The 56,934-nt window shown below is 68.3% G+C and carries 54 protein-coding genes (2 of these 54 running past the window's edge); 37 read left to right on the top strand and 17 right to left on the bottom strand.

From position 1 onward, the window contains the following. Both AMK34_RS41860 and AMK34_RS41855 read left to right on the top strand, forming a co-directional pair. On the top strand, positions 1–391 hold the 3' portion of the coding sequence (locus AMK34_RS41860) for an MBL fold metallo-hydrolase (protein WP_038511414.1). 287 nt of this gene lie to the left of the window's left edge; 391 of the gene's 678 nt are visible here — the last part of the coding sequence; its start codon lies off the left edge, out of view; it ends in the stop codon at positions 389–391. 36 nt (positions 392–427) lie between these two features. Continuing rightward, positions 428–1,681: a hypothetical protein gene (locus AMK34_RS41855; RefSeq protein WP_073849254.1), complete on the top strand. Its 1,254-nt coding sequence runs from the start codon at positions 428–430 to the stop codon at positions 1,679–1,681. A gap of 25 nt (positions 1,682–1,706) precedes the next feature. On the opposite strand, the gene AMK34_RS41850 is transcribed toward AMK34_RS41855, so the two are convergent. Then, complete coding sequence (locus AMK34_RS41850; protein WP_241832978.1) at positions 1,707–2,000, bottom strand: type II toxin-antitoxin system VapC family toxin; 294 nt, start codon at positions 1,998–2,000, stop codon at positions 1,707–1,709. A gap of 147 nt (positions 2,001–2,147) precedes the next feature. On the opposite strand from AMK34_RS41850, the gene AMK34_RS41845 reads away from it, so the two are divergent. Beyond that, entirely contained in the window at positions 2,148–3,218 is a 1,071-nt protein-coding gene (locus AMK34_RS41845; protein WP_073849252.1) for a beta family protein, read from the top strand. Between the two features lie 16 nt (positions 3,219–3,234). Here the strand turns inward: AMK34_RS41845 and AMK34_RS41840 are convergent, their stop codons facing one another. Both AMK34_RS41840 and AMK34_RS41835 read right to left on the bottom strand, forming a co-directional pair. Next, positions 3,235–3,564: a hypothetical protein gene (locus AMK34_RS41840; RefSeq protein WP_073849283.1), complete on the bottom strand. Its 330-nt coding sequence runs from the start codon at positions 3,562–3,564 to the stop codon at positions 3,235–3,237. Between the two features lie 17 nt (positions 3,565–3,581). Continuing rightward, positions 3,582–4,145, bottom strand: a complete 564-nt coding sequence (locus AMK34_RS41835; RefSeq protein WP_241832977.1) for a hypothetical protein — start codon at positions 4,143–4,145, stop codon at positions 3,582–3,584. A gap of 127 nt (positions 4,146–4,272) precedes the next feature. On the opposite strand from AMK34_RS41835, the gene AMK34_RS41830 reads away from it, so the two are divergent. From AMK34_RS41830 to AMK34_RS41800, 7 genes are all read left to right on the top strand, one after another. Further along, entirely contained in the window at positions 4,273–5,337 is a 1,065-nt protein-coding gene (locus AMK34_RS41830; RefSeq protein WP_241832976.1) for a DUF6734 family protein, read from the top strand. 79 nt (positions 5,338–5,416) lie between these two features. After that, on the top strand, positions 5,417–5,911 hold the full coding sequence (locus AMK34_RS41825) for an AMIN-like domain-containing (lipo)protein (protein WP_073849251.1): 495 nt from the start codon (positions 5,417–5,419) through the stop codon (positions 5,909–5,911). Between the two features lie 189 nt (positions 5,912–6,100). Further along, positions 6,101–6,826: a HEAT repeat domain-containing protein gene (locus AMK34_RS41820; RefSeq protein WP_073849250.1), complete on the top strand. Its 726-nt coding sequence runs from the start codon at positions 6,101–6,103 to the stop codon at positions 6,824–6,826. Between the two features lie 37 nt (positions 6,827–6,863). Next, positions 6,864–7,550 carry a hypothetical protein gene (locus AMK34_RS41815; protein WP_007028085.1) on the top strand — a complete coding sequence of 229 codons (687 nt, stop codon included), beginning with the start codon at positions 6,864–6,866 and terminating at the stop codon, positions 7,548–7,550. 155 nt (positions 7,551–7,705) lie between these two features. Then, positions 7,706–10,606, top strand: a complete 2,901-nt coding sequence (locus AMK34_RS41810; protein ID WP_073849249.1) for an alpha-L-fucosidase — start codon at positions 7,706–7,708, stop codon at positions 10,604–10,606. A 46-nt stretch (positions 10,607–10,652) separates the two neighbouring features. Continuing rightward, the gene (locus AMK34_RS41805; RefSeq protein ID WP_073849248.1) at positions 10,653–11,456 is read left to right on the top strand and encodes a MerR family transcriptional regulator; all 804 of its coding nucleotides are present in this window, start codon (positions 10,653–10,655) and stop codon (positions 11,454–11,456) included. Then, positions 11,453–12,448: a BtrH N-terminal domain-containing protein gene (locus AMK34_RS41800; RefSeq protein ID WP_073849247.1), complete on the top strand. Its 996-nt coding sequence runs from the start codon at positions 11,453–11,455 to the stop codon at positions 12,446–12,448. Before AMK34_RS41805 ends, AMK34_RS41800 begins: the two co-directional genes overlap by 4 nt. Here AMK34_RS41800 and AMK34_RS41795 read toward each other — a convergent pair. Continuing rightward, positions 12,430–13,221 (bottom strand): DUF1684 domain-containing protein, encoded by a 792-nt coding sequence (locus AMK34_RS41795; protein WP_073849246.1) that lies wholly within the window; start codon positions 13,219–13,221, stop codon positions 12,430–12,432. The two genes, AMK34_RS41800 and AMK34_RS41795, sit on opposite strands and share 19 nt — an antisense overlap. A 37-nt stretch (positions 13,222–13,258) precedes the next feature. Next, positions 13,259–13,414 (bottom strand): hypothetical protein, encoded by a 156-nt coding sequence (locus AMK34_RS41790; protein WP_241832975.1) that lies wholly within the window; start codon positions 13,412–13,414, stop codon positions 13,259–13,261. Between the two features lie 275 nt (positions 13,415–13,689). Here AMK34_RS41790 and AMK34_RS41785 point away from each other — a divergent pair, with 275 nt between their 5' ends. The 11 genes from AMK34_RS41785 (at position 13,690) to AMK34_RS41735 (ending at position 24,975) form a co-directional block, all read left to right on the top strand. After that, a complete protein-coding gene (locus AMK34_RS41785) occupies positions 13,690–14,943 on the top strand; it encodes an HNH endonuclease signature motif containing protein (protein ID WP_073849245.1) in 1,254 nt (417 codons plus the stop codon). 328 nt (positions 14,944–15,271) lie between these two features. Further along, on the top strand, positions 15,272–15,817 hold the full coding sequence (locus AMK34_RS41780) for a hypothetical protein (protein ID WP_241832974.1): 546 nt from the start codon (positions 15,272–15,274) through the stop codon (positions 15,815–15,817). Positions 15,818–15,877: 60 nt separating this feature from the next. After that, positions 15,878–16,081 carry a DNA-binding protein gene (locus AMK34_RS41775; protein ID WP_038511380.1) on the top strand — a complete coding sequence of 68 codons (204 nt, stop codon included), beginning with the start codon at positions 15,878–15,880 and terminating at the stop codon, positions 16,079–16,081. Between the two features lie 72 nt (positions 16,082–16,153). Next, complete coding sequence (locus AMK34_RS41770) at positions 16,154–16,531, top strand: DUF1801 domain-containing protein (RefSeq protein WP_038511378.1); 378 nt, start codon at positions 16,154–16,156, stop codon at positions 16,529–16,531. Positions 16,532–16,550: 19 nt separating this feature from the next. Continuing rightward, positions 16,551–16,937: a YchJ family protein gene (locus AMK34_RS41765; RefSeq protein WP_073849243.1), complete on the top strand. Its 387-nt coding sequence runs from the start codon at positions 16,551–16,553 to the stop codon at positions 16,935–16,937. A gap of 42 nt (positions 16,938–16,979) precedes the next feature. Beyond that, the gene (locus AMK34_RS41760) at positions 16,980–18,218 is read left to right on the top strand and encodes a hypothetical protein (RefSeq protein WP_073849242.1); all 1,239 of its coding nucleotides are present in this window, start codon (positions 16,980–16,982) and stop codon (positions 18,216–18,218) included. Between the two features lie 125 nt (positions 18,219–18,343). Further along, positions 18,344–21,424: a glycosyl hydrolase 2 galactose-binding domain-containing protein gene (locus AMK34_RS41755; RefSeq protein WP_198941860.1), complete on the top strand. Its 3,081-nt coding sequence runs from the start codon at positions 18,344–18,346 to the stop codon at positions 21,422–21,424. 120 nt (positions 21,425–21,544) lie between these two features. Next, positions 21,545–21,949 (top strand): helix-turn-helix transcriptional regulator, encoded by a 405-nt coding sequence (locus AMK34_RS41750; protein WP_198941864.1) that lies wholly within the window; start codon positions 21,545–21,547, stop codon positions 21,947–21,949. A 5-nt stretch (positions 21,950–21,954) separates the two neighbouring features. Next, positions 21,955–22,347: a VOC family protein gene (locus tag AMK34_RS41745; RefSeq protein WP_073849240.1), complete on the top strand. Its 393-nt coding sequence runs from the start codon at positions 21,955–21,957 to the stop codon at positions 22,345–22,347. Between the two features lie 40 nt (positions 22,348–22,387). Beyond that, positions 22,388–24,256: a Na+/H+ antiporter gene (locus tag AMK34_RS41740; RefSeq protein WP_083650158.1), complete on the top strand. Its 1,869-nt coding sequence runs from the start codon at positions 22,388–22,390 to the stop codon at positions 24,254–24,256. 32 nt (positions 24,257–24,288) lie between these two features. Beyond that, positions 24,289–24,975, top strand: a complete 687-nt coding sequence (locus AMK34_RS41735) for a histidine phosphatase family protein (protein ID WP_073849239.1) — start codon at positions 24,289–24,291, stop codon at positions 24,973–24,975. Here AMK34_RS41735 and AMK34_RS41730 read toward each other — a convergent pair. From AMK34_RS41730 to AMK34_RS41720, 3 genes are all read right to left on the bottom strand, one after another. Then, positions 24,938–25,705, bottom strand: coding sequence for an ABC transporter permease (locus AMK34_RS41730; RefSeq protein WP_073849238.1), 768 nt, complete (start codon positions 25,703–25,705; stop codon positions 24,938–24,940). The genes AMK34_RS41735 and AMK34_RS41730 overlap by 38 nt on opposite strands. A 15-nt stretch (positions 25,706–25,720) precedes the next feature. After that, positions 25,721–26,206: an MmpS family transport accessory protein gene (locus AMK34_RS41725; RefSeq protein WP_073849237.1), complete on the bottom strand. Its 486-nt coding sequence runs from the start codon at positions 26,204–26,206 to the stop codon at positions 25,721–25,723. 201 nt (positions 26,207–26,407) lie between these two features. Continuing rightward, positions 26,408–26,812, bottom strand: a complete 405-nt coding sequence (locus AMK34_RS41720) for an NUDIX hydrolase (RefSeq protein WP_073849236.1) — start codon at positions 26,810–26,812, stop codon at positions 26,408–26,410. A 30-nt stretch (positions 26,813–26,842) separates the two neighbouring features. Between AMK34_RS41720 and AMK34_RS41715 the strand changes: the two genes are divergently transcribed. Then, positions 26,843–27,526 carry a helix-turn-helix domain-containing protein gene (locus AMK34_RS41715; RefSeq protein ID WP_073849235.1) on the top strand — a complete coding sequence of 228 codons (684 nt, stop codon included), beginning with the start codon at positions 26,843–26,845 and terminating at the stop codon, positions 27,524–27,526. Here AMK34_RS41715 and AMK34_RS41710 read toward each other — a convergent pair. After that, positions 27,457–28,980 (bottom strand): FGGY-family carbohydrate kinase, encoded by a 1,524-nt coding sequence (locus AMK34_RS41710; protein ID WP_073849234.1) that lies wholly within the window; start codon positions 28,978–28,980, stop codon positions 27,457–27,459. The two genes, AMK34_RS41715 and AMK34_RS41710, sit on opposite strands and share 70 nt — an antisense overlap. A gap of 114 nt (positions 28,981–29,094) precedes the next feature. Between AMK34_RS41710 and AMK34_RS41705 the strand changes: the two genes are divergently transcribed. The 3 genes from AMK34_RS41705 to AMK34_RS41695 all read left to right on the top strand — a co-directional run bounded on the left by AMK34_RS41705 (position 29,095) and on the right by AMK34_RS41695 (position 31,733). Continuing rightward, a complete protein-coding gene (locus AMK34_RS41705) occupies positions 29,095–30,075 on the top strand; it encodes a LacI family DNA-binding transcriptional regulator (protein ID WP_073849233.1) in 981 nt (326 codons plus the stop codon). 324 nt (positions 30,076–30,399) lie between these two features. Then, positions 30,400–30,981 (top strand): hypothetical protein, encoded by a 582-nt coding sequence (locus AMK34_RS41700; protein ID WP_037345518.1) that lies wholly within the window; start codon positions 30,400–30,402, stop codon positions 30,979–30,981. Between the two features lie 95 nt (positions 30,982–31,076). Then, positions 31,077–31,733: an RES family NAD+ phosphorylase gene (locus tag AMK34_RS41695; RefSeq protein WP_007028108.1), complete on the top strand. Its 657-nt coding sequence runs from the start codon at positions 31,077–31,079 to the stop codon at positions 31,731–31,733. Between the two features lie 76 nt (positions 31,734–31,809). On the opposite strand, the gene AMK34_RS41690 is transcribed toward AMK34_RS41695, so the two are convergent. Both AMK34_RS41690 and AMK34_RS41685 read right to left on the bottom strand, forming a co-directional pair. Further along, the gene (locus AMK34_RS41690; RefSeq protein ID WP_073849232.1) at positions 31,810–33,771 is read right to left on the bottom strand and encodes a S9 family peptidase; all 1,962 of its coding nucleotides are present in this window, start codon (positions 33,769–33,771) and stop codon (positions 31,810–31,812) included. 30 nt (positions 33,772–33,801) lie between these two features. Continuing rightward, the gene (locus tag AMK34_RS41685; RefSeq protein ID WP_038511349.1) at positions 33,802–34,776 is read right to left on the bottom strand and encodes a TerC family protein; all 975 of its coding nucleotides are present in this window, start codon (positions 34,774–34,776) and stop codon (positions 33,802–33,804) included. A gap of 274 nt (positions 34,777–35,050) precedes the next feature. Here AMK34_RS41685 and AMK34_RS41680 point away from each other — a divergent pair, with 274 nt between their 5' ends. The 5 genes from AMK34_RS41680 (at position 35,051) to AMK34_RS41660 (ending at position 41,889) form a co-directional block, all read left to right on the top strand. After that, positions 35,051–37,960, top strand: a complete 2,910-nt coding sequence (locus tag AMK34_RS41680; RefSeq protein ID WP_083650156.1) for an alpha/beta fold hydrolase — start codon at positions 35,051–35,053, stop codon at positions 37,958–37,960. Next, the gene (locus tag AMK34_RS41675) at positions 37,953–38,912 is read left to right on the top strand and encodes an ABC transporter permease (protein WP_016335466.1); all 960 of its coding nucleotides are present in this window, start codon (positions 37,953–37,955) and stop codon (positions 38,910–38,912) included. The genes AMK34_RS41680 and AMK34_RS41675 overlap by 8 nt, the downstream gene beginning before the upstream one ends. A gap of 258 nt (positions 38,913–39,170) precedes the next feature. Beyond that, positions 39,171–39,593, top strand: a complete 423-nt coding sequence (locus AMK34_RS41670) for a hypothetical protein (RefSeq protein WP_038511343.1) — start codon at positions 39,171–39,173, stop codon at positions 39,591–39,593. Between the two features lie 43 nt (positions 39,594–39,636). Further along, positions 39,637–40,410: an enoyl-CoA hydratase/isomerase family protein gene (locus AMK34_RS41665; protein WP_038511342.1), complete on the top strand. Its 774-nt coding sequence runs from the start codon at positions 39,637–39,639 to the stop codon at positions 40,408–40,410. Between the two features lie 69 nt (positions 40,411–40,479). Beyond that, entirely contained in the window at positions 40,480–41,889 is a 1,410-nt protein-coding gene (locus AMK34_RS41660) for a S28 family serine protease (RefSeq protein ID WP_073849231.1), read from the top strand. Between the two features lie 75 nt (positions 41,890–41,964). On the opposite strand, the gene uvrB is transcribed toward AMK34_RS41660, so the two are convergent. Further along, on the bottom strand, positions 41,965–44,121 hold the full coding sequence (gene uvrB / locus AMK34_RS41655; protein ID WP_038511337.1) for an excinuclease ABC subunit UvrB: 2,157 nt from the start codon (positions 44,119–44,121) through the stop codon (positions 41,965–41,967). Between the two features lie 58 nt (positions 44,122–44,179). Further along, a complete protein-coding gene (locus tag AMK34_RS41650; protein ID WP_073849230.1) occupies positions 44,180–45,508 on the bottom strand; it encodes a DUF5685 family protein in 1,329 nt (442 codons plus the stop codon). Positions 45,509–45,650: 142 nt separating this feature from the next. Between AMK34_RS41650 and AMK34_RS41645 the strand changes: the two genes are divergently transcribed. From AMK34_RS41645 to AMK34_RS41635, 3 genes are all read left to right on the top strand, one after another. Beyond that, positions 45,651–46,166: a DUF402 domain-containing protein gene (locus tag AMK34_RS41645; protein ID WP_038522982.1), complete on the top strand. Its 516-nt coding sequence runs from the start codon at positions 45,651–45,653 to the stop codon at positions 46,164–46,166. A 138-nt stretch (positions 46,167–46,304) separates the two neighbouring features. Beyond that, positions 46,305–47,819, top strand: a complete 1,515-nt coding sequence (locus tag AMK34_RS41640; RefSeq protein WP_073849229.1) for an ArnT family glycosyltransferase — start codon at positions 46,305–46,307, stop codon at positions 47,817–47,819. 90 nt (positions 47,820–47,909) lie between these two features. Beyond that, positions 47,910–49,430, top strand: coding sequence for an ArnT family glycosyltransferase (locus AMK34_RS41635; protein ID WP_073849228.1), 1,521 nt, complete (start codon positions 47,910–47,912; stop codon positions 49,428–49,430). Positions 49,431–49,442: 12 nt separating this feature from the next. Here the strand turns inward: AMK34_RS41635 and coaE are convergent, their stop codons facing one another. Genes coaE through AMK34_RS41620 form a run of 3 tightly spaced genes read right to left on the bottom strand, consistent with a single transcriptional unit; the run spans position 49,443 to position 52,698 of the window. Further along, a complete protein-coding gene (gene coaE, locus AMK34_RS41630) occupies positions 49,443–50,627 on the bottom strand; it encodes a dephospho-CoA kinase (RefSeq protein ID WP_073849227.1) in 1,185 nt (394 codons plus the stop codon). A gap of 5 nt (positions 50,628–50,632) precedes the next feature. Beyond that, on the bottom strand, positions 50,633–51,226 hold the full coding sequence (locus AMK34_RS41625; RefSeq protein WP_038522979.1) for a TetR/AcrR family transcriptional regulator: 594 nt from the start codon (positions 51,224–51,226) through the stop codon (positions 50,633–50,635). Then, a complete protein-coding gene (locus AMK34_RS41620) occupies positions 51,196–52,698 on the bottom strand; it encodes an FAD-dependent monooxygenase (RefSeq protein WP_073849226.1) in 1,503 nt (500 codons plus the stop codon). Before AMK34_RS41620 ends, AMK34_RS41625 begins: the two co-directional genes overlap by 31 nt. A 207-nt stretch (positions 52,699–52,905) precedes the next feature. Between AMK34_RS41620 and AMK34_RS41615 the strand changes: the two genes are divergently transcribed. Beyond that, positions 52,906–53,130, top strand: coding sequence for a hypothetical protein (locus tag AMK34_RS41615; RefSeq protein WP_037345494.1), 225 nt, complete (start codon positions 52,906–52,908; stop codon positions 53,128–53,130). Between the two features lie 155 nt (positions 53,131–53,285). On the opposite strand, the gene rpsA is transcribed toward AMK34_RS41615, so the two are convergent. Then, the gene (gene rpsA, locus AMK34_RS41610) at positions 53,286–54,785 is read right to left on the bottom strand and encodes a 30S ribosomal protein S1 (protein ID WP_037345493.1); all 1,500 of its coding nucleotides are present in this window, start codon (positions 54,783–54,785) and stop codon (positions 53,286–53,288) included. A gap of 302 nt (positions 54,786–55,087) precedes the next feature. Here rpsA and AMK34_RS41605 point away from each other — a divergent pair, with 302 nt between their 5' ends. The 3 genes in view from AMK34_RS41605 to AMK34_RS41595 are tightly spaced (at most 31 nt apart) and all read left to right on the top strand, a layout consistent with a single transcriptional unit that may run on beyond the window. Next, complete coding sequence (locus tag AMK34_RS41605; protein ID WP_073849225.1) at positions 55,088–55,939, top strand: class I SAM-dependent methyltransferase; 852 nt, start codon at positions 55,088–55,090, stop codon at positions 55,937–55,939. Next, a complete protein-coding gene (locus tag AMK34_RS41600; protein ID WP_073849224.1) occupies positions 55,936–56,838 on the top strand; it encodes a GNAT family N-acetyltransferase in 903 nt (300 codons plus the stop codon). The genes AMK34_RS41605 and AMK34_RS41600 overlap by 4 nt, the downstream gene beginning before the upstream one ends. A 31-nt stretch (positions 56,839–56,869) precedes the next feature. Next, positions 56,870–56,934 carry the beginning of a GNAT family N-acetyltransferase gene (locus AMK34_RS41595; RefSeq protein WP_073849223.1) on the top strand. The gene runs 865 nt beyond the window's last position, so the window shows 65 of its 930 coding nt (coding positions 1–65); the start codon lies at positions 56,870–56,872; the stop codon falls past the right edge of the window.

Here is a 56,934-nt window from a genome sequence, read left to right as displayed (position 1 = left end):
CGCGAACGGCTCGAACACCGCCGCCCACCCGCTGGACGCCGGACCGCTGCCGATCCCGCCGGACTTCCTCGTCGAACACGGCGACACGATCAAGGTCGGGCAGATCACCCTCGAGGTGATCCACCTGCGCGGCCACACCCCCGGCTCCATCGCGCTGCTGTACCGCGACCCGAACGGACACCCGCACCTGTTCACCGGCGACTCGCTGTTCCCCGGCGGTGTCGGGAAGACGGGTTCGCCTTCGGATTTCACGTCGCTTCTGGACGATGTCGAGACGCGGATCTTCGGCGAACTGCCGGACGAGACTTGGTTCTACCCGGGGCATGGGGACGACTCGACGCTGGGTGAGCAGCGGGGTCAGCTGGCGGAGTGGCGCGAACGTGGCTGGTGAACTGGCTCGGGTCGCCACCACCTGAGACACTGCGGTGTGGATCTTGATCAGGCACGGAAGGTCGTCGGCTCGCACGCCTACCTGCACGGAGAAAGCAGTAACGGACTCATCCACCGTGTCATGAACGCACCGGGTTTCGTCAACTCCGGCAAGACTCTGTCACCGGCCAGCGGTCTGGAAAATGGTGTAGTGCTTCGACCGGTCGAAGCACTACACCAGCTCGCCTACGCGACAGCGTCCCGCTACAAAGACGATCTGCTCGACATCTACGCACAATGGGGGCTTTTGCGTTATTTGGGGTTCTTCGATCTTGTCGACATCAAAGACCTCACCAGAACTGAACCACCACGGCTCAAGGTGAGCGAGGCGGGCCGCCGCATCGTAGGCAACCAGCGGCGCGTGACCTCCGAGGAGATAGGGATCGGGTTCGGCGTCCTCCTCGCTCGCCAATGGTTCGCTCGGACCGGAGCAGGAATTGCCCCCGTCAGCATCATCGACGTGGATGCGGCATTGGACGATCGCTACGTCTTCGCCGGCGGAGCGCGGCAAGCGGTGCGAAAAATCGGGAAACATCGCCCCGACTATCTCCTGGTCGCCGCTGACCCTCAAGCCGGCCGCCGTTACCGGATTCGCACGCTCGAATGCAAGGGAACCAAGAACCGCCGTACCGCGATACAGCAGCTCGGAAAAGCGGTCCGGCAACTCGACGGCATCACCGTCGACGGAAGAATCCCCGCCGGCCTTGCCACTTCCATAGTCGCCTCCGACGATGCGCTTTCCTATCTCGCGATCGATCCCGGTGACGAGGAAGAGCCGGCGTACGAATTCAGTTCGCGCATGATCAACGAGACTCGCCGCTTTCGCTTGCGGGACGACATCAGGGACCAGCCGTCACTCGCGCTCACAAACGCGGCGGTGAGCGCATCGTGGGCGATGCTCGCCGACTTCGGCGGCAACTTCGTCGCACGCGAACGCTGGACACCCGAGGTCATGCGCACCCGGCTCAGGCGTCGCCCGCGAGATCGCGTGCGCTTCGAGACGCCGTTCGGTGGTGCACGCGGTACCAGTGTCACGTTCGATTTCGCAGAGGGACAAATCACCGCCAGGTATGCGATCAGCGAAGCCGTCGACCAGGAACTCGGTCAGGGCTCAACTGACCGCATCATCGAAGCCCAGGCGGCGTTCGCCAACCGACTGTCACGGGATGACGAGGCAACCAGCCTGGCTCACGACAACGAGTTGTTCTCGGCCACGACCGACGGATCCATCTTCTCGCTGAGTCTCCGATAGGTCGGCGAGTCGGGCTCGAAACCCTTCAGACCGCGACGACCTCGACCATGCAGCCCAAACCTCTGAAGTCGTCCGCGTTGCGGGTGTACAGCGGCAGTCCACGCGAAGACGCGATGGCGGCGATCATCAGGTCCATCCGCCGTGGCTTCGGATCCCGATTCGCCACGAGAACCAGCGCGACCAGCGTTCCGTAGCGGGCAGCCGCGTCGCCGTCGAACGGCAATGGGATGAAATCGACGATGGTGACAGCGGTGAGCTCCGGGAACTTGGGAACCACCGCGGGATCGAGCAAGCCGAGGTCGAGCCAGATGTAGCGCACCAAGCTACATCTGGACTACTTCACGTTACGAACGCGATCACTCACAGAGGCGATTCCGCGCCACCTGCTCGGAGGACGGCTCCGAACACACCGTTGCTTGATACTGGAAAAGTTCGACAACGTCGCCGTCCACGGGGAGGAAGGCGGATGAACTCCGTTCGTCCATTGGTCGCGGTCAAGGCCAAGCTCGGAGAGATGACCGCCCTGGCCAGTCTGCGATCTCACGGCGCACCGGCACGTGTGCTGGTCGAGTTACTCGATTCCGTGACACCGGCTGGCAGGATCCTCCCCTCTCTCGTCCGAGCCGCCGCTCAGGCCGCGTATCAAGGCCGCACCTTGTGGCTCGACACCACTTGGCTAACAGCCGATAGTCCACTCGAAGAGCAGCCGGGAGGGGTGTTCGAGTTCCTCGACCATGCCATTGAGGTGGCCGCACAGGCTGAATATGGGCTCTTCGCTCCTGACTGTCCCTATCTGATTCCCGTCGTCAGGCTCGACGCCACGGAGGACGACTTACGCCGAGTGCGTCTTCTGATCGAGCATCAAGATCGCGACATTGTCATCCGGCTCCCTCAGCCGGATGGATCGCTACACGAACTCCTGGGGCGGATCGACTCGATCATGAGGTCCACGGGCACGAGGCAAGGACGTGTCCACACGATCCTCGACGTCGGCTTCGTCGAAGCCGTCCGCCCAGAACAAACCACCGCGGCAGCCGAAACCGCCTCTGCGTTGTCAGACCTGCTCGGCCCTGCGTCGACCACACTTCTGGCCGGATCCATCCCAGCCAAGCGAACCACCTACGTGACAACCGAACGCGATCGCCCAGAAGTCACCCTCTGGAACGAAGTACGCCACAATCGCGCGAACGAGGTCAATTACGGCGACTATGGCGTGACGCATCCAAGGCCGCCGAGGTCCGACGGCAACCCGCGAACACCTAATCCGTACCTCTGCTACACCGTGCCGGGAAAAACCGTACTGCTGCGTCGCAAAGTCGAAGAGGGCGAAGATCCCACCGAGCGGTTCACAGATCTCGTCGAGGAGCTGGTCGAAAGAAGCGACTTCGCCGGTCCGGGCTACTCATGGGGGGACGATGAGCTGACGCGATGCCGACGCACCGGCGGAAGAACCGCCGGCTCAGTCTCTCGCTGGGTCGCCATGGCCACGTCCCACCACATCGAACATGTGACACGGAGATCTGCCGCCGATCTCTGAGTCACCCTGGGCAACATCACCCAACGACGGCCGGAGCGTGAATCCAGCAAAGCTCCCCCGGCGCCGGAATATCCCCCAGCGCCTTGACCTCACAGGCCAAGCGCGAGAGAACCTCGTCCTTCGACCCCGGCCACGCCACGAACTCGCGTTCCTTGCCCACCACATCGCCGGGGACCGCACCGCGATCCATCAGAGCGCTGACCACCGAGAGCAGCGAAGTGATCTTCTCCGTGAAGGCCGCGTCTTCGCCCACCTTCGCCCCTGCCACGGCGAGTACGACCGAGAGTCCGACCCGGTCTTCTCGCGCGTAGCCGAGCAGGGACTCCAAGCCCTCTTCATCGGCCATGTCCACTCCCCTGACCATCAGCGGAAAGCGATGCCGTACTGCTCGCGCGGACGGCAGGGCCCCCGAAACGTGTGCTCGACGACACCTCGCCGGATCTCGAGCAGACGCCGGTCACCGGCGGGCGGCCGGACCATGCGCTCACGCTCGGTCTGTTCGGCGTACCACCAGCAGGCCTCGGGGACGCGGTCGTCGAACGTGATGCTGACGTTCAGCCCTCCGGTCACCTTGCCCTCATCGTCGACGACACCCGGCGCGATCCCTTGATGATCGACGTCGACGTTGATCCACCGTGTCTCCTCGTCGCGATCGTCGTGGCACACGAGGGAAACGAACTCGTGCCGTTCTCCTTTGCGCAACGGTCTCGGGAAACGCAGGTCCACCGCGTCAGGCGAAGCCTCAACGCGGCAACCGAAGATCGCCTTGATGGGAATCGACCCCGGATCGCCGGTCCACTCGACCGGAGCGCGCGCCACGTAACCGTCGACACCGTTCTCGCAGGCGACAACGGTTCGCACCGCCAGACGCCGATAGGCCCTTCCGCGCCGCATTTCCACGTCCACCAGCAGGCGTTCCAGGAACACTGGCTGCGCCCTCACCTTCGACGACAAGAAACTCCTCCTGACCGTGAAAGATCAGAACCGGCGAAGGGTTCCGCCGGTCGTCGCGCCCCAAGGTGTACTAGTACACCACAACCGGGCGGTTCACCCAATGGCCGTCGTAACGTTCGACCACCCCGGCCCGAACCACTCCGCGATGCCGTACTACGGATACGACCCCGGCGCAGCGGTCGCCATCGGCGGCCGCCTGCTCGCGCCCGGGACTCCCCGGCACGCCGCATATGGCGAGGTCATCGAGCCGGGTTGGCGTCCCCCAATGGTCCGCGTGGTCCATCCGGGTGACAGGGCCGCGCACCCGATCCGCCGGGCGGTCTGGTCGTTTTGGAGTACTCCATACCGGCGGCGGCACGGGCGACATTGGCCCAGCGACTTCTTCCACGCGCTGTCGTGGATCCTGTCGTTCCGCCTCGCGGCCCGCCTCTTCCCCACGACCGCGTTGGTGACCGACGACTGGGGATACGAACTGCTCGTCGCCCGGTTGCGGCTGCCCTTCGACGAAGTTTCGCTGTCGTTGAACGGACTCGCCGGGCAGGACCCGGCATGGTGGGCGCTCGGGAAGTTGCATGCGTATCGGGAGCAGCGCGAACCGTTCCTGCACCTCGACAACGACGTGTTCCTCTGGCCGGGTTTCCCCGCGGACGGGCTCGACGGGGAGATCGTCGCGCAGAATCCCGAGCACGCACCGGCTTCCGATGCCGGCTACTACCGGCCGACGGCCGTCGCCGCGGCGATCCGGAGCACCGGCGGCTTCCTGCCGGAGGAATTCCGCGACTACACCGGGGAAGCCGCGCTGTGCACCGGAATCGTCGGCGGCACGGCGGTTCCTCTCCTCCGTCACTACGCCGACCTCGCCGTCCGCATGGTGGAGTCGGCCGAGAATCAGGCGGCCTGGCAACGGCTCGCGCCGCTCGAGGATTACAACCTCGTTGTCGAGCAGTACCTTCTCGGCGCACTGTGCTGGGGCGGACGCACCACCGACGTGCAGTGCGTGTTCGGTTCCCAGGAGGACGGCTACCGGGAGGACGACCGGAGATTCACGCATCTCATCGCCTCCGCGAAAAGCGATCTCCGTTATCTCATTCTACTCGCGGAGCGCGTGAAAAACCATTTCCCCGCCGACTTCGAGATCGCTCGACGACTATACGGCGATCAGTAACGATAAGGCCAAGAATGCCAACCGTCCCGGCGATCCGGGCGTCTTTCCGGAATTAGCTCTCCGGCAGGAGGTCATCACCATGGCCATCAACCTCCGGCGCGCGCTCGGAGCGCTCGCCGCCACCTCCCTCATGCTGACCGGCGCCATCGCCGCGGCCGCGCCCGCTTCCGTCGCGGCACCGGCGATCCCCACGATGACGGGGATCCGCACCGGCCAGAACACCGGGTTCGACCGGGTCGTGCTCGACCTGACCGCAGGCCCGGCACCCGCCGTCCGGTACGACCTCGTCGACGAGTTGATCGCCGACGGCTCGGGCGAGATCGTCTGGCTGACCGGGGAATTCTTCATCGCGGTCACCGCGAGCCCTGCCGCCGCGCACGACGACGCCGGGAATCCCACCTATCCCGGTCCGCAGAAGTTCCGGACCCGGAATCTGCGCAACGTCATGGCGGTCGCGGTCACCGGCGACTACGAAGGCGTCTTGTCCATCGGCCTCGGCGTCCGGTCGAGGACCGCGGTCACCGTGTTCACGCTGACCTCCCCGAACCGCGTCGTCATCGACGTCCGGCATTGATCACGAGCGGGAATCCGTGAAGGCTTTTCGCCTGCCGCCGCATTATTGGTGAGCAAAATCCTTTTCGGATTCCCGCGGTGAAAATCCCGATCTGCCCCAACGGGCGATTTTCGGAAAACCAGGTATCTGCCGCCGGGGATCGCGTTCCTTCCTTCCGTCAGCATCACCGCCGCTGCGAAGGAGAACCTCATGCCGACCCCACGCAATCCCGACACCCCGTCCTTGGGCCCGGGTGGCGACAACCTCGAAGCGGGCCCTGGCAGTTCGGGCCTGGGAAGCTTCGCGAACAGCGAAATCGGCGAACTGGTCACCCAGGCCGCCGAAACCATGGCCGCGTCCGGCGAGGACGCCGAGCGCAATTACCAGCGAAGCCTCGACCGGCTTCGCGAGCGTGCGGACGACGTCGTCCCGGCGCTCGGCGCGCAGTACGACGCGCTGTCCGAGGAGCAGTACCTCGAGCGTTGGGGCCTGGTCCAGTTGCTCACCGATCTCCGGCACGCCGCCGCCGTCCCGGCGCTCGAAAACGTGCTGCGCCAGCCGATCCCGCCGGAGCGTTCCGACGACCCCGCACACGGGATCAGCACGGTCGGCGAAGAGGTGATCATCCGCACCACCGCCGTGGAAGCGTTGGCGCGCTTGGCATCCGCCGGGGACAGCGCGGCGAAGGAGCTGCTGCTGCGGCAGGTCCGGCACGAGGTGTTCACGGTGCGGCGCGCGGCGGTCCAGGCCATCGCCGAGACCGGGGACACCGAACTCACCGCGCGGGTGCGCGAGGAGCTCGGCGGCACCGAAGACGAGCGCCTGCTGAACATCCGGCGGGTCGACGTCCGCGGTGTCCCGCAGGCCGTCGGCGGCCGGTACGTGAAGGACTCGCGGACCGACGACGTGCCACCGCCCGAGCCTCCGCGCTCCTGAACCAGAACGAATTCCTTCTACAGACAGGTGATCTCCGATGGCCACTTGCAGCTACACCGTGCCGGACAAGAACGTGACCGGGGACAATTTCTACGGCGCCTCGATCTGCAATCAGACCTACATCGACTATTTCTGGAACACCTACGGTTTCGCGGGCAACAAGGACTACTGGGACGACGGCTTCGGCTGGGAAGACGCGTGCAACACCGACAAGCCGCTGGCCCGGACGTTCAACGCGTGCTACCTCCTGACCTATTCGGCACAGGACTACCAGAACGACGCCTATTCCGGCGCGATGCTGAACTGGGCACGCCGCTACGTCCGCGACAACTGCGACGACCTCCGCTCGCTTTGCGGCGACGGCAGCGCCATCGCACGCTCGTTCAAAGGGGCGTTCGTCGACGACCGGATCGAGTTGTACCTGGGTTTCTGGTACTCCAAGGACGTTCCCGGCCGCGCCGAGACGCTGATCCACGAATCGCGCCATCAGGGCGGGAAGCCGCACAACGCGAACTTCCCGGCGGGGTCGGTGTTCGGCGCCGGCAAGAGCGGCGCCGACTCCACCTGGGGTTACGAGGGCGCCTGGATGTACGGCGCGCTCTACCTGTGGTGGTTCTACGCCCAGGGCGCCCGCACGACGTCGGCGTTGCGTGAACGGGCCCGCCAGCGCGGGAACCTCGTGATCGACAACGCCTTCGCGACCCATCCGGGCTTCAACATCTGAGTCCCGACAGGGCCCTCTCGTACTGCAGACGAGAGGGCCCCGTTCGCGAAATACCTCGGATGACTTAACAGGTGTCCCGCTCATCGGGGCTTGACCACCGCGTTTTCTGGCGCAATCATCGGATCTCTCGGTAACCATGCCCTGGATGAGAGCGGATGGTCATGAGAGTTCACCGCACTGCCTGGCTCGCTTTGGTCCTCGCCCTGCTGGCGAGCCTGCTCACCACGACCGCGGTGAGCGCGGAAGTGCATCATCCCCGCCAGAAGTGGCTGCGCGAGGCCACCGCCGGACTCTTCCTCCACTGGGGCATGTTCACCGCGCCACGCCAGACCGACTGCGCCGCTTGGGAACGCGCGGTCACCGACGGCGGCTGGAGCGCCGACTACTGGGTGGACGAAGCCCGCAAGCTCGGCGCCTCCTACATCGTGCTGGCCACCTTCCACAGCAGGCTGGGCTACGCGCGGCCATGGCCGTCGGCGATCCCGGGCAGTTGCTCCACCCGTCGCGACCTCCTCGGCGAACTCGTCAAGGCAGGCAACGCGAAGGGCGTCCGGACGATCCTCTACATGACCGACGATCCGCAGTGGCACAAGGAGACCGGTGTCGAGTCACTGGATTCCGCCGCGTACTCCGCCTACAAGGGCAAGCAGGTCGACCTCACCACCCGCCCGGGCTTCGGCGAGTACAGCTACGACCTCTTCCACGAGGTCATGGACCGCTACGCGGACCTCGCCGGGTTCTGGATCGACAACGACAACGAGTACTGGGAAAAGAACAAGCTCTACGAACAGATCCGCGAGAAGCGCCCGTCCTGGTTGCTGAGCAACAACAACGAGGACACCCCGATCATGGACACGGTCAGCAACGAACAGAAGACGGGCATCACGCCGCCGTACGACTATCCGCAGGCCGCGTTCACCCCGATGCCCAGGCTCACCGAAGCCGACTACAAACTGCCGACCAACGGTGGCTGGTGGTACGACGGCACCGATCAGGCCGTCGACTTCCGGCTGTCCACCGGGCGCTACATCACCAACGCGGGTTCGTCGATGAAGTCGCTGATGGCCGAAACCCCGATGGTGAACGGGAAGTTCCCGCCACAGCAGGAGGCGTACAACAACTTCATGGCGAGCTGGGTGCCGCCGATCAAGTCCTCCCTGCAGGGCAAAGAGGGCGGCGGCTACATGTACGGAGGGATGCAACCCGGGTTCTGGAACGACGGCGCGCACGGCGTCATCACCGTCGAGCCCGGTGCCGGAACGCAGTACCTCCACGTCGTCACTCGCCCTCGTACCGACCTGCTCCGCTTGCGCGACAACGGCTACAAAGTGACCAGGGTGTCCGACGTGCGCACGGGGAAGCAGCTGCGGTTCAGCCAATCCGGCGGTCATCTGACCATTGTGGACATCAAGGACTGGGACACCTACGACACGGTGTTCAAGGTGGAGACGACCGGGCAGCGGTACTTCCACGACTCCCGCACGATCAAGGCGACCGCGTCGTCCGCGCGTACCGGGCATCCGGCGTCGAACCTCGTCGACGGGAACTTCGAGAACTACTGGGACGCCGACGGCAAGCAGCCGGTCTCGGTGACCTTGGACCTCGGCAGGCGGCGGGCCGCGGCCTACCTCGCGGTGAATCAGCGCGAGATGTCGCCGACCCACGCGCGCGAATCGTTCGGCAGGCCGGAGGACTCGGCCCGGATCCAGGACTATCGCCTCTACGTCAGCGACGACGGACGGAACTGGGGTGAGCCGGTCCGCACCGGCGCGATGCCGAGCGCCCGCGGCGTGCAGTTCATCGACTTCGGCGAACGGCAGACCCGGTTCATCAAACTCGAGGTGCTGAACACCTGGTCGGGACCGCAGGCGAAACCCTTCTACCGGCAGTTGGCCATCGACGAGATCAAGGTGGCGTACGGCTACCCGAGTTCGGGATCGGGCGCGCAGGTTCCGCTGGAGGCCGAGGCCTTCCGCAACGACCACGACGGCCGTGCCCACCTGGGCCACTGCTCGTCCTGCTCCGGATCGTTCCAGGTCACCGGCCTCGGCGGCGGCCCGCGCAACTCCGTCACCTATCCGGACGTGATGGTCGCCGAAGCCGGAAGTCACCGGCTTCAGATCGACACCACGGGCGGGCCCGCGACGTCCGTGGCGGTGAGCGTCAACGGCGGTGCCCCCGTCGAGACCGCGATCGGCGCCGGAACGCCGGGAGTCGTGGCGTCGACGGCGATCCCCGTCGCGCTGAACGCCGGCGCCAACACGGTCAAGGTGTTCAGCAACGCACGGTCGGGGCCTGGCCTCGACCGGATCGCGATCGCTCCCCTGCCACCGTCGTCCTACACGCCGAAGACGACGCTGACCGTCGAACCCGGCGGCATCCAATGGCTCTCGCCAGGGCAGCAGTCCTTGCGGGTGACCGCGAAGCTGCGGCTCGACGCCGACGACGCGATCGGGAAGGTCTCCCTGGCACCGGTCGTCCCGGCGGGCTGGACCTTGCGGGGCGCTCCGGCGACGGCGGAGTCCATGCGCGTCGGCGACGAACTGCAAGCCTCCTGGACGCTCGTCTCCCCCGAAGGCGTCACCGCGGCCGACATCCCGGTCACCGCGTCGTTCGACCTGCCCGGACGGGCGAAATCGGTGAGCAAACCGGTCCGGGTGAGCCCACGGCCGGTGGACCGGGTCTTCATGCGCGAGGCCGAAGACTCGGCGAACGACGTCGGCGACGCGGGCGTCACGAACTGCGGCGTGTGCTCGGGTGGCCAGAAGGTGCGCAACATCGGCGGCGACCCGGGCTCGTCCGTGCGCTTCGACGGCGTCACCGTGCCCGAGACCAGGCGCTACACCCTCTACCTCGACTTCACCGTCAACGGGCCGCGCTCGTACTTCGTCACGGTCAACGGCGGCACGCCGATCGAGGTCAAGGTCGACGGCGCCGGAAACAACACCCAGCTCACGACGTCTTTGCCGGTCGATCTGAAGGCGGGGGCGAACACTATCGAGCTGGGCAACGACCACGCGTCCGCCCCGGATCTCGATCGGCTGTCACTGGGGTGAGGTACCGGCTTGACCCTCTCCCCGGGAGAGGGTTCAGGCTGGTCCCATGACGACCTTGATGCCGATCGGCGTATTCGCGCACGCCACCAGGCTGTCGGTCCGCGCGCTGCGGAACTACGACCGGATCGGGCTGCTGGTGCCCGCCGTCATCGATCCCGCCACCGGATACCGCCGGTATTCGCTCGACCAGTTCGCCCGCGCGGGTCTGATCCGGCGGCTTCGGGAGCTGGAGGTGCCGCTGGCGGAGATCGCCGAGATCCTGGACGCGGGCGACCCGCACGAGGTGCGGGCCGCCATCAAACGGCATCACGACCGGGTGGCGGCGCGGGCCGCAGAACTCGCGGGGATCAGCGACGAACTCGACTCCGTGCTCGCCGGACCGACGCGGTGGCTACACGTCTACGAACGCGTGCGCGCACCGCAGCAGATCGCCCGTCTGTCGATCCGGACTCCGCTGAACGGCCTGGCGGAGCTGATCGGCCCCGCGTACACACGGCTGTTCGCGGCGCTCGACGCTCAGGGGGTCAGGCCGGCCGGGCCGCCCGGAACCCGTTACCTCGCCGCGGATCCCGACGAGTTGACGATCGAACTGTTCGTACCCGTGGACGGGCCGGTGCGGGACGACCGCGACATCGGTGCCGCCGAGCTTCCCGGTGGCCTGCTCGTGGCGACGATTCACGAGGGTGGCTACGAAGACGTCGAGACCGCGTACCGATCACTCGGCCGCTGGCTCGCCGAACGCGACCGCGTCCCCGCGGGGCCCGCCGAGGAGTTGTACCTGGTGGCACCCGGACCGTCGGTCGCGCCCGAGGCGTACCGCACCGAGATCGCCTGGCCGGTGGCCTCGTGATCCTCGACGGAATCAAGACCACGGGCGGGGAGCACTGCGAGACCAGCACACTCGACGTCCTCCTGCGGCATGCCGGGGTCGAGCTTTCCGAGCCGATGCTGTTCGGACTCGGCGAAGGCCTGGGCTTCATCTACTGGGACGGAAAGAATCTGCCGTTCCCTTTCCTCGGCGGGCGTGCCAAACCCGTCGAGATCACGCGGAAGCTGACCGACCGGCTCGGGTTGGCCTTGCGGGTCAAGGAAACGTCGTCGATGCGCACGGCTTGGCGGAACGTGGCCGAGCAGATCGACTGCGGGGTGCCTGTCGGCCTGCAGCTCGACTCGTACCACTTGGAGTACTTCACCTCGAAGGTCCACTTTGGAGGGCACTTCGTCGCCTTGTACGGCTATGACGACGAGCGAGCCTTCGTCGTCGACACGGCGCAACAGGGTGGATCGGTGTCGACATCCTTGGAGAGCCTGGAACGCGCTCGCGCGGAGAAGGGCCCGATGACCGCGAAGAACCGTTCGTTCACCATCGCCGCGGATGCGCCTGTCAGGCCGCTTCCGGAGGCCATCCGGGCCGCGGTGCGGGCGAACGCGGCGGAATTCCTCAACCCGCCCATCGCGAACCTCGGGTATCGCGGCATCGGCAAGGCCGCCGTCCAGGTGCGGAAATGGCTGGACCGCAGCGACGATCCGGCCCGCGATCTGCCACAGGCCGCGATCCTGATGGAACGGGCGGGCACCGGCGGCGCACTCTTCCGGCGGATCTACCGCGACTTCCTCGAAGAGTGCACGACCCTCGTCGACGACGCCGGTCTCCTCAGCGCGTATGAGAAGTACCGCGAGATCGTTCCACTGTGGACCGAAGTCGCGCGCTTGTTCACACAGGCAGGGGAAACCGGCGACGTCCGACCGCTGAACGACGCGTCCGCCGTCCTGTCCGAGCTGGCTCAGCGCGAACAGGAGGCGATGACAGCGCTCGCGACGGTTCAGTGTGAGCGTTCGTAGGGCAGCTTCTCCCCCGCTTCCACCGCGAACGGCAGATCGTTGCCCGCCGGCGGCAACGGGCAGGTGGCGAAATCGGTGAACGCGCACGGCAGATTCGTCGCGCGGGTGAAGTCGAGGACGACCGACCCGTCCTCGGCGGGCTCGGGTACCGCGAGCGACCGGTTCGCCGCGTAGGTGGTGACACCGCTCGTGGCGTCGGTGAACAGGATGAGCAGGCCGTCCTTCTTGCCGTTGAACGCGGTGAGCGTGTGCTCCGCGCCGTCGTGCTCGAAACGCACGATGCCCGGGGAGACGTAGACGTGACTGAGCCCTTCGACGACCGCTCCGACCGTCGTCGGCCGCGGTTCCTCGAAGGGCTCGAAGGTTCCGGAGAGCACCCAGGCCGCGTCGGGCTCGTACGCCGGGACACCGCGGAAAGCGTTGAGCACCGGCGCCTTCGGGTCGTGCGTCCGGATCAGATACCCGCCACGACGCGCGACCTCGATCTCGATGTCACCGGCGACGACCCGAGTGGTCGCGCCGCTGTTGACCAGCTCGAAACGACGGACGCCGGTGACGCGTTCGCCGTCGTGCGAGAGGTCCGCGCCCTGCGGGTCGAGGTACGCCGCGTCGGCGTCCTGCCACCACAACCCGGGCCGCCCCTCGTACGCGCGCGGCTTGTCCTCCAACCAGTCGAGCGAGACCAGGGCGAGCCAGCCGAGCGGATCGGCGAGATCGCGCTCGCGCTGGGTCTTCCAGTCCTGCCAGTCCCGGGTGAACGTGTCTGTGCTCATCGCCGATTCCTTCCGTGACCTTGCTTGTTCCCCCTGGTCAACGGACTGGCGGCGGCGATATTTCCCGTCCCGGCATGTGGTCGCTCGTGACACCCTCCTCGGCGGAGACCAGCTCGGCGATCGGCGCGAAGAAGGCCTTGATCCCCGGCAGGTTCGCACCCTTCTCCCTGTCGGCCCGGAAGTCGGCGATCATCGCGGGGCGGGCCTGGAGGAGTTCGTCCGCGCGGGCGGCGGGGCCTCGAAGCGGGTCAGTTCCACTGTGGTCGTGGTGCCTGTCGTCATGGTGTGGATGCTAGGCGACTGCTGTTCGCGCTCGATGTCTGCATTTAGTCGACTAAATGCGTGGGTTGGCTTCGCAGGGTGATTCGGCATTGGCGGCCTTTTCACTCTTCAGTGTTGTCGGCGCGATTTCGCTGGTTGCTTAAAATTACGAACACGTGTTCGACAAAGTTGCGGTATTATGGAGGGGTGTCCGAGACCTTCCTTCCCGAGTTGCCGCAGGAACTGTGGCGCGCCGGCAAGCTGGAGCTTGCCCATGGCGTGCAGCACGCTTTGCAGGTGATCCGGATCGCGACCGCTTGTCTGGGGCGGTTTCTGGCGGAGATCGAGTCTCGGGGCGCCAAGGACTTGTATGGGCATGGGAGTACGGCGAGCTGGCTTGCGGAGATCGCGGGGTTGTCGCGGGGTGAGGCGGGGCCGATCGTGAAGCGGGCGATCGCGTTGAACCCGACGCGTGCGTTGGATGGCACGGAGGTTCCGCCGGTCGCGCCCGCCACTGCTGCTGTTGCCGCTCAGGGGTTGGTTGGGGATGAGCGGATCGATCAGATCCTGGAGATCTTGAAGAACCTCCCCGCCGAGATTTCGGCTGAGGATCGGGCCGGTGCGGAGCAGATCCTCGCCAATCTTGCCCCGAGCGTCGGTCCGCGGCAGCTCGCCAAGGCTGAAGCGAACCTGCAGGGCTTGCTCAACCCCGACGGCAACGAACCCAAAGACCCCGAGCCGAAGGAACCTCGCCGCGAGATCACCCTGGAACGCCGTAAGGACGGCTTCTGGAAGCTGACCGGCCTGCTCGACGACGAGACCGGGGCCCGGACCGCCGCAGCGCTGGAGGCACACGCCCAGCCACGCCCGGTCGACGAGTTCGGGCAGGCGGATCTGCGGATGAAGTGCGAACGCATGGGAGACGCTTGGGCCGAACTGCTCGACTTGGCGATCGCCTGCCCCGATCAGCCCGGCACCAGCGGCTACCGCACTCTCGTCCACGTCACCATCGGACTCGACGAACTCAAATCGGGTCTCGGCACCGCTTGCTTGGACTTTGTGGGGACGATGACGGCGCGGGAAGCCCGGCTCGCCGCCTGCGATTGCCTGATGGTGCCGGTGGTCATGGGCGCGTCGGGCGAGCCGCTGGATATGGGGCGGCTGAGACGGTTCGTCACTCCAGGCCAACGCCGAGCGCTCAACATCCGCGACGGTGGCTGTGCCTTCCCGGGCTGTCATCGGAAGCCGAAGAATTGCCACGCCCATCACATTGAGCACTGGGCAGACGGCGGGCCGACCGATCTCCGGAATCTGGTCCTGTTGTGCGGTTTCCATCATCGGCTGATTCACCACGGTGACTGGGAAGTACGCATGGCGGCCGATGGGTTACCGGAGTTCATCCCACCCCAATACCGAGACCCGCTCCGACAACCCCGGCGCAACACCCTGCACCACGTCTGAACCCGAGGAGCCCGCCAGCCACCCAGGCGACGGGCCCCTCGGCATGCCCGCAGTCGGCCACTAGGCCCAGCCGCTCACCGGCCGCCCCACATCGCCGTCATCACGCCTGGAACTGTTCGGTACCGGCGAAAACCCGACGCCCCGACTGCGCCATTCGGGCGTATTGACGCACTACTTCTCAGCTCTTCCGCAAAGCCCGGAGCAAGATCGTCCATTCCGGACTTGGGAGGGAACGGAACATATCATGGTGAATCAACCGCGCGGCCCGGACGGCCGCTGGATCAAATACAAGTACGGTGCGGGCGCGCTGGTCACGACGGGAGTGGTCGTGGCCGCCACCAACGGCATCGGCGGAGGCGCCGCCACCTCCCTCGATTCCGCCGCGAGCCAAGCCCTCAAAGGCAAAAGCTCCAGCAAGAAGTCCGCACAAAAGGGTCGCCATTCCGAAGCATGGCAACGCCTGGGCTGGCGCGGGCTCAAAAAGCAAGCCAAACGGGAACTCAAATGCGGACCGCATTCCTTCGGCGAGGTCCAGCGTTTCCTCCTGCGCCACCCTTGCGTCGATCTCGACCGCATGCTGGTCACCGTCGACGACGGCGCCGGCAACACCATCGACGTCTCCGTCGCGTGGGTGAAGATGCCGAAGGCGGGCGAGGCGAGCGACCTGAAGCGGCTCATCGACAAGGACGGCACCGGCAACGTCCTCCTCTTCGGCGAAGCTCCGCCCGGTAGCCGATTCACCGGCGAGAACTACGACTCCCGACTGGCCAAGAAGCTCGTCGTGATCGCCGAAGCGGCCCCCGCGACCGGGCGGCCGAGCGAAACGACGCTCGAGACTGCGGTCGAAGTCGCCGTCGAGTTCCCCGCACCCTGACCCGCCACCGGCGATCCACAATGGAGGCGCACAGAACCGGCCACTGACCGAAGAGGACCCATGGACGAACAAACCGACCTGCCGTCCGGCATCGGCAAACCGGCGACGCGCGCCTTCACCGGCGCCGGCTACACCCGGCTGGAGCACTTCACCCGCGCCACCGAAGCCGAGCTCGCGAGCCTGCACGGCGTCGGCCCCAAAGCGCTCCGCATCATCCGCGAAGCCCTGGAAACGCGAGGTCAGACGTTCAAACCCACCGACTAATTTTTTTGTCTTGACAACTTGCCCCTTCGGAAGGTTTGCTGAGCGCAGCACACCGACCGAAGGGATCCAGTCATGGCCAAGTTCGCGAACGTCGACGACTACATCGCCGCTCTGCCCGAGAACCTGCGTGAAGTCGCCGTCGCGCTGCGCCCGATCGTCAACGCCGCCCTGCCGGGCTCCATCGAGGCGATGTACCACGCCTCCCCCACCTGGAGCGCCGGCGAAGCCGTCGGCAAGAACCTCGTCTGCCTGATGAAGGCGTACTCGTCGTACGTCACTTTCGCGCTCTGGAAGGGGCAGCTCGTCGACGACGAGTCCGGCAGGCTGGAGCCGAGCGCGCGGGAGATGGCGCACGTCAAGTTGCGCTCGGTCGGCGACATCGACGCCGACCTGTTCACCGGGTGGCTCAAGCAGGCCCGGGACCTCGAAAGCATCGCGACGGCACGATGACACAATCGGCGGCGTGCCTGTGATCACCGACGATTCCCGTTGCCCCTGCGGTCTTGGCGAGCCCTACGGCGTTTGCTGCGGCCGCTTCCACCGGGGCGACGCGACCGCGCCGACCGCCGAACTCCTGATGCGGTCGCGGTTCAGCGCGTTCGCCGTCGGCGACACCGCGTACCTCACGAAGACCTGGCATCCGAAGACGCGGCCCGCCGATCTCGAACTCGACCCGGGGCAGCGCTGGACGTTCCTGGAGATCCTCGGCAAGACCGGCGGCGGACTGCTGGAGAACGAAGGCACCGTGGAGTTCCGGGCCCACTACCGCCAGGATCGCCGGGCGGACAGCATGCACGAGAACAGCCACTTCGTCCGCGTCGACGGGCAATGGCTCTACGTGGCGCCTGTCCGCTAAAGCCCCACTTCGCCCAACCTTCCCGTGATAAACAAGGTGGCGATGGGAAAACTGACCCGCCGGGCGAGGGCGAAGGCCGACCACTTCGCCTACTCGGCCGCACGCGAGTGGCCCGTCGCGGCGTCCGGGGTCGGCGTCGTCCTCGGGGTGGCGACGATCCTGCCCAGCGCCTTCGGTATCGCGCTTTCGGTGCTGGCCTTGGCTTTGGGCACCACCACGTTCGTGCGGGATCTCCGGCTGCTTCGGGCACGCTGGGCCGGGTACGAGTTCAGCGCGATCGCCGCTCCCTTCCCCACCGCCGAGCTTCCGCCCCCGCCCGCCTATCCGGGAGCGACCTACCTCTCCGTACCGGCGCGGGGAACGGCGCTGGTCAGCGACGTGATCGACGAAGCTCTGACAGCGGGGAACTTCCGGATCGCCGTCGCCGAGGAGCCGTACCGCCTGCCGCCCAAGCTCAAGGCGACGGCGCCGCACGTCCTTCCCTTGCGCGCGAAGGGTCGCCTGCTGTTCAACGGCGCCATCGTCGGCATGCGCGGCGAACCGCTTCCCGCCGCGGGGGCAACGCCCGCCCCGATCCGGCTGCATCGAGCGCGGTTCTTCGACGCCGTGTGCTCCAACGAACTGTCGACCCTGCGGATCACCAAGACCGACACCGGCGAGGAGTACGACCTCCGCCGCGAGGAACTGGCCGACTCGTCGGGCAGCCTCCGCACGCTGGCGAGCAGCGAACTGGCCGATCTGGTCGGTGTCTCGACCATCGCGTTCACCTCCGACGGCAAGCTGGTCGTGGTGCGCCAGTCCGGCCGGAACTCCGCGAGCGCGCTGCTGCTCGCGCCGTCGGGCAGCGGCTCGCTGGAACCCCAGGATCTCGACACCCCCGACGGTGGACGCCGCCGGATGCTGCACACCGCGGTGATCGCCGGGATGGAGCGGGAACTTCGCGAGGAGACCGGCCTCCTGCCCGGCGAGATCTCCTCCACCAGGCTGACCGGGTTCGCGCGCTGGATGGAACGCGGCGCGAAACCGGAGTTCCTGGGGATCACCGAACTGTCCGTGGACAGCGCCAGCCTGCTGACACGTCGTACGCGCGGCGCCGAGAAGCTGTACAGCGCGGGCACGACCATGCTCGACGTCGACCTCGCCGCGCTCGGCGAGGATCTTTCCGGCGGCGCCGACCTGGCCGACGCGCCCTCGCTGCCGCCGAGGCTGCGTGACGACGCGTCCCTGCCGCTCCTGCTCTGCCTGCGCGCGGCCGCTCTCCGCCGGAGCTTCCACCGCTGACGAACCCGGTGCAAGGGTCTGTTCCCCGCGCGAAGTGACGGCTACTATCTCCCCCAACATTGTTAGGGAACTTTCTTAACGATTTCCGCCCAGGTCCGCCGCCGTGTGCCCGAGGAGGCGCGCTCGTGAGTTTTCGGCAGAAGAGAACCCGGATCCCGTTACTGGCCATGACCGTCACCGCGCTGGCCGCCGCGGTCTGCGGGGTGACCACCGCTCCCGTCGCCACCGGCGCGGAGGTGGCCGTCCCGCCGGCCGCGGGCAACGCCACCCCGATCCCCGGTTTCGTGATCCAGTCTTCGGCGCAGGTCAGCGATGATTCGGCGGTGTCGAAGCCGGGCTTCCCCACCGCCGGCTGGTACCCGGTGTCGTCGCGTTCGACGGTCTACGCCGGACTGCTGCAGAACGGCAAGTACGCCGACCCGTTCTATTCGACGAACATGAAGAACGTCCCGACCGCGCAGTTCTCGGTGCCGTGGTGGTACCGCACGGACCTGAACGTCGAGGACACCTCGAAGCGCACGTACCTCGACTTCAGCGGCGTGCTCTCCAAGGCCGACGTCTGGGTCAACGGCACCCGGATCGCGACGAAGGACCAGGTCAACGGCGCCTACACCCGCCACGACCTGGATATCACCGAGCACGTGCGCCAGGGCGTCAACAGCGTCGCGTTCAAGGTCTACCCCAACGACCCCAACAACGACCTCTCGATGGGCTGGATCGACTGGGCGCAGACCCCGCCGGACCAGAACATGGGCATCGTGCGCGACGTCCTCGTCCGGCGCGGCGGCCCGGTCGCGCTGCGCAGCGCCCACGTCGTCCAGAAGCTGAACTCGTCGCTCGACCACGCCGACCTCACGGTGAAGGCCGACGTCCGCAACGACTCGGCGGGCGCGGTGCAGACCACCGTCGCCGGCACGGTCGCGGGCAAGCCGGTCAGCCAGACCGTCTCGCTGGCCGCGAAGGAGCGCAAGACCGTCACCTTCCCCATCGTCGGTCTCGACAAGCCCAACCTGTGGTGGCCCGCCGGAATGGGCGGACAGCACCGGTACGAACTCGACCTCACCGCGAGTGTCGGCGGCACGGCGTCGGACGCCTCGAAGTCGAAGTTCGGTGTCCGCGACGTCAAGGCGCCGCTGAACTCCAGCGGTGCGCGGCAGTACAGCGTCAACGGCAAACCGCTGCTGATCCGCGGTGGCGGCTACACGCCGGACCTGTTCCTGCGCTGGAACGAGACCGCGGCGGCCGACAAGCTCAAGTACGTGCTGAACCTCGGGCTCAACACCGTCCGGCTGGAAGGCCACATCGAGCCGGACGAGTTCTTCGACCTCGCCGACGACCTCGGCGTGCTGACCATGCCCGGCTGGGAATGCTGCGACAAGTGGGAAGGCCAGGTCAACGGCGAAGAGAAGGGCGAGCCGTGGGTCGAGTCGGACTACCCGATCGCCAAGGCGTCGATGTTCTCCGAGGCCGAGCGCCTGCGTGACCACCCGAGCGTCATCTCGTTCCACATCGGCTCCGACTTCGCGCCGGACAAGCGGATCGAGCAGGGCTACCTCGACGCGATGAAGGCCGCCGACTTCCTGCCGCCGGTCATCCCGTCCGCGTCGAAGCGGCCGTCCCCGATCACGGGTGCTTCGGGGATGAAGATGAACGGTCCGTACGACTACGTCCCGCCGGTCTACTGGTACGACAAGTCGCAAAAGGAGCGTGGCGGCGCGTGGAGCTTCAACTCCGAGACCAGCGCGGGCGTCGACATCCCGACGATGGACACGTTGAAGCGGATGATGTCGGCCGCTGAGCTGGAAACGATGTGGAAGGATCCGTCGGCCGCGCAGTACCACCGCTCGTCCTCGGAGACCTTCGGGAACCTGAAGCTGTTCGGCAACGCGCTCACCAAGCGCTATGGCGCGCCCGCGGACCTGAACGACTTCGTGCGGAAGGCGCAGCTCGCGCAGTACGAGAACGTCCGCGCCGAATTCGAGTCGCACTCGCGCAACTACACCGACTCGACCAACCCGTCGACCGGGTTGATCTACTGGATGCTCAACAGCCCGTGGACCTCGCTGCACTGGCAGCTGTTCGACGCCTACATGGACCAGAACGGCGCCTACTACGGGGCGAAGAAGGCCAACGAGCCGCTGCACATCCAGTACTCGCACGACAATCGGTCGGTCGTGGTGATCAACCAGACGTCGAACGCGGTGAGCGGGCTGACGGCGACCACGAAGCTGTACAACCTCGACGGCACCGAGAAGTACAGCAACACCAAGACCGGGCTGTCGGTCGGCGCGCTGGGCGCCAAGGCCACCGCGGTCACCGTCCCGGCGGTGAGCGGGCTGTCGAGCACCTACCTCGCGAAGCTCGTGCTCACCGACTCGTCCGGCAAGGAGGTCAGCCGCAACGTGTACTGGCTCTCCACCAAGGCCGACACGCTGAACTGGGGCGGCAGCGACTGGTACTACACACCCCAGTCGGGCTACGCCGATCTGACCGGGCTGAAGAACCTCGGCCAGTCCGCCGTCAGCGCGACGGCGAAGTCGGTGGCCGGCGCCGACGGCACCACCACGACCACCGTGACGCTGAAGAACACCTCGGGCGGCAAGCTCCCGGCGTTCTACGTCGACTCGAAGGTCGTGGACGCCGCGGGCAAGCCGGTGCTGCCGGTGGAGTGGAACGACAACGCGGTGAGCCTCTGGCCGGGTGAAACGACCACGCTGACCGCGAAGTACCGCACGGCCGACCTCAAGGGCTCCAAGCCTTCGGTGCGGGTCTCGGGCTGGAACACCGGGACGCAGACCGTCCCGGCCGACGGCTCCGGCCCGAGCGACCCGGTCGATTACCAGGCCGAGGACGCCACGATCGACCAGGGCGCGGTGGAGTCCAACCACGCCGGGTTCACCGGCACCGGGTTCGTCAACTACGACAACGTGGCTGGCAGCTCGGTCGAGTGGACGGTGAACGTGCCCGCAGCGGGCACCTACGACGTCGTCGTCCGGTACGCCAACGGCACGACGGCGAACCGGCCGCTCGACTTCTCCGTCAACGGCTCGATCAGCGCGTCGGGCGTCGGCTTCGGCGGCACCGGGGCCTGGCCGAACTGGACGACGAGAACCGTCAAGGTGACCTTGGCGGCGGGAGTCAACAAGATCAAGGCCGTCGCCACCACGGCGAACGGCGGTCCCAACGTCGACAAGATCACCCTCTAGTCCGGGAGTCGCCTGAGAAGGCCCCCTTCGCCGCCCGGCGAAGGGGGCCTTTCGGCGTCCGGCGTGGGTTACGCTTTCCGGGTGACCGGCAAACCCGACCCGCGCCTGCGGGATCTCGCGATGCTGCGCCGCGTCCGCGACCGGATCGATCGCGACTACGCGCAGCCCTTGGACGTCGAAGCCCTGGCGCGCGGCGTGCACGTCTCCGCCGGGCATCTGAGCCGCGAGTTCCGGGCCGCGTACGGCGAATCGCCCTACAGCTACCTGATGACCCGCCGGATCGAGCGGGCCATGATGCTGTTGCGGCGCGGGGACATGTCGGTCACCGAGGTCTGCTTCGACGTCGGTTTCTCGTCGCTGGGCACGTTCAGCACGCGGTTCTCCGAACTGGTCGGCATCTCGCCGAGCGCGTACCGCAAGCAGGCCGCGGAAGACGGCCGGGGCATGCCCGGCTGCGTCGTCAAACAGGTCATGCGACCGATCAGGAATCGAGAAGCGACGCCGCCGCGCGCCGACCTACCTTGAGTCGTATGACCCTCTCGATTCAGGCGTCCTACCTCCCAGCAGACGATCTCGAGGCTTCGGTTTCCTTCTATCGCGACATCCTGGGCTTCGAAGTGCGGGACGAGGGCCCGCTCCACGCCACGGTCGGCCCGCCGGGGCAGCCGGGGACGTCGCTCGTGCTCCGGCCGCTCGCGGCCGAGGAGCTCACCGGCGAGGAACGCGCGACGATCGCCGAACTGATGGCCAAGGGCGTCCACGGGATCATCGTGCTGTCCACGCCGGACCTGATCGACACCTTCGACCGGATCCAGGCGACGGGTGCCGACGTCGTCCAGGAACCGGTCCGGCAGTCCTACGGCGCCTTCGACTGCTCTTTCCGCGATCCGGCGGGCAATCTGGTGCGTTTCGAAGAGCGGTAGCCGGGCCTCGGTGCGCGCGCTCTGAGCCTCCCGGGTGATGATGAGCGGCGTGGAGATCGCGGTAGAACTCGTGGCACTGGTGGTGGCCGTCCTCCTGGTCACCGCCGCGGCGCGGAAACTCGACTGGTCGGCGCCGCTGTGCCTGATCGCGGTCGGGGTCGTCGCCTCGTACGTGCCGGGCGTCCCGGAGTACGAACTGGACCCGGAGGTCGTGCTGCTGGGGTTGTTGCCCCCGCTGCTGTACGCCACCGCGATCCGCACGTCGCTCATCGACTTCCGCCGCAACCGCGGGCCGATCCTGCTGTTGTCGGTGGGGCTCGTCATCTTCACCACGGCCGCGGTCGGGGTCGTGGCGTGGCTGGTGATCCCCGGTCTGCCGCTGGCCGCCGGGCTCGCGATCGGCGCGGTGGTCGCGCCGCCGGACGCGGTCGCGGCCACCGCCGTCGCCCGCAAGGTCGGGATGCCTCGCAAGCTGACCCGGCTGTTGGAGGGCGAAAGCCTGTTCAACGACGCGGCCGCGCTGGTCGCGTTGCGGACCGCCATCGCGGCCATCGCGGGTTCGGTGAGCCTGCTGCAGGTCGGCGGCGATTTCCTGCTGGCCGCGGGCGGCGGTCTGGTGATCGGGTTCGCCGTCGGCGCGCTCGCGGCGCTGATCCGCACCCGGCTCGAGGATCCGGTCACCGACACCGCGCTTTCGCTGGTGGTGCCGTTCGTCGCCTATCTGGCCGCCGAGGCGATCCACGGTTCCGGTGTGATCTCCGTGGTCGTCGCGGGGCTGATCCTCGGGCACAAGGCGCCGAGCATGCTTTCGGGCCGCTCGCGGCTGGCGAGCAGGCTGAACTGGCAGACCATCCAGTTCCTGCTGGAGAACATCGTCTTCCTGCTGATCGGGCTGCAGGTCCGCCGGATCATGACCGAGGTCGGCGACAGCGGGCTGACCGCGCTGGAACTGGTCCTGATCTGCGCCGCCACGCTCGCCGCCACGATCGTCACCCGGATCGTCTGGATGGCGGGGATCGGCCTGGCGCGCCGGGTGTTCCGCCGTCACGCCTGGCCGTGGCGGTACTCGGCCGTGATCGCCTGGGCGGGGATGCGCGGCGTCGTCACGCTCGCGGCGGCGTTCGTGCTGCCCGCGGACACCCCGCAGCGGGCCGTGCTGGTGCTGGTCGCGTTCGTGGTGGTGGCGGGAACACTGCTGCTGCACGGGACGACGCTGCCGGTACTGGTCCGCCGTCTGAAACTGCCGCCGCCCGACCCGGCCGAGGACGCGCTGCAGGAGGCGGCCGTGCTCCACGACATGACCAGGGCCGCGCTCGAGGAGCTGGAGAAGATCCGGACCCCCGAGGATCCGGAAGACATCGTCGAACGGCTGCGCAGCCGGCTCCAGCACCGCTCGGACTCGGCGTGGGAGGAACTCGGCAGGCAGAGCGCGCTGACCGAGACGCCGAGCGACGCGTACCGGCGCCTGCGGCTGAGGCTGCTCGAAGTCGAACGGGAGAAGTTCCTGGAGGCGCGCGACTCCGGAATGGCCGATGATGATGTCCTGCGCCGGATCCTCGAACGCCTCGACATCGAGGAATCCATGCTGGACAGGGAGGAGGAGACCGTGCCGGACTCCGATCGGGAACTGCGTACCCCCGCCGCGACGGCGGGATCCTGCAAACATCTGACCAAGAACTGGCCGTCGGTCGAGCCCAGCTCCCCTGACGTGTGCGCCGTCTGCGTCGAGAACGGGATGACCTGGGTGCATCTGCGTGAATGCGTCAAATGCGGGAACGTCGCCTGCTGCGATTCGTCGCCGGGCAAACACGCGACCGAGCATTTCCACGACACCCTGCACCCGGTGATGCGCAGCCACGAGCCCGGCGAGACCTGGCGCTGGTGTTTCGTGGACAAACAGCTCGGCTGAAGACCGGACACGACCTGGGTAGGGTCCGGGGTATGAGTACCCCTGAGCAGGAAGTCGAATACCGCCAGCACCGGTTCTCACCTCCCCCGGGCGCGACCGAGATCTTCCTTGTCCGCCACGGTGAATCCGCTCCGGCGAAGGGCGACAACCCGTTCGAACTCGTCGACGGGCAGGCCGATCCGGATCTCGCGCCGGAGGGCAGGGACCACGCCGAGCGGGTGGGCCGCCGCCTGGCGGACGAGCGGATTTCCGCGCTGTACGTGACGACGCTGCGCCGGACGCCGCAGACCGCGGCACCGCTGGCGGCGAAGCTCGGGCTCACCCCGGAGGTCGAGCCGGACCTGCGGGAGATCCACCTCGGAGACTGGGAGAACGGCCTCTTCCGGCGCTACACCCACGAAGGTCATCCGATCGTCGAAGAGCTGTGGCGCGAACAGCGCTGGGACGTCATCCCCGGCGCGGAGACGATGGAGTCGTTCGGCGGGCGGATCAAGGCGGCCATCGGCAGGCTCGCGGCGGCCAACCCGGACCGCAGGATCGCCGTGTTCACCCACGGCGGCGTCATAGGCGAGGTCTTCGCTCAGGCGAGCGGCGCGCAGAACCGGTTCGCCTTCCTCGGCGCGGACAACGGCTCGATCTCCCATCTGGTGGTGTCGGGCGGGAACTGGATGGTGCGGCGGTTCAACGACACGTCGCATCTTCAGTCGCCTTTCGGCTGATCCGGCCCGCCGCGACCAGGTGCACGACGACCAGGACGGCGACCGCCTCGGCGGCCAGCAGCCCGATCAGCACGAGCACCTGCGTCACCCCGGCCTGCACCGGCCCGGCGCCACCGAGGAGGACCCCGACGTAGGCGCCGGGCAAGGTCACCAGGCCGACGGTCCGGGTCTGGTCGAGGGCGGGGATCAGCGCATGCCCCGCCGAGGGACGGCAGATCTCCAGCGCGGCCGGACGGGGAAGGAAACCCAGTGCCAGCGCGGCTTCGTACTCGCCGTGCCGGGACACGAGTTCGTCCAGGGCCCGCCTCGCCGCCTGCGAGGTCGCGGACATCGCGCCGCCGATGACGATCCCGGCGATCGGCACGATGGCGATGGGCCGCCACGGGACCACCCCGGTCGCGAGCACGAGCGTCAGCACCGGGACCACCCCGGACGCGATGGCGAGCGCGACCCACGCGAGATCCTTCGCGACGCCGATCCGGCGTGCGGAGGTGACCGCCGCGATCGTGAACATCAGCAGCACGAAACCGCCGGTCAGCCAGCCCGATTTCAGGATCCCGACGATCACCAGCGACACGGCGGCGAGCTGGACGACGGCGCGCGCGGCCGCGAACAGCACCGCCTTGCCCTGTCCCAGCCGCCCGAACTGCACCACCGCCGCGCCGAAGATCGCCAGCACGGCCAAGACCACGGCGAGCACCGGGCCGAACTCGATCGCACCATCCGTCACCCGGATGATCCTGCCTTAGGACGTGCAGGTCACCGGCGCACCAGGGGCGGGGGCGGTGCGGTCGCTGACGACCTCGCCGTCGACGAGGATCCGGCACCGCAGCGCGCCGCTTCCCGAGCCCTGCGCGGAGAGGCTGTAGAACTCGTCGCGGCCCTCCTGGCTCTCGCGCTCGAAGGTGGTGCTCCACGGCGTCAGCACGTCGGTCTTCTGCAGGAGCTCGGAACCCTGCGCGACATAGGTGACGTTCTGGGCGCCCTTCGCGCCGGAAAGTTCGTAGACGACCGAGTGGATCACGGTGCGCACGGCGGCCGCGGCCTGCTCGACCTGCGGCACGGGCGGGCTCTGCACCGGGCGTGAGGCCTTCGGCAGCATGTAACCGGTCAGAGTGACGGCGACGGCCACCACTCCCAGCACGACCACGACGGTCCCCAGCGGCTTCAGCCTGCCGGGGGCACCCTGCTCCGGCGCCGATGCCGGAGGGGTCGCGGTGGGAACACCCATGGAGAGGTCTTCTCTCGTCCGAGCGCACTTCCGTCGAGTGCGTCGACTACTTCTCGTTCGAAGGTGACTCCGCGTTAGCCGTTATCGGGAAGAAACCCGATATTCACCCTTTTGGGTGTCCCAGTGAGTGGAGAGTGCCTGGTCATGGGGCGATCGGCGTAAACACAGTGAGCCGAATAGCTCACTTTGAGTGACACCGCGTCAATCGACGAGACCCGCGTCGGCGAGCAGCCCGAGCATCCGCCTGCCCGCCGGCGGGCAGAGGTGGGCGTCGGCCGAGGACAGCCAGGCGGACTCCGCGATCTCACGTCCGGGCACGGGCTCCCCGCGATGCTCGGCGGTGTAACAGGTCATACGGACGCGGCGTCCGTCCGCGTAGCCGTCCGCCTGCTCGTTCAGCACCGCGAAGAAGCGGAAACTCTGCGGGTCGAGCTCGACGCCGAGCTCCTCCCGAATCTCCCGGCACAGCCCGGCGACGTCGCCCTCTCCCGGCTCTCGCTTGCCTCCTGGCAGGTAGAACTTGGCCTTGCCCTCGGTCCGCACCGACAGGAGGCGGCGGTCGCGGACATGGATCCAGGCCAGCGAATCGATCTCTGCTTCGGACACGGCCTGATTCTGTCGTGCCCCGGGGGCATCATGACAACCGTGTATCGGGAGACGACGGCGCCCGGCCTGGACGACGTGGTGCGCTGCCTGTGGGAGGAAGCGGGCGGCGCGCCGAAGCGGATCGTGCCCGACTGCTGTGTGGACCTCGTGGAATGCGGCGGCGAGGTCTTCGTCGCCGGGCCGGACACGGCGCCCTGGACCTGGGAGACCGGCGAACGGGCGCGTGGCGTGCGGTTCGTCCCGGGCAGGGCGGGCGAGGTCCTGGGGCTCGGTGCCGACGAGCTGCGTGATCAGCGTGTCCCCCTCGCCGACTTGTGGGGCAGGGAAGGCGAACTGCTGGCCGAGCAGGTGCTCTCCGGCGCCGCTTCGCTGACCGACGTCGTCGCGCGACGCCGCGCCGGACGGGCCGACCGGGAGGTCTCGGAGCTGATCGCCAGGCTGGACGACGGGCCGCCCAGGGTTTCCGCCGCGTTGGAACCGTTCGCCACCGGGGAGCGGCAGCTGCGGCGGCGGTTCACCCTCGCGGTGGGCTACGGTCCGGCGACCTACCTGCGGGTCAGCCGGTTCCAGCGCGCCATCGGCCTCGCGGGATCAGCGCCGGATCTCGCCTCGCTGGCGTTCTCGGCGGGCTACGCCGATCAAGCTCACTTGAGCCGGGATTGCCGCGAGTTCTCCGGACTGAAGGCGAGCGAGTTCTTCCGCGCCAGGAAGTGAGCGATGTCCACTGTGGACTCGTACAGCGCGCGGTAATGCGGGTAGAACTCGTCGTAGACATCGGCGTCCGCACTCGGACGGACGATTTCGGCGACGGGGTTCCAGGCTTCGATATCCGGCTCCCGGCCCAGGGCGACGGACGCGAGAACGGCGTTCCCGAACGCGGCACCGATGGTTTCCGCGGGGATCTCCTGGTCGATCCGAGCGACGTCGCTGACGATCCGCGTCCACACACCGCCTCGCGTCCCGCCGCCGACGGCGACGAAGCGGCCCGTGCCGCCACCGGCCTCCCGCATGGCTTCCACGTTGTGCCGCACCCCGTACGCCGTTCCCTCCAACGCCGCGCGGTACAGCTCGGCACGATCGTGGGAAGTGGTGAGCCCGGCGATTATGCCCCTTGCGTCCGGATCCGGCACCGGTGTCCGTTCTCCCGCGAAGTACGGCAGCATCAGCAATCCGCGGCTGCCCGCCGGAACCTCGCCCGCCGCCGCGGCCAGGTCGCCGAACTCGCCGCCGACGAGCTCCCGCAGCCAGTCGGTGATCGCGCCGGACGTCGCCATCCCCGCCGCGAGCGAATAGGTACCGGGAAAAGCGCCTCGCGTCGTCCACAACCCCTGGCCGGGGCGCGGATCGGCGAGCATCTGGACCAGGAACATCGTGGTGCCGTACATGAGCATCGTGTCCCCGGGCGCGGTGACCCCGACGCTGGTCGCCTCGGCCCAGGCGTCCACCGTGCCCGCCGTCACCGGGATCCCTTGCGGGAGGCCGGTTTCCGCGGCCGCCTCGGCGGTGACCGAGCCGACCACCTCGGTCGGCCACGCGAGCTTGGGCAGGTCGACGCCGGGGGCGATCGCGGCGACCCGGTCGGCCGCCCAGCGGGCCTCGCGCAGGTCGTACATCGGATCGCATTGGCTCGCGGAATGATGGTCGAGGACGTATTCACCGGTCAGGCGCAGGACAAGGAACGAACTCGCCATCAAGAAGAGCTTCGCCCGTTCGAACACGTCCGGCTCGTTCTTGGCCAGCCAGCGCCATTTCGGCCCGACGGCCTGCGAGCCGAGCGCGCTCCCTCCGCGTTCCACAATGGATTCTTCGCCGAATTCCCGGTTCAATTCACGGATTTCGTCGAATGCGCGGGTGTCGACGCCGTAAAGGATCGCGGGGCGCAACGGTTTCCCGGAAGCGTCGGCGGGTAACAGCACCGGCCCGATCCCGCTGACCGACACCCCGATGATGGGATGATCCTCCGCGCTCGCCGAAAGCTCCCTCGCCAGCGCGAGGAAGTCTTGCCACCACACGGTTTCGGCGTCGTGTTCGAACCAGCCGGGGCGGGGCCGGGAGGTCTCGTGCGGCCGGGATGCCCGCGCCACCACGGCGCCCCGGGAATCGACGAGGACACCTTTGGAACTCGAAGTGCCGATGTCGATGCCGAGCACCAGGCCCGGTTCCCCCACGACCCCTCCGAACTTCTCCGCGCGAGTAGCGCGATCAGCGGATGGTAACGATTGTCGGTCAAGCTATTCTTCCCGTGCGAAGGTGTCAATACACCTGCAGAAGGGGAGGTCACGGTGGCCACCATCAACGACGTGGCGGCGAAGGCCGGGGTTTCGACGGCGACCGTGTCGAGGACGCTCAACGGGAAGTCCACTGTGGACCCGGTACTCGCGGCACGGGTGCAGGCCGCCGCCGCGGAATTGGGCTATCACCCGAACGGTCTCGCGAGGAATCTGCGCCGTCAGGAGACCGCGGTCCTCGCGCTCATCATCTCCGACGTGGAGAACCCCTTCTTCACCGCGATCGCCCGGGGCGTGGAGGACATCGCGCAGACCGCGGGCTACTCGGTGGTGTTGTGCAACGCCGACGACAACGAGGAGAAGGAGCGGCGCTACATCGACGTCGCCCTCCAGGAGCGGGTCGCCGGCGTGGTGCTCTCCCCCACCGGCCGGGCCACCAACGTCGACCGGCTGACCGAACGCGGCACGCCCGTGGTCGCCGTCGACCGGCCGCTGCTGAAGAACACCGGCGACCAGGTGCTGGTCGACACCCGGCTCGCCGCCCGCGACGCGACCCGGCATCTGCTCGATGGCGGCTACCAGCGGGTCGCCTGCGTCAGCGGCCCGCCCGGGGTGCGCACGGCCGAGGACCGGCTGGCCGGCTACACCGACGCCGTCGGCGAGGGGAACGCGCTCACCCGGCGGGCCGAGTTCCGCGCCGAGGGCGGCAGGCTCGCCGCGCTCAGCCTGCTCGACGAGCCCGAGCCGCCGGACGCGCTGCTGGTCGGCAACAGCACGATGGCGATCGGCGTCCTGGAGGCACTGGCTTCACGCGGTCTGCGATCGGGACAGGACATCGGGATCGTGTCGTTCGACGACGCGCCGTGGACGACGCTGATCGATCCTCCGCTGACGGTGGTCGCGCAGCCCGCGAACGAGGTGGGACGGGTCGCCGCCGAACTGCTGCTCGCCCGCATCGGCGACAGCACGCGCAAGGCCACGACGACCACTCTGCAGGCGAAGCTGATCGTGCGCCGGAGCTCACGTCGCGACTGACCCGGGTGCACGACGTACCTGGGCGACCGGTTCGCACCGGCCGCCCAGGAACGCCCCACCCCCTTGTTCCCCCAAGCCGGCCCCACACCAGCCGGGTTCTCCGAAGCGGTGGGAAGAAATCGTTTACCTTTCGGACGGTAAATTCCCGCTTACGACCTGTCAAGCCGAAGTCCTGGACAAGCTCGCCCGTTCCGGGCACACTGTGGCGATATTCCCTACTGCACGTGTTTGATTCCGTGCGCTCTGTGTTCATCTCTGGTGAATTCACCCACGAAATCGAGATGAGACCGCACGAACCCGCACAGACGCGTTACTCTAGGCGCTATGTCGATAGCGCTCGAGAACGTTCTCGCCAAGGCGGGCCTGAAGGTCGACGCCAACGAGTTCCTGAACCTCGTCGAGGACGCGGCGCGGAGGCTGACCCCACCGAACCCCGACCCGTCGCACTACTTCTCGGCGGACCAGCGAGCCGCGCTCACCGACGTCGGCCTGGACCTCTCCCCCCGTGGCGAGGACGAGCCGGACTTCCGTGCCCGGACGGTCGCCGCGCACGCCGTGCTCGCCGATTCGGCGCTCAGCGTGCTGGAAGCCGCGAAAACGCTGGGCGTGGACGACAGCCGTATCCGGCACCGTCTGAAGGAGGGCAGGCTCACCGGCTGGAAAGACCAGGGCTGGCGGTTACCCGCCTGGCAGTTCGCCGGCTCCGGGGTGCTGCCCGGCTTGGAGGTCGTGCTGCGTGCCGTCCCCGAGGACCAGCCCGCCCTCGTCGTCGCCGCGTTCATGAGCACCCCGCAGGCCGACTTGGTGATCAACGAGCATCCCGCCACCCCGCGCCAATGGCTCCTTTCGGGCGGCGATCCCGAGCACGTCGCGAGACTGGTGGCCACGCTGGGCTCGCCGTTCTGAGATCTTTGCCCGACGACGGAATTTCAGTCGGGGGTAGGCCGTAGGCTGACCCCACCGAGCAAGATCACCCGACAAGGACGGACGACTCCCGAGGTATGGCCCGGCTCCCCCTGCCGCCCGCACGCTCTGTCCTGGTCAAGGAGCTGCACCGCACCAACGACGTGGTGACGGTGCACCCCGGCACCAGGCTGGTCAGGATCTTCACCGCGCACGGCAACCACCCCCAGCAGTGGAATTCGTTCCGCTACAGCGGCCCGCTCCCGCACGGCCGCTTCGACCCGCAGACCCCCGGTCGCGGCGGTCGCCCGGTCACCGACCCCGGCAACGGCGTCCTGTACTTCGGGCTCACCGTGCGCACCAGCATCGCGGAGGTCTTCCAGACCACGTCGACGGTCGACCGCAAATCCCGCGGCCCCCGGCTGGTGGTCGTCCGGCCGACCCGCACGCTGCGGCTGCTCGACCTCGCCGGCCTGTGGCCGACCCGCGTCGGCGCCTCGCAGGAGATCTCCAGCGGTCCGAAGAAGATCACCCAGGCCTGGGCCCGCGCCATCCGCGCCGCGTTCGGCGACCTCGACGGTGTCTGGTACCGGTCGTCCATGGACTCCGGCGGCCCCGCGCTCGCGCTGTGGGATCCGCCAGCCGGGAACTCGCTTCCGGTCGCGCCCGACGTGCTGCTCCCCCTCGACCATCCGGGGCTGGACGTCCCGCTGGGCCGGGTCTGCGAAGAACTGAACTACACGCTCCTCAGCTGACCGATGCCATGAAAGGTCCTTTCCTTGCAAAATTTGCAAGGAAAGGACCTTTCATGGCATCCGGTGACCCGAGAGATCAGAGGTGACGGCCCCACCACTGAAGCACGGCGTCGAACCGCTGCACCCGGTGCCGGGGCAGCCCCGACCGCGTGAGTTCGTGTCCCTCGCCGGGGAACAGCAGGAACTCGGCCGCGACGCCGTTCTGCCGCAGGGCCACGTACATCCGCTGCGCCTGCTCCAGCGGGCAGCGCCAGTCCTGCTCGGAGTGCACGACCATGAACGGGATGTCGATCTTCCCCGCGTAGGTCAACGGGCTGCGCTTGCGCTGCTCTTCGGGGTCGTCACCGACGTAACCGCCGGCGAAGAACCAGCCGATGTCGGAACTGCCGACGAACGAGTCCCAGGCGTTGACCGCGCGCTCGCTCCACGCGGCGCGGAACCGGCCGCCGTGGTGCGCGGCGAGCCAGCTGGTCATGAAGCCGCCGTACGAGCCGCCCATCACGCCGACGCGGTCACTGTCCAGATTGGGCAGTTTGAGCGCTTCGTCCAGCAAGGCCAGCAGATCGTCCGCGTCCACGGTGCCGAAACCGTGGACGATGCTCCGGCCGTGGCTTTCGCCGTAGCCGGCGGAACCGCGCGGGTTCCCCAGCACGACGGCGTAGCCCGCGGCGGCGAGCACCTGCGCCTCGTCGAAGACCTTCCATTCGTACGGCGCGAACGGTCCACCGTGGACCATCAGGACGACGGGATGCGGCCCGTCGCCCTCGGGCCGGACGATCCAGCCGTGGACCGGATAGCCGTCGGGAGCGGTCGTGTCCAGCTCCTCCAGCGGCAGGATCCCGGTGTCCCGCAACGCCTTCGAGTAGTCGGTGAGCACACGCGGCTCCCCGTCCGACAGCAGCACGACGTCACCGGAACTCTCGGGCGTGCCGATCACCGCGACGATCCGGTCGCCGTCGACGGCGAAGGACTTCACCACGGTGCGCTCGCCCGCCAGGTGCCGCAACGTCTTCAGCTCGGCCAGTTCGGCGTCGAGGGGGACGGCACGCAATTCGGCGGCGCCGCGGGTGCGGACCACGACGAGGACCTCCTCGCCGACGACGACCGGAGCACTCGCCGCGTTGTCGCAGTCCACCGTCTCGACGTCGGTCAGCCGCCGCGGGGCCGACGGCTCGGCACCGGAGCGCCACGACGCCTGCCAGAGCCCGGTGTTGCGCGCGATCTCCTCCTGACCGGAGAACTCGGTGCCGTAGAAGAGGATCGAACCGTCCGGCGCGACGACCGGGCGGTCCGCCGTGCCCAGGGACCGGACCAGGAGCCGGGGTTCGCCACCGCCCGCGGGCACGGAGTAGACGTCCGAGCGGACGGTGTCTTCGGCGGCCCAGTCACGCGGGGCGGTGAACAGGACGTGCTCGCCGTCGACCGTCCACGAAGGATGGTCGACGTCGGCCCGGTCGTCGGTCAGCGGCGTGAGCTCGGCGGGTGCTTCCTCGCCCAGCGCGGCCGCGGTGTCCACGACGAACAGACGTTGTGGACGGTCGTTGAGGAAACCGGCGTCGTCGACGCGGTAGAAGAGGTTCTTGATGTGCCGCGGCGCTTCTTCACCCGGCTCCGGCGTTTCGCCGTCCGCGTTCTCGGTGCCGTAGCGGCCGGCTTCCGGCACGCGGGCGACGAACGTGATGCGGCAGGAGTCCGGCGCCCAGACCGGCGCGCCCGCGCCGAGGGGGAGATCGGTGATCCGCTTCGCGTCGCCGCCGGCCGCGGGCATCAAGTGCACCTGCGGCTTGGCCGCACGCCCGGAGCCCTCTCCCGCGCGGAGGAACGCGACCCACCGGCCGTCCGGCGAGACGGCGGGGGCGGAGTCCTTGGCCCCGTGGGTCCAGGGCCCTTCCCCGCCGCCGCCCAGGTCGACCCTGCGCAGGCCGGAGCGGTAGCTGTTCGTCTTCAGATCAGGCCTGCTCACCGCGGTGAGCAGCAGGTCGCCGTGCAGCGCGAGGATGCCGGGGACCGTCAGGGCTTCGATGTCAACGGGACGCACGGCCCCGACGGTACCCGATCCTTAGCAGCTCTAACTACTGATTGAAGACTCCTGCTCAGCGGCTTCCAGCTTCTTCGCCTTCGCGAGGCTGGCCACCGTCGTCACGCTCAGGACCACGACGATGACACCCAGGGAGACCCAGTTGTTGATGTCCAGCCAGTCCGGGACGACGTGGTACTCGTGCAGCGCGTGCAGGAACAGCTTGGCGCCGATGAAGGCGAGGATCACCGCGAGGCCGTAGGACAGGTACACCAGCTTGGTGACCAGGCCACCGAGCAGGAAGTACAGCTGGCGCAGGCCCATCAGCGCGAACGCGTTGGCGGTGAAGACCAGGAAGGCCTCCTGCGTGATGCCGAAGATGGCGGGGATCGAGTCGACGGCGAACAGCAGGTCCGCGCTGCCGATGGCGACGATCACCAGGAACATCGGGGTGATCCAGCGCTTGCCGTCCTTCTTCACGAAGGACTTGTGGCCGTGCCACTCCTCGGTGACCGGGAAGAGCTTGCGCACCCAGCGGGTGAGCGCGTTCTCCTCGTACTCCTCTTCTTCGTCCTTGTTGCGGACCATGCTGATCGCGGTCCAGATGAGGACGGCGCCGAAGAGGAAGAAGACCCAGACGAACTGCGCGATCAGCGCGGCGCCCACGGCGATGAACACGCTGCGCATGGCGAGCGCGAGCAGGATGCCGATCAGCAGCACACGGTGCTGGTGGATCGCGGGCACCTTGAACGACGTCATGATGATCATGAAGATGAACAGGTTGTCCACGCTCAGCGAGTACTCGGTGATGTACCCGGTGAAGAACTGGACCCCTGGGTCGTGTCCGGCGAAGACCCAGACACCGATGCCGAAGGCGACGGCCACCGCGACGTAGAAGATGACCCACCTGGCGGCTTCGCCGGTGGTGACCTCATGCGGCTTGCGATCGACGATGACCAGGTCGAGTGCGATCAGCGCGAGCAGACCACCGACCGTGGCGATCCATAGCCACAGGGGAACAGACATGTAACCAACCCTCCGGATAGTGCACAGCAGCAACTAACCGGAGGTCTCTTCCGCCGGTATGAAACCGGCCGACGGTGCCGGGGGCCCGCGAAGGCCACCGTGCTGACGACACCGCCGCGAAGGAATACTCCCCTCACAGCTGGTCCAGTTTGACCTGTCTGTACGCATGACGCCAGTTAAGGTTGCCCTTGTCACCAAGATGATGGCGTAACTCCCGTCACACCCCGCTCACTTGTGTGGTCCGTGTGTGCCGGGAGAGCGACTCTCAGGTTCGGTGAAATACGGTCATTCCGTGCCCCGAATCCCGCACCCTCGCACGCGAGGCGCGAAGCTCACCGCGCTCGCCGCGGTCGTGGTGGTCCTGGCCGCCGCGGCCGTCGTGTGGACGAACAGCGAACCCGCCCCGTCCGCGGTCAAAACCCAGGACGCGACCCTCGATCTGCCCGAAATCCCGGGTTCGTCCGAGGTCGTCAAGATCGACACGACCACGTACCTGCCCGAGCAGACCCCGGCTCCGGCCGTGCTGCTCGCCCACGGTTTCGGCGGTGACAAGAACAGCGTCGCCACCGAAGCCCGCGAACTCGCCGACAAGGGCTTCGTCGTGCTGACCTGGTCCGCGCGCGGTTTCGGCCGCAGCACCGGGAAGATCGCGCTGAACGACCCCGACCGCGAAGTCGCCGACGCCCGGAAGCTGATCGACACCCTGGCCGCGCGGCCCGAGGTCCTCAGCGAGAACGGCGACCCGAAGGTGGCCGTCTCCGGTGCTTCGTACGGCGGCGCGCTTTCCCTCCTGCTCGCCGGGACGGACAAGCGGGTCGACGCGATCGCGCCGGTGATCACCTACAACGACCTCGCCCAGGGTCTCTTCCCGAACGCCGCCGCCCCGGCCGCGCCGAACGCCACGACCCCGGCCGCCGGCGCGTTCACCGCGGACGGCGTCTTCAAGAAGTCCTGGGCCGGCATCTTCTTCTCCGCCGGTTCCGGCGCGGCGCAGAGCGGCTCCCCCGCCAACGACGCGCCCGAAGCCGGTGACGAGACGAGCGAATCCGGTGCGGCACAGGGCACGGGCGCGGCAGGCGCCGCGGCGCAGTCGCTGCCACTCGGCGGCCCCAACGGGCAACGTCCGCCGTCCGGCCCCGCCGACCCTTGTGGACGGTTCACCGCCGAGGTCTGCCAGGCCTACACCGAACTCGCCACCACCGGGAAGGCGAGCCAGAAGACCGTCGACCTGCTCCGCCGGGTCTCCCCCGCGTCCGTGACGGACAAGATCACCGTGCCGACGCTGCTGGTGCAGGGCGAAAGCGACACACTGTTCGGCTTGGACCAGTCCGACGCGACCGCCCGGCAGATCTCCGCCGCGGGCGGCAAGGTCCGCACGATCTGGTACACCGGTGGCCACGACGGCGGGAAGCCCGGACAGAAACTGCGCGCGCAGATCGCGGACTTCCTCAAGTTCTCCCTCACCGGGCAGGGATCCGATCCCGGCACCGGGTTCAGCTACGACATCCAGGGCACGCTGCGGGCCAACGGCGCCCCCTCGGTCCGGACCGTCAGCGCCCCGGCGTACCCGGGAGCGACGGGCGACGCCACCGAGCGACGCCAGTTCGCCTTGGCGGGCCCGGCGCAGCCCGTCGTCCGGCCCGCGGGCGGCAACCCCGCCGCGGTGAGCGGGATCCCCGGATTGAACGGCGCGGTGGCGGGCTCGTCGCGGCTTTCCGGACTGTTCAGCCTGGACCCGCCGGGGCAGGCCGCGCAGTTCGCGACGCCACCGCTCGACGCGCAGACGATCGCGGCCGGTTCCTCGACGGTCCGGCTGCAGGTCTCCGCGGATCCGTCCGCAGCCGCTCCGCAGAAGGAAGCGGTCCTGTTCGCGAAGCTCTACGACGTCAACTCGGAAGGTGTCCGCACGCTTCCGGCCAACGCCGTCGCACCGTTCCGTGTCTCCGGCCTGCCCGCCGACGGCAGCCCGGTCGAGGTGACGGTGACCCTGCCGGGCATCGTGCGGCCACTGGAGGCCGGGCACACGCTCCGGCTGGTCGTCGGCACGACGGACCAGGCGTTCGCGACGCCGGTCGAACCCGCGGTGTTCCGCATCGGACTGGCCGACGGTGGACGGCTCGCCGTCCCGGTCGTCCACGGCAACTCCGTCGGCGCGGGTGCGCCCACCGCGCAGCTGCTCGGGATCGCCGGGACACTGCTCGCGGGCATCGCGATCACGGTGATCGCCGCGTTCCGCCGCCGCCGCGCGCACGACGTCGACGAGAGCCTGGCGAAGACGCCGCTGGTGATCGAAGGTCTGCGAAAGGCTTACGCGGGCGGGTTCGTCGCGGTGAAGGATCTGTCGTTCCGGGTCGAACCCGGCCAGGTGCTCGGCCTGCTCGGGCCGAACGGCGCGGGCAAGACGACGACCCTGCGCATGCTGATGGGCCTCATCACGCCGACCGCGGGCACCATCCGCGTATTCGGCCATCTGATCGCGCCCGGCGCGCCGGTGCTGTCCCGGATCGGGTCCTTTGTGGAGGGTTCGGGCTTCCTGCCGCATCTGTCCGGCAAGGAGAACCTGGAGCTGTACTGGGCGAGCACGGGACGTCCGGCGGACAAGGCGCATTTCGCCGAAGCACTGGAGATCGCCGGGCTCGGCGACGCGGTGAACCGGCGGGTCCGCACCTACAGCCAGGGCATGCGGCAGCGGCTCGCGATCGCCCAGGCGATGCTCGGCCTGCCGGAGCTCATGGTGCTCGACGAACCGACCAACGGGCTCGACCCGCCACAGATCCACCAGATGCGCGAGGTGCTCCAGCGCTACGCGGCGACCGGGCGCACCGTGGTGGTTTCGAGCCACCTGCTGGCCGAGGTGGAGCAGACCTGTACGCACGTGGTCGTGATGCACCGCGGCATGCTGGTCGCCTCGGGTGAGGTCGGCGAACTGGCCGCGTCCAGTGGCGAGGCGACGTTCCGCGTCGACAAGCCCGCCGAAGCGGCCGAAGCGCTGCGAAAGGTCGGCGGCGTTTCCGGCGTCGACGTCGACGGGCAACTGGTCCACGCGGATCTCGACGGTCTCGCGCGCGCCGAGGCGGTCGCCGTCCTGGTGCGTGCCGGGGTCGCGGTCGAACAGGCCGGGCCGCGGCGGCGGCTGGAAGACGCGTTCCTGCAGCTGGTCGGAGAGGACTCGAAGGGTGAGTAAGACCAATGGTTCCGGCCCGGCGACCCGGGCGGATCACGGCGTGCACACCGATCCGGCGGCACTGCTGGAGCTGACCGAGGTCGCGTCGCACGAACCGACCGAGGTCGGCCCGGACGGGGCGGTGGCGGGATACCGCGCCGACCGGACACTGCGGCTGGGCGTCGAACTGAAGCGGCAGCTCAAACGGCGGCGGACCCAGCTGATGCTGGGCTTCGTCGCGCTGCTGCCGTTCATCCTGGTGATCGCGTTCGAAATCGGGCAGGCCAACCCGAACCGCCGCAGCGGCGGGTTCGTCGACCTCGCCACCGCGAGCGCGCCGAACTTCGTGGTGCTCGCGCTGTTCGTGTCCGGGACGTTCCTGCTGCCGATGATCGTGGCGTTGTTCTACGGCGACACGATCGCGAGCGAGGCGTCGTGGTCGAGCCTGAAATACCTGCTCGCGATGCCGGTCCCCCGGCATCGGGTGCTGCGGCAGAAGGCGATCGTCTCCGGCATCCTCTCCGCGGTCGCGTTGATCCTTTTGCCGCTGGTGTCGCTGGTGGTCGGCGTCATTTGGTACGGCGCGGGCGACGCGATCAGCCCGACCGGGGACGCGGTGTCGTTCGGCGACAGTCTCATCGCGATGGGGCTGGCGACGATCTACATCATCCTGCAGCTGGCGTGGGTGGCCGGGCTGGCGATGCTGCTTTCGGTCGCCACCGACGCCCCGCTGGGTGCCGTCGGCGGTGCGGTGATCGTCGCGATCGTCTCGCAGATCCTCGACCAGATCACCGCGCTCGAAGGGCTGCGGGACTATCTGCCGACGCATTTCGCGTTCTCGTGGATGGATCTGATCTCGACCGACATCGACTGGACGAACATGGCCAACGGCATGTTGTCGGCGGCGTTGTACGGCACGGTGTTCTTCCTCCTCGCAGGCCGCCGGTTCGCGACGAAGGACATCACCAGCTGAGAGCGTTTTCGCACTGAACAAACGACCGGGGTCCACCGGGAAGACGAAATCCTCTTCCCTGGTGGGCCCCGGTTTTCACTGGCCGTGGCGACCTTCACCCATTAGCGCCGGTAACCGGTGTTTCATGCGCATGAGAACATCGGTTTTCCGATCATCGACTCATTGGGTGAAAAGTTCCCATTCATCTTCGGGGACCTCCGGGAAATCCTTATCTTCAGTGCAAAGGTGCCGACGCGAGAAGAAAGCGGGGACGTCACCATGACCCAGTCAGTCGAGACTCCGGTCCAAGAATTCTCTCTCGATTGGACCATGAACGCCGGCAAGGGCGGCCGGGTCGGATTCGCCGTCTCGGGCCAGGTGACACTTCTCGACAACAACCGGTTCTACAAGATCGACGGGGTCCTCTACATCTCCGAGGGCAGCACCTACTGCCGCGAGATCGGCAACCCGCATCTGTTCGTCCGGCGCAACGGCGTCGAGGAGAGCGGCAGGCAGTGGGGCTGGGAGACCATCTGCAACCGCAAGTCGTGCAGCAGGCTGTGCTCGATGGACGCCTATTTCGTCCGCACCGGCTACTGGGCGCCGGCCGACCGCGCCATCCAGCTGAGCATCGGCGCGGAGACCGGCTGGAACCGCAAACGGTCCTTCAGCCCGACGGTCACCGTGCGCCTCAAGGATTGAGCGGTCCACTGTAGATCCCCGCAGGCTCGGGTACGGTCGGCCCATGGCCACCTCCTCGATCCGCGTGGACGACGAAGGCGGGATCGCCGTCGTCACCCTGCAGCACGGCAAGGCGAACACCCTCGACACGGAGTTCTGCCAGGAACTGACCCTCCGGCTCGAAGACGTGCAGCTCGGCGGCTATCGCGGTGTCGTGCTGACCGGCACCGGCGGCATCTTCTCCGCGGGTGTCGACCTGCGGCGGGTGCACGACGGCGGCACGGGCTATCTCGAGGACTTCCTGCCCGCGCTGTCGGACGCGTTCCTCTCGGTGTTCGGTTTCCCCGGTCCGGTGGTCGCGGCCGTCAACGGACACGCGATCGCCGGCGGGGCGGTACTCGCCGCCGCCTGCGACCGCCGTGTCCTCGCCGACGGCCCCGGCCGGATCGGGATCACCGAGCTGCTCGTCGGCGTGCCGTTCCCGTTGGCGGCGTTGGAGATCCTGCGGTCCGGGTTCGGCGCGGACATCCTGGCCGAACTCGCGTTCCTCGGCGAGACCCACCTTCCGGCGGACGCGCTCCGGCTCGGCCTGGTGAACGAGGTGACCGCGCCCGGGGACGTCGTCGAGCGGGCAGTGGAAGTCGCCGGGAAACTCGCCGAGATCCCGGCGGCCGCGTACGCGCACACGAAGGCGCAGCTGCACCGGCCGTTCCACGAGCGGATCGCCGAACACCGCACCGGCGACGACGCCCACGTCCTCGAACTGTGGAGCTCCCCCGAAGCCCGCGCGGCCATCAAGGCCTATGTCGACCGGGTGCTGCGCGGCTCGACCGGATAGGCGATTGCCCACCGGCTGTGACTCTGTGAGTATCCGACCGCTCAACAGGTCCCGATGGGGAGGGCATGGATGCGGAAGCTCACGGCCGCGTGGTCGGTTCTGGCGATCACCGTTCTCGCACTGGCCGGGTTGACCCCGGCCGCGCAGGCGGCACCCGAGGACATCAAGGAGGCGCTCGGGCGGATCCCCGGGCTGACCGTCGTCTCGGAGAACCCGGCGCCGACCGGATACCGGTTCTTCAAACTCACCTATACCCAGCCCGTCGATCACCGCAGGCCGGAGGGCGGCACCTTCCAGCAGCGTTTCACGTTGCTGCACAAGGAATTCCGCTCGCCGACCGTGGTGTACACGAGCGGGTACAACGTGTCGCAATCGCCCAACCGCTCGGAGCCGACACAGATCGTCGACGGCAACCAGTTGTCGATGGAATACCGCTTCTTCACCCCGTCCCGGCCGGAGCAGCCGAACTGGGGCAAGCAGCTGACGATCTGGCAGGCCGCCGCCGATCAGCACCGCGCCGTCGAGGCGTTCAAGCGGCTCTATCCGGGCAAGTGGCTCGCGACCGGCGGCAGCAAGGGCGGTATGACGGCGACCTACTTCCGTAGGTTTTTCCCGGACGACGTCGACGCGACGATCCCTTACGTCGCGCCCAACGACGTCATCAACGAGCACGACCGCTACAACGCCTTCCTGGCGAACGTCGGCAACGATCCGGCCTGCCGTTCGGCCCTGAAGGCGATCCAGCGTGACGTGCTGACCCGGCGTTCCGAGTTCGCGGCGCTCGCCGCCGCCGACGCGGCCAAGAACGGCTACACGTTCAAGACCGTCGGCTCGGCCGATGTGTCGCTGGAGATCTCGGTGATCGACTCCTACTTCGCCTTCTGGCAGTACCAGAGGCAGTCGGACTGCGCGACGATCCCGAAGGCGGGCGCCCCGGCGTCCGAGATCTACGCCTGGTTCGAACGCGTCGAGAGCCTCAACACCTACTCCGACCAGAACCTCGAGATCTACGTCCCGTACTACTTCCAGGCGGCCTACCAGCTCGGCGCTCCCGAGTCCTACGAAGGCTATCTCCGGGATCTGCTCCGCTACCCGGGCTCCAACGTGTCGCGGACGTTCGTGCCGAAGTCGGTCGACATCCCGCGGTTCGACCATCTCGCGATGCCGGACATCGACTTCTGGGTGAAGTCGCGGGGGAAGCGGCTGATGTTCGTCTATGGCGGCAACGACCCGTGGGGCGCCGAGCCGTTCAAGCTCGGCTTCGGTACGAAGGACTCCTACAGCTACACGGTGCCGGGCGGCAACCACGGCGCCCGGATCTCGCAGCTTCCCCCGGAGCAGGCCGCCGAAGCGACGAACACCGTGCGGCGATGGGCCGGCCTTCCCCCGGTCTCACCGGGCGTCAGCACGCGCTCTGTGCCCGCCGGTTTCCCGGACTTCGACGCCGACCTGACCATGCTCGACCGCCGTCGCCTCTGACCCCCGCACGCGTTTCGTCCTCTGAATGCGGTACTTGCACGCGCAAGGATCGCGTTCAGAGGACGAAACGCGGGGTCACTTGATGCCGGCCGCGTCCATGCCCCGGAGCTCCTTCTTGAGGTCCGAGACCTCGTCCCGAAGCCGGGCCGCCAGCTCGAACTGCAGGTCGCGCGCGGCCTGCATCATCTGGTCGGTCATCTGCTGGATGAGGTCGGCCAGTTCGGCGCGCGGCATCCCGGCGACGTCCTTGTCCGCGAGCATCCCGGAGCTGCGTACGCGGTCGCCCTGCTCGGGCTTCTTGCCACGCGAGGAGTTCCGGCCCGAACCACCGACGGCGACCGACTCCGTGTCCTCGGCCTCGCTGTAGACGCGGTCCAGGATGTCGGCGATCTTCTTCCGCAGCGGCTGCGGGTCGACACCCCGCTCCTCGTTGTAGGCGACCTGCTTGGCGCGGCGGCGATCGGTCTCGTCGATGGCGTGCTGCATCGAGTCCGTGATCTTGTCCGCGTACATGTGCACCTCGCCCGACACGTTTCGCGCCGCGCGGCCGATCGTCTGGATCAGCGACGTGCCACTGCGGAGGAAGCCCTCCTTGTCCGCGTCGAGGATAGCGACCAGCGACACCTCGGGCAGGTCGAGACCCTCACGGAGCAGGTTGATGCCGACCAGTACGTCGAAATCACCCGCACGCAGCTGCCGCAGCAGCTCGACCCGGCGCAGCGTGTCCACCTCGGAGTGCAGGTACCGCACCCGGATGCCCAGCTCCAGCAGATAGTCGGTGAGGTCCTCGGCCATCTTCTTGGTCAGCGTGGTGACCAGGACGCGCTCGTCCTTCTCGGCCCGCTCGCGGATCTCGTGCACCAGGTCGTCGATCTGGCCCTCGGTCGGCTTCACGACGACCTTCGGGTCGACCAGGCCGGTGGGCCGGATGACCTGCTCGACGAACTCGCCGCCCGCCTGCCCCATCTCGTACGGCCCCGGCGTCGCCGACAGGTACACCGTCTGCCCGATCCGGTCGCTGAACTCCTCCCAGGTCAGCGGCCGGTTGTCGACCGCGCTGGGCAGCCGGAACCCGAAGTCGACCAGGTTCCGCTTCCGCGACATGTCGCCTTCGAACATGCCGCCGATCTGCGGGACGGTCTGGTGCGACTCGTCGATGACCAGCAAAAAGTCGTCCGGGAAGTAGTCGATGAGCGTGGCGGGCGCGGAGCCCGCGGAACGGCCGTCGATATGCCGCGAGTAGTTCTCGATACCGGAGCAGAACCCGACCTGGCGCATCATCTCGATGTCGTACGCGGTGCGCATCCGCAGCCGCTGCGCCTCGAGCAGCTTGCCCTGCTTCTCCAGCTCGGCCAGCCGCTCCTCCAGCTCGGCCTCGATCCCGCGGATGGCCTTCTCCATCCGCTCCGGGCCCGCGACGTAGTGCGTGGCCGGGAAGATGCGGACCTCGTCGACCTCTTTCACGATGTCGCCGGTGAGCGGGTGCAGGTAGTAGAGCTTCTCGATCTCGTCGCCGAAGAACTCGACGCGGATCGCCAGCTCTTCGTACGCCGGAATGATCTCGACCGTGTCGCCGCGGGCGCGGAAGGTGCCGCGCGCGAAGGCGATGTCGTTGCGGGTGTACTGCACGTCCACCAGCGCGCGGAGGAAGACGTCGCGGTCGAGCTGCTCGCCGACCTTCAGCTTCGTCGACCGGTCGAGGTAAGACTGCGGCGTGCCGAGGCCGTAGATGCACGAGACACTCGCGACCACGATGACGTCACGCCGGGACAGCAGGTTCATCGTCGCCGAGTGCCGCAGCCGCTCGACGTCGTCGTTGATCGACGAGTCCTTCTCGATGTAGGTGTCCGTCTGCGCGATGTACGCCTCGGGCTGGTAGTAGTCGTAGTAACTGACGAAGTATTCGACCGCGTTGTTCGGGAACAGCTCCCTCAGCTCGTTCGCCAGCTGCGCGGCGAGCGTCTTGTTCGGCGCCATCACCAGCGTCGGGCGCTGGACGCGCTCGATCAGCCAAGCCGTCGTCGCCGACTTGCCGGTACCCGTGGCACCGAGCAGCACGACGTCCTTCTCGCCCGCGTTGACCCGGCGTTCGAGCTCGTCGATGGCCGCCGGCTGGTCACCGGCGGGCTTGTACTCGCTGACCACCTCGAACCGGCCGCCCGTCCGGGGGATGTCCGTGACGGGGCGGAAGTCCGACTGGGCGAGCACGGGGTGTTCGGATGCGAAAGCCACGGGAACCAGAGTAGGCGCAGGGTCCGACAGTTTCACCGATCCCCTGGTCAGAGCCTCTCTAGCAGGAGCAATCGCAGCACGTGCAGCATTCGCAGCAGGAGCAGTCGGCACCGCCGCAGCCGTCGTGCGGTTTCCCGCTCCACGGGCCGGGGAACGGGTCGCGGCAGCAGAACTGGCACGAACAGCACATGTAGGTGGCCACGGTGCAGCCGAAGAAGAAGCCCCGCGGTTGCGGCGGCACCCGGAATTTCGGCGTCCAGCAGGCTCCGCCCTGCCCGTCCACCGGGCCGCTGCCCCCGTGCTTGCCCTTCTTCGGCGGCTCCTGCGGCGGGCCTCCACCACCGGGCGCGCCCTGCGGCGGGACCGGCCCCGGTGGCGGCGCCTGGTGCCCGCCCTGCGGGTAGGGCTGCTGGGGATAAGGCGGCTGAGGATAGGGCTGCTGCTGATACGGCTGGTGGGGATGCTGTTGCGGCCGGGGCCCTGGTCCGATCCACCCCGGCGGCGGCTGCTGGGGGCCGTGCCCGTGACCGGTGAGGTTGTGCCCGAAGGACCGCCGCACCGCCTGCCGCAGTTCGTGCACCAGCAGGGCGTGAACCAGCTTCGGCTGGTCGAAATTCACTTCGCGAAGGGCGAGTTCGACGCCGAGCACGGCGTCGTCGCACAGCCGTCGTGCTTCGGCGAGGCCGGTGCCGGTGGCCGTCAGCGGGTTCCACGCGCCGGCGGCCTCGTCCTCGGCGAGGTCTTCGACGGCGTCGAGCAGGTGAGCGGCCCTCCCGAACAGGCGCCCGGCCTCGGCCAGCGGCGCGGCGTTCTCCGGACGGCCCGCGATGACCGCGGTGTGCGCGAACGCGGCGGCCGTCGCCAGTTCGGCCGGTTCGGTGGCGAGCACGGCCGAATCACCCAGATGGAGAGCGCGTTCGATCTCGCCCTGCCGGTCGACGGCCTCGGTCAAGACCGCCGTGTCGAAGCCGATCCGGATGCCTGTGCGGCTCCCCTGGTCGGCCCAGCGCGTCGCGACCCGCCTCGCGGCGAGCGCGACGGAACGCCGCGCGAAGGCGCCGTCGCGGTCCTCGACGTGGTCACTGATCTTGGCCGACGCCAGCACCAAGGAGACAGCCGCCGCGAGCTGGGCACCGCCGCCCTTCGCGACCGACGTTCCCTTCATCGCCCGAAGCGGGCAAGGGCCGGCGTCGCGCCGTCCCTCCGCACGGGGTGACTGCGCTTCGACGAGCGCCGAGATGATCAAGCCGTCATAGTTCGTCACCATTCGGGCGAGATGTCCGTGTTCGTCGCGCAGCGCCAGGCAAAGACCGCAGAGATGGGCGAGCCAGTCCGCGTGCAGACCCGCGGAAAGCCGGTGGCGGCACGGCCTGATGATCCCGAACATACGTCGACTCCCACTCACCCTTATGGCGGAACCAGCGCACCTTATCCGGCCAGGCGGCTCCACTCCCCCGGAACCGCGAAACCGTGATCGTCCACCCGGTTGGGCGGTGTTCGCGGGCGTCGGCTCCTTCCAAGATGGGCGGATGACCGCGCTGCATCCGCCGAAGGTCGAGTACTTCGACCCCGCCGCGAAGACCAACACCGACCCCAAGGGCGTCGTGAGGGACGTCGACGAATACCGCGAAGAGCCCTTCGGCCTCTACATGGCGCGGCCGACGCCGGGGCGGACGCAGTTCCACTACCTCGAGTCCTGGCTGCTGCCGGATCTCGGCCTGCGGATCACCGATTTCTGGTTCAACCCCGGTCACGAACGCGACCAGGACTTCTACCTCGACGTCGTCGACATCCGCCGCGAGGACGGCGTCTGGGTGGCCACCGACCTCTATCTCGATCTCGTGCTGCGGGACAAGAAGTCCGTCCAGGTGATCGACACCGACGAACTCCTCGCCGCGGTCACCGCCGGGCTGCTCTCCCCCGCCGACGGCGAACGCGCGCTCGATGTCAGTCACACGACCGTCGACGGGCTGGCCACCCACGGACACGACCTGCGCGGATGGCTGTCCACAAAGGACATCACACTCGGCTGGCGACGGCACTGAGCGGCCGGCATCCATCGTTCGATTGATCTTCACTCATCCCTTGGACGAGCGGATCACGACCGCCTGATGGATACCCGGAAGGGCGCCTTTGCGGAACTCTCGATCACGGAGTAACCGATCGAGAGGGGGCGGATACCCGTGGTCATCGAGACCGAGGGGCTCCGAGAACGCGTGGAGACCACGAAGTTCGCGAGGGCACCGGTGCTGGCGATCGCCGGGGCGATGGGGGCGGTTCTCGCGGCGACGGCCGGTCGCTACGGCTATTTCGGCGACGAGTTGTACTTCCTGGCGGCCGGTCGGCATCTGGACTGGGGGTATGCCGACCAGCCGCCGTTGTTGCCGCTGCTGGCCCGGCTGATGGACGGGTTCGGCGCCGATTCGCCGTTCGTCCTGCGGATCCCGGCGATGCTGGCGATGGTCGCCGGCGTCGTGCTGACCGCGCTCATCGCCAGGGAACTGGGCGGTGGCCGCAAAGCGCAGACGATCGCGGCGGCGACCTTCGCGGTGTCCCTCCAGATGCTGGGCAGCGGGCATTACCTGGCGACCAGCACGATCGACCCGTTCCTGTGGACACTCCTGCTGTGGCTGCTCGTCCGGTGGACGCGGACCCGCGAGGACGGGCTTCTGCTCTGGAGCGGGGTGGTCACCGGATTCGCGCTGAACACGAAGTTCCTCATCGGGGGCTTCTGGGTCGTCGCGCTGATCGCCGCGACGATGTTCGGGCCCCGCGACCTCGTCCGCCGTCCGGCTCTGTGGTTCGGCGCGGTGATCGCCGCCGCGATGATCGCGCCGACGCTCGTCTGGCAGGCGGCGAACGGATGGCCGCAACTGACCATGGGCGCGGCGATCTCCCAAGAGGTCTCGGCGGGTTGGGGCGGGCGGGTCACGTTCGTCCCGGCACTGGTGCTCAGCGCCGGGGTTCCGGTGGGGATGATCCTTCTCGGCTATGGCCTGTGGCGGCTGCTGCGGTCCGAACGCCTGTGGCCGTACCGTTTCCTCGGCTGGACCGCGCTCGGCGTCCTCGCCCTGTTCGTGCTCGCGAACGGGCGCTATTACTACGCGGCGGGGATGTTCGCCCTGCTGTTCGCGGCCGCGGCGGTGGAGATCGAAGCGGGTCAGGCGTCGAAGTACTGGCGTTGGCTCGCCACCTGGCCGGTGTACGTCGTGGCCGCGATGATCGCGATCCCGCAATCGCTCCCGATCCTCCCCAGGTCGGAGCTGGCGAGTGCCCCGGAGTGGACCCGGCCGGTCTTCGCCCTCGAGGAGGTCGGCTGGCGGGAGATCACGGAGTCGGTGGCGCGGGCGTACCGGACCACACCCGATCCGGCCCGGACCGGGATCGTGACGGCGAAGTACTGGCAGGCGAGCGCGATCGACCACTATGGACCGGAGCTGGGGCTCCCGTCGCCGTCGAGTCCCAACCGCGGCTACGCCACGCTGCCGAGGCCGCCGGAATCGGCACGGGACGTCCTGTTCGTCGGGAACGACCCTTCGGGGCTTGTGCCGTACTTCACGCGGATCCGTGAGGTCGGTGCGCTCGACAACCGGGCCGGGATCACGAACGTGAGTCAGGGCATGAAGATCTGGCTGGCCACCGGCCGGAACGGGGCCTGGGACACGGTATGGCCGAAACTCACGGACTGGGGGTTCTGATGCTCCAGCGGACCTCTCACGACCGACGCGCCACGCCGTCGGCACGTAAGGTGCGAAAGGACCGGCACCCGAGGGATCTGCGAGGAATGGATGGAAGCCGCCCACGCGGCCGAAACACCGACCGTGTCCAGTGCGGCGTTCGCCCGGCTCCCGGTGGGGCTGCTCGCCGCGGCGGCCGCGGCGGTCCTGCTGGCGACGGCGTGGCGCTACGGCTACTTCGGCGACGAACTGTACTTCCTCTCCGCGGGCAAACGGCTGGCCTGGGGTTACGCGGATCAGCCGCCGGTGCTCCCGTTCCTGGCGCTGGCGATGGACACGCTCGCGCCGGGCAACGTCTTCGTGTTCCGCCTGCCCGCCGTCCTCGCGACGGCCGCCGGTGTCGTGTTCACCGGGCTCATCGCCTACGAGATGGGCGGGGACCGCCGTGCGCAGACTCGCGCCGCCGCGGCGTACGCGATCTGCGGGCAGTTCCTCGGCAGCGGGCACTACCTAGCCACGTCGACGATCGACCCGGCGCTGTGGGCGCTCATCGCGTGGCTGCTCGTCCGGTGGATGCGGAAGCGTGACGACAACCTACTGCTGTGGCTGGGCGTGGCGACCGCCGTCGCGCTGAACGTCAAGCTCCTCATCGCGACGTTCTGGGTCGCCGCCGGGATCGCGATCCTGCTCTTCGGGCCGCGAGATCTCTTGCGCAGGCCCAAACTCTGGGCAGGCGCGGGGATCGCCGCGCTGTCGATGGTGCCGACGCTCTGGTGGCAGGCCGCGAACGGCTGGCCGCAGCTGGAGATGGGCGACGTCATCGCCCACGAGACCACCGGCGGCTGGAGCGGGCGTGCCGGGTTCCTGCCCGCCCTGCTGACCGGGGCCGGGCTCGGCATCGGTGTCGTCGGTGTCCTCTATGGACTCTGGGTCCTGCTGTTCTCGTCCAGGCTGCGCCCCTACCGGTTCCTCGGCTGGACGGCCGTCGGCGTGATCGCGCTGTTCATCCTGTCCAACGGCCGGTACTACTACGCGGCGGGTATGTTCGGCGTCCTGTGGGCGGGTGCGGCAGTCCACTTCGGACAGTTGAAGCCGTCGCTGTGGTTCCGCTGGATCCCGACCTGGCCGGTGTTCCTGCTTTCCGCGTTGTACACCCTCCCGTACGCGCTGCCGGTGTGGCCGTCCGCCTGGCTCGCGGAAGGGCGGGATGTACCGCGTCCGGCGTACGCGCTGGAGGAGATCGGCTGGCCGGACCTCGCCCGTTCGGTCGCCGACGCCTACCACCGGCTCCCGCCGGAACAGCGGGAGCGCACCACCCTCGTCACGGCAGGCTACTGGCAGGCCGGAGCGCTGGACCGGTACGGCGCCGACTACGGGCTGCCCGCCGTGTACAGCCCGAGCCGTGGGTTCTGGTACTTCGGGCATCCACCCGAGACCGCGGACAGCGTCCTGTTCGTCGGGCCGGATCCGGCGCGGCTGCTCCGGTCCTTCACCGACGCCCGGATCGTCTCGCGCGTGGACAACGCGACCGGTGTGCGCAACGTGAGCCGCGGGATGCCGATCTGGCTGCTCACCGGTCACACCGGAAGCTGGGCCGAGGCTTGGCCCGCGCTACGGGAATTCCGGGTCTGACCGAGCCGGCGACTACGGGGTCCAGCCGGTCGACTCCGCCCAGGCGTCGGCGCGTGTGAAGGCGGCGTCGACCCAGACCTGCTTCTCGTCGGTGTACTGCTCGACGGTCCCGTCGCCGGCGTGCTTCGCGGCCATGGCGTTCTTGACGGCCGCATAGGCGTCGCGTTCGCCGGGGTTCTGCCGCAGCCATTCCGGGAACAGCAACGCGAGCCGCCAGGCCGGGGTCTCCTGCGAGCGGACGTGCAGGTTGACCGGACGCCGGGGATCGCCGCCGAAGTGGAACCGCTTGGGCCAGGTGCCCTCTTCGCCGTGCGCGTCGTCGTACCACTCCCCTTCCGCGCGCGGGAACCCCGCGTCGGAAAGCGCCTGGGCCAGTTCGTCGGCCTTGTCCAAAGTGGACACGGTCAGCTGGAGGTCAAGGATGTCCTTGGCGGGCAGCCCCGGCACGGACGTCGAGCCGATGTGATCGATCCGCACCGCGTTGTCGCCCGCCACCACGCGGATCCGCGCGAGCGCCCGCTCGGCCTGCACGGGCCACGTCTCGTCGTACGGCGCGATCTTCGGCGACATCGGCGCCCGCGGCTTGCGGAGCCGCACGTTCGCCTCGAACGGGGTCAGCCGGTCCGCCCACAGGGCGTCGACTTCGGCGAGCACGATGTCGGGCGCTCCGCTGTTGTCGAACCACACGTCGGCCACCGCCCGGCGCTGATCGGTCGTGGCCTGCGCCTTGATCCTGGCGCGCGCGTCCGGTTCGGCCATTCCCCGCGCCTCGACCAGGCGGCGGACCCGGATCTCCTCCGGCGCGTCGACCATGACGACGAGGTGGTACATCGGCGCCAGCCCGCCTTCGACCAGCAGCGGGATGTCGTGGACGATGATCGCGTCCGGCGCGGCTGCCGCCATCAGCTCGGCCGTCCTGGCGCCGACCCTCGGATGGACGATCGAGTTCAGCCGCTTGCGCGAGTCCTCGTCGGCGAACGCCTTCGCGGCGAGCGCGGGCCGATCGAGCGCACCGTCGGAGCCCAGGATGTCTTCCCCGAACGCCTCCACGAGTTCGGCGAGCCCCGGCGTCCCCGGTTCGACGACCTCCCTGGCGATCTTGTCGGAGTCGATGAGGACGGCGCCGTGCTCGGAAAGCCGGTTCGCCACCGTCGATTTTCCGGCGCCGATCCCGCCGGTCAGGCCCACACGCAGCATGTCGATCAGCCTAGATGAAGGTCCTCCCGGCGGCCGAGGTGCCGCAACATGCCCCGCAGCCTGCCGTCGATCTCGGCTTCGGCCACTTCCCCGCGCAGCAGCACGAATCCGATCGCCCCGGCGAACACGTCCTCGATCACGGCCGGATCGGTGCCCTCGGGGAACTCGCCCTTCTCGACCGCGTCCCTGGCGAGCTCGGCGAGACCGGACAACCGCGGCCGGAGGTACCGCTCGACGTAGGCCCCGACCAGGTTCGGATGGTCCACCGACGCGCCGACGACCCTGGCCATCAACATCCGGAACCTGTTCTGGCTCAACAAGCGCGCGACCGTGACGACGAGTTCGCCGATCGACTCCGCGTTCGCGCCGTCGGGTGGACGCGCGTGCTCCAGTGCCGCCAGGAACAAGTCCTCCTTGGACTTCCACCGCCGGTACACGGTCATCTTCGCGACACCGGCCCGTTTGGCGATCGCCTCGATGCTCGCGCCGCCGAACCCGTCCTCGATCAGCAGGTCCAGCGCGGCGTCCAAGATCGCCACGTCGTTGCCCGGATCGCGGGGGCGCCCGCCTACCCTGTCCACCGCATGTCGTTCAGCCACGCGGCCATCTTGTCCGGTGCCGGAAGCCCGCGCCAAGCCAGGTGCCCGTCCGGCCTTACCAGCAGCACGTCGCGCGATCCCTTGCACACCAAAGTGCCGACCAGATCGGCACCGAGTTGCGCGGCGACCGCCTCGGTGTGCCGGGCCGCCTGTTCGGCGTCGCCGGCCACGACCGTCCAGCGCCCGGATATCGCCGCGTGCAACGTCGTCTCGACGCCGTCCGTCCGCCGGCACCGCAGGTCCGGCACCCGGTCCCCCTGCCGGGGTTTGCGGGCCCACCGGCTCGCGCCCGGCGCCAGCGGTCCGCCTCGGTAGGTGGTGTCCAGCTGGGACGCGACCAGCCACAGCCGGCGCTGCACCGCGGTCGACCGGATCGCCGGCATCACCAGCCGGTCGCGCACCAGCCGTTTCCACGGCCGGTCCGGCAGCATGATGTCCACCGCGCCGCTGGTCGCGGCCAGCACCTTGCGGGCGAGGGGCCGCCGCTCGCCCTCGTAGGTGTCGATCAGGTCCTCCCCCGCCAGGCCGCGAGCGACCAGGGTGAGCTTCCAGGCCAGGTTCTCCGCGTCCCCCAGTCCGGTGTTCTGCCCCTGCCCGCCGGTCGGGCTCTGGATATGCGCCGCGTCGCCCGCGAGCAGGAGCCTGCCTTGCCGGTACCGGTCGGCGAGCCTGCGATGGATGCGGAACTCCGAACTCCACCGCACCTCGGTGACCGTGTCCCGAGACAGCTCACTCCGCCGGCAGAACTCGCTCAGCACCTCCTCGCCGATCTGCTCGGTCGAGAGCCCTTCCGGCAGGCCGGGAAGCGGCTCGGTGAACACCCGCCAGGCGTTGTCCGGCAACGCGGTCACCGACAACATCCGCCCGGTGTCCATCCAGGTGACACTGCCGTCGTGGTCGAACGGCCAGTTCGCACGCACATCGGCCATCAGCAGCCGCTCGATCAGTTTCCGCCCGGAGAAGCCGATACCGGCGATCCGGCGGACCGCGCTGTGCGCGCCGTCGCAGCCGATCAGCCACGAGGCTTCGATTTCGCGCTCGTCGGTGTCCACGACGACGGTCACCCCGTCCGGGCGCTGCCGGGCGCCGGTCACCTTGGTACCCCATTCGACCTTCCCGCCCACCTCGGCGAGCCGCGCACGCAACGCGCCTTCGACCTCGGCCTGGGAGATCAGCAACGTGGGTTTCGGCAGCATCGCGGCGGCCTTGCCGACCTGCAGTTTCAGCACCGTGCGCGGGCCGTCGTTGTAATACATGGTGAGCAGCGACCGGGACCGGCTGCGCAGATCGCCCAGCGCGCCGATCCGCTCCAGCACTTCGACGCCACGGGGCTGCAGGCCGAGGGCGCGGGAAGTGGTGACCGGTCCGGGGGCGGCGTCCACCAGCCGTACGTCGACGTCGTGCATGAACAGATGAACGGCGAGCGCGAGGCCGGTCGGGCCCGCGCCCACGATGACAAGAGGTTCGCTCATGTTTGTAAACGATACCGTCTCGTTTACTAACCTGTCCAGACTTCGCACTGGGTGACGAGAGAGGCACATCCGGCACAGAAGGGTGCAAAAGGCAAGTTGATAGTGACGCGAGACTCAACCTTTATGGGTGACACGCCGGGCGGTTACGCCGCATCGGAGGCCTGATTGCGTACCGTGCGCGGCGAAGGTCGCCCACACGGAGGAAAGATGGCAGACGGCAAGCACGTCGGAAGGCACCGGCTCGGTACGCCGGGCCTGGTGCACTGTGTCCTCCATCGTCCCGTGGCCGAGGCCCTCGCCGAATATCGGCGCACGTGGCTGAGCGCGCTTCTGGTCCCGGCCAAGCACAGCTTCGCCGGACTCCGCCGCAAGGCCCGCGCCGCGGCGCTCGAACGCATCTGGGTGCCGGCCGTCCGGCCCGCCACTTCCTGACGCTGCTCTTCTCCCCCTACCGCATTCAGTCCTCTGGATGCGGTAGTTGCGCACGCAAGGATCGCATTCAGAGGACGAAACGCGGGCACAAGGAAGCGGCCCCGGTCCATGTGGACCGGGGCCGCTTTCTGTCAGCTACTGGCTGAGCGCCTGGATCATGCGCCGCCCGACAGCTTCTCGCGGAGAGCCGCGAGCTGCTCGTCGCTGGCGAGCGTGCCACCGCTCTTGGCCTCGGCCGGAGCGGAGGTGTAGCTCTGCTCGCCCGAGTCGCCGGAGGTGACACCGGTCGCGGCGTCGGCCGCGGCTTCCGCGTCGGCCTCGGCGGCCTTGACGACCTGCTTCATGTGAGCCTCGTAGCGGGTGTGAGCCTCGGCGTACTGACGCTCCCACTCCTCACGCTGCTTGTCGAAGCCTTCCTGCCACTCCTGGGTGTCCGGGTCGAAGCCTTCGGGGTAGATGTAGTTGCCCTCGGCGTCGTACTCGGCGGCCATGCCGTACTGAGTGGGGTCGAACTCGGTCTCCGGCGTGACGCCCTCGTTCGCCTGCTTCAGCGACAGCGAGATGCGACGACGCTCGAGGTCGATGTCGATGACCTTGACCATCACGTCGCCGTTGACCTGGACGACCTGCTCCGGGATCTCCACGTGGCGCTCGGCCAGCTCGGAGATGTGCACCAGGCCCTCGATGCCCTCCTCGACGCGCACGAACGCACCGAACGGGACGAGCTTGGTGACCTTGCCCGGCACGATCTGGCCGATCGCGTGGGTGCGGGCGAACTGACGCCACGGGTCTTCCTGGGTCGCCTTCAGCGACAGCGAGACGCGCTCGCGGTCCATGTCGACGTCCAGAACCTCGACCGTGACCTCCTGGCCGACCTCGACGACCTCGGACGGGTGGTCGATGTGCTTCCAGGACAGCTCGGAGACGTGCACCAGGCCGTCGACGCCACCCAGGTCCACGAAGGCACCGAAGTTGACGATGGACGACACGACGCCCTTGCGGACCTGGCCCTTGGCGAGCGCGTTGAGGAACTCGCTGCGCACCTCGGACTGGGTCTGCTCCAGGTAGGCGCGGCGGGACAGGACCACGTTGTTGCGGTTCTTGTCCAGCTCGATGATCTTCGCCTCGAGCTCGCGGCCGACGTACGGCTGCAGGTCGCGCACGCGGCGCATCTCGACCAGCGACGCGGGCAGGAAGCCGCGGAGGCCGATGTCCAGGATGAGGCCGCCCTTGACGACCTCGATGACAGTGCCCTTGACGGGCTCGTCCTTCTCCTTGAGCTCCTCGATCGTGCCCCAGGCGCGCTCGTACTGCGCACGCTTCTTGGACAGGATCAGACGGCCTTCCTTGTCCTCCTTCTGGAGGACCAGGGCTTCGACCTCATCGCCGACGGTGACAACCTCAGCCGGGTCGACATCGTGCTTGATGGAGAGCTCGCGCGAGGGGATGACACCCTCGGTCTTGTAGCCGATGTCGAGCAGGACCTCGTCACGGTCGACCTTGACGATGGTTCCTTCGACGATGTCGCCATCGTTGAAGTACTTGATCGTCTTGTCGATCGCAGCGAGGAAGTCTTCCTCCGACCCGATGTCGTTGATAGCGACTTGCTGGGGCCCGGTGGGGGCGGTCGGGGCGGTGGCGGTGTCGGTCGTCATTAGGCGGGTTGCTCCGGTGGATGGGAAGTAGTGGGTTTGCAGTTAGGGCACCATGGGCTTCCGACATGAGGCGACCGCATAAGCAAACGTCCACAGGGAACGACCGCGAGCATCACCGCATCCGGTACGCGACCCCCTGACCCGGACGCTGAGCGAACCGGGGGAAAGAGTAGCGCGAACCCACTGCGCTAACAGATATCCTACGCGGCCCCCTGTACACGGCACAATCAGGGTCGCCCCCACGATCACGGCGGGCGGATAAGCTGTGCCGCGAAGCCCTGACCTGGGGAAAGGATATCGGTTTGAGCCAGCAGTCCGTCACCGAGCCCGATCGGCACGCACAGGCCGAGGAGCGGCTCGGCACCGCGGGGGTCGCCTACCGGGCGGTCTCGGCGCCGGAAGCGACCGCCGCGAACCTGGCGTGGTGGGACGCCGACGCCGACGCCTATCAGGCGACCCACGGCGGGTTCCTCGGCGACGCGGACTTCGTCTGGTGCCCCGAGGGCGTCCGCGAGGCAGACGTCGCGCTTCTGGGTGAAGTCGACGGCAAGCGGATCCTCGAAGTCGGCTGCGGGCAGGCCGCCTGCTCGCGCTGGCTCGCCGCACAAGGCGCCGAGGCGGTGGCGACCGATCTGTCGGCGGGCATGCTGCGGCACGCGAGGGAAGGCAACGAGCGGACCGGCACGCCCGTCCCGCTCGTGCAGGCGACGGCCGAATCGCTCCCGTTCGCCGACGCGAGCTTCGACGCGGCCTGCTCGGCCTTCGGCGCGGTGCCGTTCGTGGCGTCGGTGGACGTCGTGTTCGCCGAAGTGCGCCGGGTGCTCCGGCCGGGTGCCCGCTGGGTGTTCTCGGTGACCCATCCGATGCGCTGGATCTTCCCCGACGACCCCGGGCCGCAGGGCCTCACGGTCACGCAGCCGTATTTCGACCGCACGCCTTACGTCGAGGTCGACGAAGAGGGCGTCGCGACGTACGTCGAGTACCACCGCACCCTCGGCGACTACGTCCGCGCGCTCTCCGACGCCGGCTTCACGCTCACTGATCTCATCGAGCCCGCTTGGCCGGAAGGGCACACCCGCACCTGGGGACAGTGGAGCCCGTTGCGCGGCAAGCTCTTCCCCGGCACCGCGATCTTCTGCACCCAGCGGGGATGACCCCGGCGGCGGAACGACAGAGGGCGCGGTTCGCCGCGCTCGACCCGTTGATTCCGCCGCCTCCCCCGCTCCCACCGGGCGTACCCCTCGAAGCAGGCGGCGCCAGCGGGACGATCACGCACGTGCGGTTCGCGGCGGGTTCCTGGCAACGGCTCTGGAGCCCCGCCCATCTGCAGATCCTCTCCGCCGTCCTTCCCCTCGACGCCGTCGCGGGCATGAGCGCGTTGCTTTCCGCCTGGCGCGAGCGGATCGCGCTCGCCGACGCCGAACCGGATTCGTCGTGCACGGTCACCTGGCCCAGCCGTGACGTCGCGGTCTCACGGGCCCTGCTCGACCACGGGCTCGCGCCGCAACTGGCGCTGGCCGTCCGCGAGCCCGCGGCGGGGGAAGCGCATTCCGTACCCGGCGTGACGATCCGCGCGTCGACGCGGGGCGATCTGGAGGAGATCGTCGACCTCCGGTTCGAAGAACTTCGCTACACCTCGCTCGTCGGCCACGGTGTCGTCCGGCCCGGCGCCAAAGCCCTGCTCGCCGAAGAGGTCCGGCGCGGCCTGCAGTTCGGCGGCCGGGTCTGGATCGCCGAAGAGGAAGGCCTCACGGTCGGGATGGTGACCGGCGGAAAGCGCTCCCCGATCCCCGGCGACGCGCTCGCCGGACGCTTGCCGCCGGGCGAATGGGGCTACGTCGGAACGCTCGCGGTCACCGCGGCCGCGCGGGGACGCGGGATCGGGCGCGCGCTGACCGCCGCAGTGCACGACGAGCTGTTCTCGCCGTCGCTGCGCGGTACCTTCGTCTCGTACAATCCGGCGAATCCGCTGTCCCCGGTGTTCTGGCACCGGCAGGGTTATCGTCCTCTGTGGACGACGTGGGCGGCCGCCCCGGCCGCGGCCCTTCGGTAGCGGAGCGCCGCGGTCGACACTGGGGACGGGGATGGAAATCGAAAAGACCTTGTTCGACGCGCACCGCGCCCGGTTCGCGTCGATCGACGGGTTCCT

Origin of the sequence: Amycolatopsis sp. CB00013, from assembly GCF_001905755.1 — a bacterium.
Taxonomy (GTDB): Bacteria; Actinomycetota; Actinomycetes; order Mycobacteriales; family Pseudonocardiaceae; genus Amycolatopsis; species Amycolatopsis japonica.
Note: the sequence above shows the minus strand (reverse complement) of the source record. Positions and strands in the feature narration are given on the sequence as shown.

Coding starts and splice junctions, on each gene's coding strand:
- AMK34_RS41750 (WP_198941864.1), top strand. CDS start 21,545: ATGCTGCGCCGCGTCCGCGACCGGATCGATCGCGACTACGCGCAGCCC.
- AMK34_RS41820 (WP_073849250.1), top strand. CDS start 6,101: ATGCCGACCCCACGCAATCCCGACACCCCGTCCTTGGGCCCGGGTGGC.
- AMK34_RS41715 (WP_073849235.1), top strand. CDS start 26,843: ATGACAACCGTGTATCGGGAGACGACGGCGCCCGGCCTGGACGACGTG.
- AMK34_RS41810 (WP_073849249.1), top strand. CDS start 7,706: ATGGTCATGAGAGTTCACCGCACTGCCTGGCTCGCTTTGGTCCTCGCC.
- AMK34_RS41635 (WP_073849228.1), top strand. CDS start 47,910: ATGGAAGCCGCCCACGCGGCCGAAACACCGACCGTGTCCAGTGCGGCG.
- rpsA (WP_037345493.1), bottom strand. CDS start 54,785: ATGACGACCGACACCGCCACCGCCCCGACCGCCCCCACCGGGCCCCAG.
- AMK34_RS41670 (WP_038511343.1), top strand. CDS start 39,171: ATGACCCAGTCAGTCGAGACTCCGGTCCAAGAATTCTCTCTCGATTGG.
- AMK34_RS41790 (WP_241832975.1), bottom strand. CDS start 13,414: ATGATCGCCGACTTCCGGGCCGACAGGGAGAAGGGTGCGAACCTGCCG.
- AMK34_RS41620 (WP_073849226.1), bottom strand. CDS start 52,698: ATGAGCGAACCTCTTGTCATCGTGGGCGCGGGCCCGACCGGCCTCGCG.
- AMK34_RS41745 (WP_073849240.1), top strand. CDS start 21,955: ATGACCCTCTCGATTCAGGCGTCCTACCTCCCAGCAGACGATCTCGAG.
- AMK34_RS41650 (WP_073849230.1), bottom strand. CDS start 45,508: ATGTTCGGGATCATCAGGCCGTGCCGCCACCGGCTTTCCGCGGGTCTG.
- AMK34_RS41760 (WP_073849242.1), top strand. CDS start 16,980: ATGGGAAAACTGACCCGCCGGGCGAGGGCGAAGGCCGACCACTTCGCC.
- AMK34_RS41700 (WP_037345518.1), top strand. CDS start 30,400: ATGTCGATAGCGCTCGAGAACGTTCTCGCCAAGGCGGGCCTGAAGGTC.
- AMK34_RS41825 (WP_073849251.1), top strand. CDS start 5,417: ATGGCCATCAACCTCCGGCGCGCGCTCGGAGCGCTCGCCGCCACCTCC.
- AMK34_RS41815 (WP_007028085.1), top strand. CDS start 6,864: ATGGCCACTTGCAGCTACACCGTGCCGGACAAGAACGTGACCGGGGAC.
- AMK34_RS41840 (WP_073849283.1), bottom strand. CDS start 3,564: ATGGCCGATGAAGAGGGCTTGGAGTCCCTGCTCGGCTACGCGCGAGAA.
- AMK34_RS41740 (WP_083650158.1), top strand. CDS start 22,388: ATGAGCGGCGTGGAGATCGCGGTAGAACTCGTGGCACTGGTGGTGGCC.
- AMK34_RS41770 (WP_038511378.1), top strand. CDS start 16,154: ATGGCCAAGTTCGCGAACGTCGACGACTACATCGCCGCTCTGCCCGAG.
- AMK34_RS41845 (WP_073849252.1), top strand. CDS start 2,148: ATGAACTCCGTTCGTCCATTGGTCGCGGTCAAGGCCAAGCTCGGAGAG.
- AMK34_RS41600 (WP_073849224.1), top strand. CDS start 55,936: ATGACCCCGGCGGCGGAACGACAGAGGGCGCGGTTCGCCGCGCTCGAC.
- AMK34_RS41775 (WP_038511380.1), top strand. CDS start 15,878: ATGGACGAACAAACCGACCTGCCGTCCGGCATCGGCAAACCGGCGACG.
- AMK34_RS41615 (WP_037345494.1), top strand. CDS start 52,906: ATGGCAGACGGCAAGCACGTCGGAAGGCACCGGCTCGGTACGCCGGGC.
- AMK34_RS41735 (WP_073849239.1), top strand. CDS start 24,289: ATGAGTACCCCTGAGCAGGAAGTCGAATACCGCCAGCACCGGTTCTCA.
- AMK34_RS41665 (WP_038511342.1), top strand. CDS start 39,637: ATGGCCACCTCCTCGATCCGCGTGGACGACGAAGGCGGGATCGCCGTC.
- AMK34_RS41660 (WP_073849231.1), top strand. CDS start 40,480: ATGCGGAAGCTCACGGCCGCGTGGTCGGTTCTGGCGATCACCGTTCTC.
- AMK34_RS41725 (WP_073849237.1), bottom strand. CDS start 26,206: ATGGGTGTTCCCACCGCGACCCCTCCGGCATCGGCGCCGGAGCAGGGT.
- AMK34_RS41795 (WP_073849246.1), bottom strand. CDS start 13,221: ATGAGCACAGACACGTTCACCCGGGACTGGCAGGACTGGAAGACCCAG.
- AMK34_RS41830 (WP_241832976.1), top strand. CDS start 4,273: ATGGCCGTCGTAACGTTCGACCACCCCGGCCCGAACCACTCCGCGATG.
- coaE (WP_073849227.1), bottom strand. CDS start 50,627: ATGCTGCGTGTGGGCCTGACCGGCGGGATCGGCGCCGGAAAATCGACG.
- AMK34_RS41805 (WP_073849248.1), top strand. CDS start 10,653: ATGACGACCTTGATGCCGATCGGCGTATTCGCGCACGCCACCAGGCTG.
- AMK34_RS41645 (WP_038522982.1), top strand. CDS start 45,651: ATGACCGCGCTGCATCCGCCGAAGGTCGAGTACTTCGACCCCGCCGCG.
- AMK34_RS41695 (WP_007028108.1), top strand. CDS start 31,077: ATGGCCCGGCTCCCCCTGCCGCCCGCACGCTCTGTCCTGGTCAAGGAG.
- AMK34_RS41685 (WP_038511349.1), bottom strand. CDS start 34,776: ATGTCTGTTCCCCTGTGGCTATGGATCGCCACGGTCGGTGGTCTGCTC.